The sequence below is a fragment of the Streptomyces sp. NPDC040622 genome (assembly GCF_055593965.1).
Genome location: NZ_JBVIXD010000008.1, coordinates 361,300 through 418,970 on the forward strand (window position 1 = coordinate 361,300; position 57,671 = coordinate 418,970).

Sequence of the window (57,671 nt, forward strand, 5' to 3'; positions counted from 1 at the left end):
CTCGGTGGTGTCGACGACGACGCCGGCGAGGCCGCGGTGGATCTCGGGTGCTCTGTGGGACATGGGGTGCCTCCGGTGCGTCAGGTGCCGGGCGGAAGGGTGAAGTCGAAGACCGCCGCGTCGAAGGACGCGTAGTCCTCGTAGCGGAGGAGTTCGTACAGGCGGGAGCGGGTCTGCATGCGGGGCAGCAGGGATTCCTGGGTGCCTTCGGCGGCCAGGGTGCGCAGTCCGCCCTCGATCGCGCCCATGGCCAGGCGCTGCAGGGTGACGGGGTAGAGGGCGATGTTGTAGCCGAGGTCCCGCAGGGTGCCGGTGCTCAGGAGCGGGCCCTTGCCGAACTCGGTCATGTTGGCGAGCAGAGGCACGTCGACCGCTTTGCGGAACACCTCGAACTCCCGCTCGTCCGCGAGGGCTTCGGGGAAGATCGCGTCGGCGCCCGCGTCGACGTAGGCCCTGGCCCGGTCGACGGCCGCGTCCAGGCCTTCGACGGTACGGGCGTCGGTGCGGGCCATCAGCAGGAAGTGAGGGTCGCGGCGGGCGTCGACGGCGGCCCGCAGCCGTCGGTTCATCTCCTGCCGGGTCACGATCGCCTTGCCGTCGAGATGACCGCAGCGCTTGGGGTTGATCTGGTCCTCCAGGTGGAGCCCGGCGAGTCCGGCGTCCTCCATGAGCTGCACGGTGCGGGCCGCGTTCATCGGCTCGCCGAAGCCGGTGTCGGCGTCGACGAGGACCGGCAGGTCGGTCACCCGGGTGGTCTGCTGGGCGCGGGCGGCGATCTCGGTGGACGTGGTCAGGCCGATGTCGGGCAGTCCGAGGTCGGCGGCGAGGACGGCGCCGGAGAGGTAGGCGGCGTCGAATCCGGTCTCCTGGATGAGCCGGGCGGACAGCGGATTGAGGGCGCCGGGCATGCGCAACAGGCGCCCGGTGGCGAGCTGTTCACGGAAGAGGCGGCGGCGCCCGGCCGGGGTGGTGCGGGTGGGGAGCATCAGAACAGGCCCTTCGGCAGCCGCGTGTCGCAGGCGGCGACGGACTCCGTGTCGACGGCCGGGAACAGACCGTCGAGGTCGGCGGGGGCCGCTTCGGCGAGATGTTCGGCGGCTGCCAGGAAGCGGTCCTGGGCGGCGGGCTCGACGACGCCCTCGGCGAGCGTGCGGAACTTGCGCGCGTAGGCGGGGCGGTCGAAGGGGCGGGCGCCGGCCGGGTGCGCGTCGGCGAGGGCCAGCTCGTCCTCGACGACCGAGCCGTCCGCCAGGGTGAGCACGGCCCGACCGCCGAAGGCGCGGCGCCGCGGGTCGGGGTCGTGGTAGCGCCGGGTCCACTCCGGATCCTCGACCGTCGTGATCTTGCGCCACAGGTCGACGGTGGCGGGGCGGCGGGCCCGCTCGGGGGCGTAGGAGCGTTCGTGGTGCCAGGTGCCGTCCTCCAGCGCGACCGCGAAGATGTACGGCACCGAGTGGTCCAGGGTCTCGCGGCTCGCGGTGGGGTCGTACTTCTGCGGGTCGTTCGCGCCGGAGCCGATCACGTGGTGGGTGTGGTGGCTGGTGTGCAGGACGACCGAGCGCACCTGCTCCAGCGGGCCGGTCCTCTCGCGCAGCCGCCGCGCCAGGTCGATGATCGCCTGGGCCTGGTACTCGGCGGAGTGCTCCTTGGTGTACGTGTCGAGGATCGCGCGCCGCGGCTCGCCCCGCTCGGGCAGCGGCACCGTGTAGTGGCTGCCGGGGCCGTCGAGCAGCCAGGCCAGGAACCCGTCCTCGCCCTCGTAGACCGGCGAGGGGGAGCTCTCGCCGCGCATCGCGCGGTCCACCGCCTCGATGGCCGCCTTCCCGGCGAACGCCGGCGCGTACGCCTTCCAGCTGGAGATCTCGCCCTTGCGGGACTGGCGGGTCGCGGTGGTGGTGTGCACGGCCTGCTGCACCGCCTGGTGGACGGTCGCGGTCGGCAGCCGCAGGAGCGCGCCGAGTCCGCAGGCGGTGGCGGCGCTCAGGTGCGCCACGTGGTCGATGCGGTGTTCGTGCAGGCAGATGCCCTTGACCAGGGCGATGTGGGTCTCGTAGGCGGCGGTGATGCCGCGCAGCAGGTCGGCGCCGGTGCGGCCGGTGTGCTGGGCGACGGCGAGCAGGGGCGGGATGTTGTCGCCGGGGTGGGAGTAGTCGGCTGCCAAGTAGGTGTCGTGGAAGTCGAGTTCGCGTACGGCGGTGCCGTTGGCCCAGGTCGCCCACTCCGGGGAGACCCGGGCGCGGCTGCCGAAGACCGAGGCGCCGGGTGCGGACGCCGGGTGCGCGCCGGCCTGGGAGCGGGCGACGGCGACCGGGCGGCGCAGCAGGGACGCCATGGCGACGGAGGCGTTGTCGATGACGCGGTTGACGGCCATGGCGGCGCTGTCGGCGTCCAGTTCCTCGGTGCCGGTGGCGACCGCCGCGAGCTTCCAGGCGAGCTGCTCCTGTCGGGGCAGCCGGTCGGCGCTGGGGTGGACTCGGACGTGGTGCTCTTTCACGGGACTCCTCACCAAGTCGGCGCGGATGCGCTGTTCGTGCCGTCGAGCCTGCCTCCGTCCCGGCCGCGCGGCCACACCTCCCCGGAGTGGAATCCGTCCACCGGTCCACTGCGAATCCGCGGATTCTGCGAATCGTGCGGATGCTAGATTCGCAGCCGGGAGCCTGCCCACACGCAGCACGCGAACGGGACCACGGGAGGACAGGCATGCCGCGCCGACCCACCGACCGGAAGATCTACGCCCAGGCCAAGCTGCGCAGGCTCCGGCGCGATCAGGGCATGAACCAGGTGGAGATGGCCCGCGCGCTCTCCATCTCGACCAGTTACGCCAACCAGATCGAGCAGGGGCAGCGCCCGCTGACGGCGTCCGTGCTCCTGCGGATCGCCGAAGTGTTCGGTGTGGACGCCGAGTTCTTCTCCGAGGCCGCCGAGGACCGGCTGGCCGCCGATCTGCGGACCGCGCTCGCCGACGAGGCGTGCGGGATGCCGCTGCCGGACGCCGAGGAGATCGGGGAGGCGGCCCGCGACCATCCCGAGGTGGCGCGCGCCCTGGTCGCCCTGCACCGCAGGTACCGCTCCGTCACCGAGCAGGCCGCCGCCCTGGCCTCCCCGGGCCCTGCCGCGTCGGCCTTCCTGCCCGGCGAGCCGCACGACGAGGTGCGGGACTTCTTCTACGCCCACCACAACCACTTCGACCCGCTCGACACCGAGGCCGAGCGCCTCGCGTCCGCCCTCGGACTGCGGCCCGGACGCGCCGCCGATCCCCTGGCCGCGCACCTGGCCGACCGGCACGGCGTGCGGGCCGTGCGGGCATCCCAAGGCCCGCAGGGCCCGACGCCCGACGCCCGGCGCTTCGACCCGGACGCCGGGCTGCTGTTCCTCTCCCCCGGGCTCACCGACGGGCAGCGCGCCTTCCAACTCGCCACCCAGCTGGCCCTGTTGTCCTACGGCTCACTGCTCGACACGCTCGCCCACAGCGCCGCGGAGCTGACCTCGGCGCAGTCGGCCGCCCTGGCCCGGATCGGCCTGGCGAACTACTTCGCGGGCGCGCTCCTCATGCCGTACGCCTCGTTCCAGGGGGCGGCCGAAGAGGTGCGCTACGACATCGAACTGCTGTCCGCCCGCTATGGCGTCGGCTTCGAGACCGTCTGCCACCGCCTGAGCACCCTGCAGCGCACCGGGCGCCGGGGCGTCCCGTTCTCCTTCCTGCGGGTCGACCGGGCGGGCAACATCTCCAAGCGCCAGTCGGCCACCGACTTCCACTTCTCCCGCCTGGGCGGCACCTGCCCGCTCTGGACGGTGTACGAGGCGTTCTCCGCGCCCGGCAGGACACTGACCCAGGTCGCCGAGATGCCGGACGGCAAGCGGCACTTCTGGGTCGCCCGCACCGTGCGCCGCGGCGCGCTCGGGCACCGCTCGCCGCGTGCCGAGTTCGCCGTCGCCCTCGGCTGCGAACTGCGCCACGCCCACCGTCTCGTCTACGCCGAGGGGCTCTCGCTCGACGATCCCGGTGCCGCCACGCCCATCGGTCTCGGCTGCCGCATCTGCGAGCGCAGGGACTGCGCCCAGCGGGCCCGTCCACCGGCCGGCGGCCGGCTCGCCGTCGATCCCGACCGTCGTACACATGTGCCCTATCCGGTGCTCGACGATCACTGACGTGGGCTCTCCCCTGCGCTTTCGAGCTCTGGAACGCAGGGCGCTGTGCAAGTATGCGTGCAGCCGACCGGCGCCTCCCGCGTCGCCCTTCGAAGGCCGAAGGCCCACTGCCATGAGACAAGTTCCCTCACTCATGTTCGTTCTGTCCGTGGCCTGCGCCCTGTGCAAGGCACGCATCGCCCACCTCGAGTTCACCCCGCCCGGCACCGAGCCCGTGAGCATGCCGCGCTGGGACGTGGTACGAAAAGCCGCTTACAGCGCGTCCAGGAACCCCGCGCTGTGGTGGTTCACCGTGGAGAGCGAGGCCTACACGAACGGCGCCGGCGAGAACGTCTCGGCCGACGACGCCGACCGCTACCGACGCGCCTTCCGCTACCCGCGCACCTTCGCCCGCGTCCACACGGCGGGCCTCAAGGGCGATGCGAACTTCTGTGCCCAGTGCGACGTCCCCTACTGCTCCCGGCACTGGCGCCACGGAGAGGGGGACGAAGAGGGTGCGCAGTGCCCTCTGGGCCACCAGCACTGACCGGCCCCGCACACCCATCACCGCCTCTCGACGTCCGGCCGGTCCCGGCGCGGCGCATGGGAGGATGCCGGGCATGGGGTCACGGCTGCCGTTCGGGGAGAAGCTGCGGGCCGAGCTGGGTACGCCCGGCAGGGCCAGAAAACTGGACAGCAGCCCTCGCTCCCGCGTGTGGCGCACCGAGTTGTCCGGCACGCCCGTCGTGGTCAAACAGCTGGTCGAGGGGCCGGGTGCCGACGAGCGGTACGCCCGCGAGGTGACCGCGCTGCGACTCGCGTCCCGGGTCGACCCGCCGGTGGTGCCGGGGCTCCTCGGCACCGACCCCTCGGCGCGGGTCCTCGTCCTGGAACACCTGGCGGAACGGGCTCCCGGCGCGGACTGGTTGACCGACTACGCGGCGGCCCTCGCCCGGCTCCACGCGTTCCCGCGGCCGGGGGCCGAGGTCGCGCTTCCCTCTTGGTCGGGACCGACTCAGGACGACGTCGACTCCTTCCTCACCCTCGCCGGGGCGCTCGGCGCCACCGCGCCGTGCGGGGTCCGGGCCGAGCTGGACGACCTCGTCGACCGCCTGGCCCGCACGCCCGCGCGTTCCCTGCTGCACGGCGACCCCTGCCCGGGCAACGACCTGCACACCGGCGACGGCATAAAATTCATCGACTTCGAGCAGGCCTCGCTGGGCGACGGAATCGTCGAACTCGCCTATCTCCGCATCGGCTTCCCCACCTGCTGGTGCGCGACCGCCCCCGCTGCGCGGCTCCTTCACGCGGCGGAGGCGGCGTACCGCACGACCTGGCGCGAGGCCACGGGCACCGAGGTGCGGGGCGACCTCACGGACGCGTGCGCGGGCTGGCTGCTGCGCGGGGACGCCCTGGTTCAGCGCGCCCGACGCGGGACCACCGACTACCTGGCGAGGCTCCCGGACCATGACTGGCGCTGGGGCACGGCCACCGCCAGGCAGCGGCTGGCCCACCGCCTCGGCGTCGTCAGCGAGATGACGTCCGGGGGCGGCCGGCTGGCGGACCTGGGACGCCTCTCCGCGGCGATGCGCGCCGCCATGAACACCCGTTGGCCCACGCTACGGCCGCTGCCGTCACAGCGGCCGTAGCCGGTCCGAACCGGTGCGGGGACGGGGCGTTGGGGTGTCTCAGCGGCGCCGCTCCGTGTAGCGCCACAGGACATGCACCACACGGAGCACCCCCAGCACCCCGCCCACCGAGGCTCCCGTGATCAGCAAGGCCTTGTCGACACCGGGAGGGAACTGCCAGACGGCGGCAGGGCCCGCGATCGCCCCGAACACCACGGCGGCGAGAAAACACGCACTGACCAGCGCATAGCCGATCTCGACGGTGATCTCGTCACGCTCTGCCTGGCTCCGTCTCGTTGTCGTCATGGCCCCAGCATGACACCAGGGCCAAGGCCGTGCGAGCCTCTTCGACGAGGCTCGCACGACGTGCGCATCACTCCGCTCCGGCGCTATCTCACGGTGAGTTCCGCGATCCCTGGATGCTTCTTCGCGCCGGCTTCCCCGCGTACCGTCACCCGCACGTACCGGGCACGCCCCGGATCGTCCGCCGTCGCGCGGTGCCAGGTCCGCCCGTCGAGGGAGAGCTCGACGCGGTGGGCGGCGGGCCTCGTGCCGGTCCAGACCGGCGTGATCTTCTTGACGCGGACGGTCCTGCCGAGGTCCGTCGTCAGCCGGCCGCTCGGGCCGTCCGGGACCCAGGCCGTCGCCGTGTTGCCGTCCACGGCGGCGCCCGCGTACTGGCCGGGCTGCTCGGAGGAGGCCGTGGCGGCGGTGCAGCGGGCCGCGTTGGCGGTGGGAGCGAGGTCGGGGCGGCGCGTCTTGAGGACCGCGGGGCTGCCCTCGCTGACGGTCTGCTCGCCCTGCGGCGTGTCGAGCGTCATCGGCGCGCCGCCGGTGAGCCGCACCGTGGTGCGGTGGGCGCCGAGTTCGATGTCGTACGTACGCCCCTGCCAGGCCAGGCCGCGCAGGGTGACGCCTCGGTCGAACTGCGGGGGCAGCATCGGGTCGAGGCGGACGCTGTCCTCCCGCATCCGCAGGCCCGTCAGACCGTGGGTGAAGGTCTGCAGGAATCCGCCCTTGCCGGTGAGGAAGTCGTGCGCGGGCGAGCCCGACAGGGGATCGTCGGCACCGGCCTTGTCGCCGCGGGCCTCCGAGAACTGCGCGAAGGGGCCACGGACGAACGGCCTGATGGAGCGCTCCAGATAGGTGTACGCGGAGCAGCCGGGCTCGCCGATTCCGGCGGCGTCGACCGCGTGCACGGAGTCCGTCATGGCCGGGCCGTCCGGGTCGGTGCGCTGCGCGTAGTAGTCGAGGGTGCCGGTCGCGGCGCCCTCCGGCATCGGCCACTGGAGCGGATACATCAGCAGGACGGTGTCGGCCTGCTTGATGGTGCCGCCGTCGTATCCGTCGTACTGCTGGAAGACCTTGCGCTTCTTGTCGTACGGGATCCGGATGCGGTCGGCGACCGCCGCCCACCGGGCGGGGGCCCGCTCGCCGAGCAGTTCGGCGGCGCGGGTGGCGTGGCGCAGCGCCGTGGCGGCTCCGGCGTTGGTGAAGACCGCGTCGTCGACGCCGTTGCTGTATTCGTCGGGGCCCGCCGTGTCCCTGATCGAGTAGCTGCCGTCCTCGTTGCGGCTGACGCGGCCCGCCCAGAAGTCGGCGATGCCCTTCATCACCGGCCAGCCGCGCTCGCGCAGCCACGTGGTGTCCTTGGTGGCCAGGTAGTACTGCCAGACGGCCAGGGAGATGTCGGACTGGAGGTGGACCTGGGTGCGGCAGTGCGGCGGGTCGACGCTGTGGCACTCCGTGGCCAGGTCGCCCGAACTGCCGCTGTTCCAGGGGTAGAAGAGGCCCTTCTGGCCGAGCTCACGGGCGTTCTCCCGGGCCTGGGTGCGGGTCCGGTAGCGGTAGTCCACCACGGTCCTGGCTAGTGCGGGCCGGGTGGCGAGCAGGCCGGGGTACATCCAGGTCTCGGCGTCCCAGAAGATGAGGCCCGCGTAATTGTCGCTGGTCAGGCCCGCCGGAGCGATGCTGTTGGCCGCGCCTTGGCGGGTGTTGGAGAACAGTCCGTACTGCGCGGACCGCACCCACGTCTGCATGTCCCGTCGCCCTGGCACCTGGATGTCGCTGCGCCACAGCCGTGCCCAGGCGGCCGTGTGGGAGCGGAGCAGGGGCCGCCAGCCCCGGTCGGCGGCGCGCAGGGATGCGGCGGTGGCGTCCCTGCGCGGCGCCCGCGAGGTCAGGTCCGTGTCGACGCCGACGTACTTGGTGAAGTCGTAGGACTGCCCGCGCCGGACCGGCAGGGCGAGAGCCTGTCGGGCCGTCAATTTCTGTGCCTGCGCGGCACGGTGGGCCTGCGTGCCCTGCGCTCCGCGTCCGGCGCGCAGGGTGGAGGCGACGGCCCCGTCCACGTTCGTGCCGTCCGTGCGGAAGGCGACATCCATGCTCGTGCGACTGCCGCCCGGACTCTTCTCGGTCCGGTCGCCGCCCCCGGTCTGCCGCATCCGGCGCGCGCCGCGTCCGTCCAGCACGTCGGTGACGGTGGCCCGGCCGCTCCAGTGCGGTGTCATGCGCAGGCGCACCGCGCCCACGTGGGGATCGGCGCGGTCGGCGAGCACGTCGTACACGAGGTCGGTGCGGCGGCCGTCGGACGCGGTCCACGTCAACGACGTGCGTACGACGCCGCAGTGGAGGGAGAGGGACTGCCGGTAGTGGGAGATCCGGCCGGACGGTGTCGAAGAGTTGAAGGTATCGCCCTGCGCCCCGCCGGTACCGACGGTCAGCGCGGTCCAGGTGGGCAGCGCTGCCGCCGCCTGCCGGTCCTCGGCGGTCCGCTTGTTGTGGGCGTACAGACCGGAGACGAAGGAGCCGTCGTAGCGCGGGGTGAACAGCGGCCAGCCGGTCTTGTCCTTGCTGTCGGCGTATCCGGCACCGTTCGGCGGCACACGCTGACCCAGGTAGCCGTTGCCGACGAAGGCGTGGTGGGTGTCGGTGGCACCGGGGCGCGTGGTGCCGAGCGTCCATCCGTCGTCCTTGCGGCAGTCGGCGGCGGCGCGGCCGTCGGCACGGTTGTTCCGCGCCGTCTGTGAGGCCGCGGGTGGCACCCAGGCAATGAGCGCTCCGGCCACCAGCACCGCGGTCAGTCGGGCGGCACGCGGCCGCGTGCCGAGGGAGTACGTCATTGTTCTCCGTCACTCTGGTTTCGCCTGCGAAGTCCAGGGACCATAAATTTCCTGAACAGTCCACGTCAATAGATCTACGTTCCCGGTCAAGTATCGAACGCGAGGGGCGCGCATCGGAGTGCGCGCGCCGGTCCTGTCGGGCGACGGAGAAGCATCCGCCGGCCGGTCCGACCGGATCTGCCAGGCCGCGTCCCGGCTGCGCCTTGCGGATGCGACGCGCTCCGGAGCGGCACGGCTCGACACGGTTACGGTGGGCTCACCACAGACCCCCAAAGCCTGACAAATGCCCACCCGCTACCACCTGCGAGGCGTTTCTCCATGAGCCTGTCCATCCGCAACCAGATCTCCGGCATCGTCACCGCCGTCACTCCGGGCGAGGTCATGGCGACCGTCAAGGTCCGCCTGGAGGGCGGCCAGGACATCATCGCCGCGATCACCCTGGAGGCGGTCAAGGAGCTCGGCATCGCCGAGGGCTCCGAGGTACGCACCCTGATCAAGTCGACCGAGGTCGCCCTGGCCACCGGCCCGGTCGAGGGCCTCTCGATCCGCAACCAGTTCCCCGGCACCGTCGCCGACGTGGCCACCGGCGGCGCCATGGCCTCCGTCAAGGTCACCGTCCAGGGCGGCGAGCTGACCGCCGCCATCACCAAGGACGCCGTCACCGACCTGCGACTCGCCGCAGGCACGTCGGTGGTCGCGCTGGTCAAGTCGACGGAGATCTCCCTCGCCACGGCCTGATCGCCCCGGATACACGGACGGGCCCCGCGTGCTCACTGGTGCGGGGCCCGCTCATGCGTGTGTCGACCGGGCTCACGGGCCCGTGATGTCATGGCGGCATGCTGCGTAAGAACTGTGTGACCAGAAACCACATTTCGGTGTGGCATGAACGTGCCCTGCCGAACGCTCCCGAACTGGTCACGTTCCGGGCCGTGTTGCGCGGCTCTCTCCTGCCGCTCCTGGTCTGGGCCGGCGTCGCGTGCTTCGTGTTCTTCCTGTACGCGCCAGTCGCGGCGGTGGGCCTGGTGGGACTCTTCGCACTGTCTTTCATCGTGGGGTTCCGGCTCCGCCGCAGGGCCCGGCACTCTGTCCGCTGCAGCGTCTACGGGGCGATGGGCGGCGTGCTCGACAAGTCCTTTGTCGGGGCCTGAGGCGAGGAGCGAGCCGGGACGGACACCCCGGCTCATCGGCCTCTCCCCGAGGGCTGACGGTCTACGCGGGCACGAAGCCGTGGGGAAGCACCAGGGCCGAGTCCGTGTGAAGCGTGATGCGCGACGGTGTGTACGTGGTGGCCGCGACCCGCGGCTCACCGGTGCCGGGATTGCGGGCGTAGCGCGGGTGGGCGCCTCCGCTGATCTGCCAGCGGACGCGGTGGCCGGGGAGGAAGCGGTGAGCGGTGGAACTCATCGCCACAGTGACCTGCGAGGACGCCTGTCCGGCCGTCCTGAGCCGACCCAACCCGTCGCAGATGTTGACGGACCGGCCTTGCGGGTCCACGTCGCACAGGCGGGTGAACACATCGGCGTGTCCGGTGTCCGTCGAGATGCTCAGCCGTGCGGAGACGGCACCCAGGATGTCCAGGGGTTCGGTCAGCGGTGGTCCGGTGAACGTCAGGACGTCGTCCCGTGCCTCCAGCGTGCCGTTGTCGCGGGGACCGGCGGTGCGGGAGAGCAGCGGGCCGCCGAGGGAGGGCGTGGGGTCGGCCGGGTCGTAGCGGAATGCCGCCACGGGCGCCGAGTCCGCGGGTGCCTGCTGGGTGAGCTGCCCGCCGGCGATGGGGTACCACGGGGTGGCAGCCGCGGCCGGCGGCCAGTCGTCGAGGTCCCGCCAGGAGTCGTCGCCGCCGATGTGCACACGCACCGCGGTGGGACGCAGGCCGGAGCGGTCGGCGCACAGGTGGGCGCGCAGCCATGCGAGGCTTTCGGTGAATACCTCGGCCCAGCCTTGCTGCAGGGCCGAGGTGTGCGTCCAGGGGCCGACGAGCAGGGCGGTCTCGCATCCGGCCCGGCGCAGCCGGTCGTGCTGTTCGAAGGTCTGGTCGACCAGCGCGTCGTGCCATCCGCTGATCAGAGCCGTGGGCACGCCCAGCCGGTCCGCCGACCCCGCCATCGACGCGCCGCGCCAGTAGGCGTCCTCGGCATCAGGGTGTGCCATCACGTCGTCCAGCCAGGGCAGTCGGCTCCCGAGGGCCGACACGTATGCCCCGCGCAGGGGCCGCGCGGTGATGACGTCACGCAGGCGGCGCTGGAGACGCAGCGTCGCCTTGAGGAACGGCGCCATGCCCTGGTGCTGGTAGGTCATGCCCATGCCGACGGCGAGGGCGTTCTCCAGGCGGAGCGCACGGCCCGCGTGGAACAGGGCGTGGGGGTCGTGCAGCCCCACCTGCACCACCATGGCCTTCAGCTCCGGCGGCGGGGCCTGGGCCAGGGCCCACTGTGTGTAGCCCAGGTAGCTGGGGCCGACGGTCCCCAGCGTCCCGTCGAACCAGGGTTGCTCGCGCAGCCAGGACACCGCGGCCCGGCCGTCGGCGGTCTCGTTGCGCCACAGGTCGAACGCGCCGCCCGAACCGCCGGTGCCGCGGCAGCTCTGCAGGATCACGTGGAAGCCCTGCTCGGCGAAGAGCAGGCCGTACTGAGGCGACCACGGCAGCCCTCGGCCGTAGGGCGAGCGGACCAAGAGGGTCGGGAAGTCGCCCTGGGCGCGCGGGAAGTAGTGGTCCGTGATCAACGGGCTGCCGTCGGCGGCCGGCACCACCAGACCCGGCTCCCAGCCGGCCTCGTACCGCTTGTCCGGGAGACCTCGCCAGGTCGCCCTCATCATCCGTGCGGACAGCGGCGGCTTTCCGGCGGGCGGCATCCAGGCCGGTCCGGCCACGACGTCGGGCGTGCGTGATGTCATCGTCCCCTCCTCTATTCTCGTACTACGTACGAGAATAGAGGATGCTTGGATGACCTTGGCAAGAGCCATCGCCCAGCAGGTCGGGGAAGTCGGGGAAGGAGAAGGAAACCGTGCCCAGTGACGGAACGTCCGACGCCGTGGGCGTCGGTCCCGAACAGCTCTGGCTGCGTCCCGCCGAGCCCCGGCGTGGCCGCAGGCCGTCCTTCAGCCGGGAGACGATCACCGCGGCCGCCGTCGCCCTGGCCGACGCGGAAGGGCTGGAGGTGGTCACCATGCGGCGGGTGGCTGCCGAGGTCGGCGCGGGCGTCATGTCGCTCTACAGCTACGCCCCCGACAAGGAGACGCTGCTGGAGCTGATGGTCGACCACGTCAGCGGCGAACTCACGGTCACGGAGCCGCCCGGCGGGGACTGGCGCGCCGATCTGAAGACCGTGGCGCACCTGCAGCGCGCCCACATGCTGCGCCACACCTGGCTGCCCGCCGCGTTGTCCACCCGCCGCGTTCCTGGCCCCAACACGCTGGCCTTCCTGGAACACGTGCTCGCCGTCCTGCGACCCACCGGTCTTGACGGCGCGGCGAAGCTCGAGGTCTTCGCCCAGCTCACCTCCTTCGTGGCCGGGCACGCCGCCCATGAGATCGCGCAGGCCGCGGCCTCACGGTCACCGGACCGGGCCGCGGCCGAGGCCCGCTACCTCGCCGCCGTCGCCGCTGACGGCCGCCACCCGGAACTCGCCGAAGCCCTGGCCGCCGCCGGGCGCCCCCTCACCCCCGAGGCCACCTTCACCCGGTTCCTCAACCGTCTGATCGACGGCATCGACACGGACTGACGCCACGCACGTGCCGCCGGCCCGCGTCCCGCCCGCGGCACTTCCCAGGAGCACGGAATGCACGGGATTCCTGCCGGCAACCTGGGGGAAACAGTCCGTCCCTACGGTCACCTGCACACCGGTCATGGCTGCAACGGCCGGCGTGCGCGCAGGAGTTCACCGGTCTCGCGCTAACCAGCCGTCTTCCGCCGAGCTTTCAGGGAGGAACGATGGCTGTGTCCACCCGTGCCGTCGCACCCGCGCCGGACCCACATCCCGTCGACGTCCGGCCGCCGCTGCGCCGCCTTGTGCCTCTGAGCCTGCAGCACCTGCTCGTCGCCTACGCGGGCATGGCGACGATGCCATTGCTCGTGGGCACCGCGCTGCACCTGCCCGAGGACCGGATACGCCTGCTCATCGCCGCCAATCTGCTGGTGGGCGGCCTCGCCACGCTGTTGCAGTCGCTCGGTGTGAGGCGGGTCGGGGCACGGCTGCCGATCGTGATGGGCTCGACGTTCACCGCGATCACGCCCGCCGTGCTGATCGGCAGGGAGCATGGTCTCGCCGCCGTGTTCGGGGCGACGATCGTGTCAGGCCTGGTGACCTTGGCCGCCGCGCCGTGGTTCGGACGGTGGCTGCACCTGTTTCCGCCGCTGGTGACCGGCACCGTCATCGCTGTGATCGGCTTCTCGCTGGTGCCGTCGGCGGCCGGGCTCGTCACGGGCGGCCACGGTGCGGGCGGCGGGCGCGGGCTCGCCCTGGCCGGAGTCACCGTGCTGCTCGTGGTCCTGGTGGAGCGCCTCGCGCCGCCCGCGGTGGCCCGGTTCTCGGTGCTCGTCGCCCTGGCCGCGGGGACCGTGCTCGCCCTGCCGCTGGGCCTGTTCGACGGTTCGGGCATGCGGGACGCGCACGCGCTGACGGCCCCGGACCCGACCGCTTTCGGGGCACCCACGTTCGTCGTTCCCGCGATCGCGGCGATGCTCGTCGTGCAGCTCGTGAACATGGTCGAGTCCGTCGGTGACACGCTCGCCGTCGGACAGATCGTCGGGCGCGGCGACGACGGGCCCACCGTCGTGCGGGCGCTGCGCGCGGACGGCGTGGCGACCACGGCTTCGGGCGCCCTCGCCTCCTTCCCCGTCGTGACGTTCGGGCAGTCGGTGGGTCTGGTGGGCGTGACACGGGTGCACAGCCGCCATGTCGCGGCGCTGTCCGGCCTGCTGATGGTGGTGCTCGCGTTCGTGCCGATGTTCGGGGCGGCCGTCGCCGCCGTGCCCGGGCCGGTCCTCGGCGGCGTCTCGCTCGTCATGTTCGCCATGGTCGGCGCGGTCGGTCTGCGCATCCTGGCCCGCGCCGACCTCACCGACTCCCGCAACCTGCTGACCGCCGCGCTCGCCTTCGGGCTCGGGATGATCCCGGTCGGCGCCCCGGACTTCTACGCGCCGCTGCCCTCGTACGCCCGCACGGTCCTGGACAGCGGCATCGCGGTCACCGGCCTCGTCGCCTTCGCCCTCAACCTGCTGTTCCACCACACACCCCGGCTCCGGAAGGACCACGCCCGATGACGACGACCGACATCGACACGATCACCGACGTCACCGTCTTCTGTACGGGCCGCTGGCACGCCGAGACGGACGTCCACCTGGCCGACGGCCGCGTCAGCGCGGTCGTACCTGCCGGTCGGCTCCCCCGCGGTCCGCGGGTTCTGGAGGGGGCCGGCGGCCATCTCGTCCCCGGCTTCGTCAACACGCACACGCACCTCTTCCAGGCGGGCCTGCGCGGCATCGGCGAGGGCCTGCCCCTGCTCGCGTGGCTGAGTGCCGTCGGCGAGGAGGCGGTGCGGCTCACCCCCGAGCGGGCCTACGCGACCGCGGCCGCCGCCGCGGCCGAAGCGCTGCGCAGCGGCACCACCACCCTCGTCGAGCACATGTGGCCGCACCCGTCCCCCGAAGTGCACGACGCGGTACTGCGGGCGCTGCGCGACAGTGGGGTGCGGGCGGTGCTGTGCCGGGGCGTGGCCGACCGCGCGGACCCCGGCCGCAGGTGGGGCTTCGACCCTCGGCTGATGCAGCCTCTGAAGGAGGCGCTCGCGCACACGGACGAGCTGATCGCGGCGGCGCGGGGCGGCAGGGTCGACGTCGGTGTCGCCGTGCCCAATCCGCGGTGTCTGACCCCGCAAGGGATGGCGGCCGTGCGCGGCTACGCGGACGAGCGCGGGCTGCCCGTCTCGCTGCACCTTCTGGAGACGACGACGGACGACATCATGTGCCGTGCCCACGCGGGAGTCGGCGCCGTGGCCTATCTGGAGCAGGCCGGGTTCCTGTGGGAGCGGCTGCTGGCCGTGCACTGTGTGGAGCTCGACGCGGCGGGCCGCGCCACGCTCGCCCGGCACGGGGTCGGCATCTCGTACAACCCGCTCAGCAACATGCGGCTCGGCAGCGGGATCGCTCCGGTGCCGGACATGCTGGCCGCCGGGTTGCGGGTCGGGCTCGGCGTGGACGGCGCGGCCAGCAACGACACCCAGGACATGCTCGAGGCGCTGCGCATCGGCGCGTACCTGCAACGGGCCGCCCACCGCAAGGCCGATCTGTTCGGGTTCCGCGAGATGTTCGCGCTGGCCACCAACGGCGCGAACCGGGTTCTCGGCCTGGAGGAACGCCCGGACGGCGTCCAGGCCGGGATGGCGGCCGACCTCGTGCTGCACCGGTTCGAGCGGGACTACGCCTGCCTTCCCGTAGCCGATCCTGGGGCCACATTGCTGACGTGTGCGAGCAGCCGGACGGTGGCCGCGGTCATGGTCGGCGGCGAGGTTCTGGTACGGGACGGCGAGCATGTCCGGCTGCCGTCACGGGAGTTGGCCACCGGCCTCGGCTTTACCGCCGCGTAACACCGTGATCACCGGTGGAAACACGCGCGGGGCAGGCTGAACGCATCGCGTGCGGGCCCCGGGTCGCCGGGGCCCGCGCCAGCCCACGGCGCCGGACCCGCGAAGGGGTGCCGCCGCGACCGTGCCCACGGACCTGTGAGCGTCCGTGGTGGGGAGCGCAGGGGCGGTGACTGCGTCCCGAGAACCCACGATCGCTTCGAGGAGCGACAGCCGCGATGACTGAAACGACGTACAGCATGGCCGAGTTGGTCAAGGAGACCCGCATGGGCGGGGCCGGTACGGAGACATCCGCCCGGGAGATCCGCAGGATCGACCTCACTGACTTCGACGCCCGCAGGGCCGAGATCACCGAGGAGCTGTGGGCCGCCGCCACCGACATCGGATTCTTCCAGCTCGTGCACCACGGCATCGATCAGGACCTCGTGGACGCGGCGTTCGCCGACGCCGAGCGGTTCTTCGCCCTGCCGCGGGAGACCAAGGCACGGCACGCTCTGAAGAAGGGGCTCAACTCGGGCTGGGAGTCCAGGACGCAGGTCCGTCCGTCGATCGGGACGCCGGATCAGAAGGAGTCGTACCAGGTGACCCGGCCGCACATGGACGGGCTGTGGCCGCACGACGCGCTGCCCGGATTCCGGGAGCGCACGCTCGCGTTCGAAGCACGGTGCCGGGAGCTTGCGCTGCGCGTGCTGTCCTGCTTCGCCGACAAGCTGGGCCTGCCCGACGGGTTCTTCGCGTGCGCCCACGACCCGTCCAGCGATCAGTACCAGTCGACGCTGCGGATGCTGCACTACTTCGCCGTACCCGACGTACCCGGGGGCGCGGAGACCCCCACGGACGTCTGGCGTGCGGGCGCGCACACGGACTTCGACTGTCTGACGCTGCTGTTCCAGCGCGACGGGCAGGGCGGGCTGCAGGTGTGCCCGGGCAAGGAGGCGGACGCGCAGGAGTGGACGCCGGTCGAACCGGCCGACACCGTGATCACCTGCAACGTCGGGGACATGCTGATGCGGTGGAGCGACGACCGCCTCCCCTCGAACTTCCACCGGGTCACGTCACCGGGCCCCGACGACGACCGGTCGGCCCGGTACAGCATCGCGTTCTTCGCGCAGGCCGACCGTGACGTGGTGATCGAGGGGCCCGCGGGCCGCTATCCGCCGATCACGGCCGCGGACTACATCCAGCAACGCATCGCCGCGAACTTCGTTCGCCAGATTGGCCTTGGACGGGCCGATCAGGGGTGACGTGAGGGTGTCCACGAGGGGCGGAGCCGCCGACCGAGCGGGCGGTGGGGCTTGTCAGGGGCCCAGCGGTGTCAGGGGCCCGGCGGTCGGCGGATGACCGGCGATCGTCGTCGTCACCGCAGGGAGCGGATCGCCGGACTCGCGGCGACCAGCGCCGCGCACGCCAGTACGGCGCCGCCACAGACCAGGAACAGCGTCGTCGTACCGTACGGGAGCAGGACGCCGGCGATCACGTAGGAGAACGGGTCGAACGCCACCGTGGCGAGGACGACGAGGCTGAGCACCCGGCCCAGCAGATGCTCGGGCACGCGCTCCTGAAGAGTGGCCACGATGACCACTCCGAGGAACGCGGACCCGAGGCCGACGAGGGAGACGACCGCCGTCGCGGCGACGACATGGGTGACGGCGGCGAGTCCGGCCACCCCCGCGCCGATCGCGGCGACCCCGCCGACCACGGTCCGGCCGCGCCGGGTGGAAGGACGCCACCCGGCCAGCAGTGAACCGGCCAGGGAACCGGCACCGAAGCCGGACAGCACGATCCCCAGGGATCCCGCGCCGCCGAGGCGTTGATCGGCGAGCACCGCGCCGCCCACGATCACGGGGCCCACGACCGCGATGTTGATCAGGGCGACGGCTGCCAGCATCCCTCGCACCAGCGGTTCGCCCCAGGCGTATCTCAAGCCTGCGCCGAGGGCACGAGCACTGCTGAGCCGCTCCCCGTCGACGGCGTCCTGACCGGCGTCGTCCCCGGCACCCCCGCCACGTCGCACCACGCGGGTGAGCGTGCCGAGGGCGACGGCCGCCATCGCGGCCAGCACCGCGATCCCGCCGAGCGTCGCGTCGAAGCCGATCGCGGCGATGACTCCGGCGGCCACCGCGGGGCCGACGAGATCGCCTCCCGACTCCGCGCCCTGCACCAGCGCGTTGACCCGGGCGAGCTTCCCGGTCGGCACGACGGCGGGCAGCACGGCCAGGGCCGCGGGGAAGTAGGCGGCATCGGCGGCGCCGAGCAGCCCGGCGAGCAGCGCGAGCGTCGTCACCGTCGGCGAGGTGAAGGTGACCAGGGCGCCGAGGGCGAGCAGGACGGCGACCCGCGCCCAGGAGGCGACGGCCACGACACGGGCGGGGCCGAGGCGGTCGACCAGCACTCCGGCCGGAAGCAGGAGCGCCGCCCGCGGCAGCGCCGCGGCCACCAGCACGAACCCCGTGGTCCTCCCGGGTTCCGACAGTTCGAGCACGAAGAGCGTGAGCCATATCAGGAACAGCGCGTCGACCACGGCCGCCAGGCCCTGTCCCACGACCAGGCGGCGCAGGTGCGGATCGCCGAGCGGTTCGCGCGGAAGGGAACGCGCGGTCGGCTCCGTCGTCATGACCGGCTCCCCGGGGCGCGGACACCGACCCGGCCGTGTCGCTCACTGATCGTCGACATGCGCATCCGCTCACAGAATCCGGTGGGAGGTGTTGCTCTGCCACAAGGGCCGGGCTGCGCGTCACTAGGCGATGTGCGTGCCTCCGTCGACCGTCAGGGTCGTGCCGGTGATGTAGGACGCCGCGTCGGAGACGAGGAAGACCAGTGCCGCTGCGAGCTCCTCCGGGTCCCCGATGCGCCCTGTGAGCACCCTCGGCAGCACCGCGTCGAGGTAGCCCTCGGCGTAGCCGTCGGTCATCCCGGAGGTGAAGAGGCCCGGCGCGAGGGCGTTCACGCGGATGCCCTTGCCGGGGGTCCACTGTTGGGCGAGGTCACGGGTGAGCCCGAGGATCCCGGCCTTCGACGCCGAGTAGGCGGCCTGCGGCAGACCGCCCGTGACCAGCGCGAGGATGCTCGAGACGTTGACGATGGAGCTGCCGGGCAGCATCACCGCGCCCGCGGCCTGGGCCATCCAGTAGGAGCCGTTGAGATTGATGTCGACGACCTCGCGGAACTGCTCCGGTGTCTCCTCCGTCGCCAGGTGTTCGCTGCTGATCCCGGCGTTGTTGACGAGGATGTCCACCCGCCCGAAGGCCCGTACGGCCGCGTCGACCAGCGCCCGGCAGTCCGCCGGCTCGGCGACGTCGGTCCGCACGGCCACGGCCCGGCGGCCGAGCTTCTCGACGGCCGTGCGCACGGCCTCCAGTCTCTCCGCGCGCCGCGCCCCGAGCACGACGTCGGCGCCCGCCTCGGCCAGCGCGGTGGCGAAGGCCACGCCCAGACCGGAGGAGGCGCCGGTGACCACGGCGACGCGGCCGTCGAGCCGGAAGCGGTCGAGTACGGTCATGGCGGTCACCGGCGTCCTGCGCCGCGGTGCACCGCAGCGCCGACGGTGGTCGACTCCGCGGCCCGGTCGTCGGGGATCCGCGCGCCGAGCCTGTCCTCGACCGCCGCGGTGATCTCCATGAACTCCATCACGGGCTCTCCTTCCGGGACTTCGGGGGCTGGGGCTTCTGGGTCTGGGTGGGTCGCGGACCGACGTCAGACCCCGAGGCGCTGTCGGTAGGTGAGCAGCGTGCGCAGGAAGCCGTCCATCTGCTCCTCGGTGTGGCCCGCGTGCGGGAAGAGGCGCAGGAGTGCCTGGTTGCGCGAGACGGCCGGGTAGGAGAAGACGGGGACGAGGTAGCCGTCCTCGACGAACCACTCCCGCATCTGCAGGGCGGCGGCGTCGTTCCCGATCGGCACCGACAGCATGTAGGACTCGGTCGGCGTCGTCGGCGTGCCGGCGTCGTGCATCTGTCGGCGAAAGCGGGCGGCATGCGCCAGGTAGTCGTCGACGATCTCCGGGTTTCCGGCGAGGGCGTCGATCGTGCGCGTGGCGGCGTGAGCGGTGGGCGGTTGGATGGCGGCCGTGAACATCGAGGTGCCGGAGAGCAGTTCGAAGGCGTCGATGGCCGCGGCGGGGCCGGCGATCGCACCGCCCTCCAGACCGATGGCCTTCGACAGCGACACCATGACGAAGTCGGCCCGCTCCCGGATCGCGGCCGCCTCCCGGGCGTAGGGACGGTTCTCGGGCCCGTACACCATGAAGCCGTTCGCGTCGTCGATCATGCTGATGGCGCCGTGGCGGTCGCACGCGTCGAGGATCTCCACGATCGGGCCCATGGTGCCGTCGGCCGAGTAGATGCTCTCGGCGATCACCACGGTCTTGCGGGTCCTGACCCGCTCCAGGATGCGTGCCAGGTCCAGGACGTCGTTGTGCCGGAACGCGTGGACCTTGCGGCCGTAGCCGAGTCCTTCGAGGCCCTTCCAGATGCTCCAGTGGACGTCACGGTCGACGACGAAGACGGTGTCGTGATTGCTCACTTCGATCCCGGCGTCGAAGTGCGCGGAACTGCTCATGGCGTGGACGAACCCGATGTTCGCCAGGAGCCCCGTGGCGAAGGTGAGGGCCTGCTCCTTGCCGGTGTGCCGGGCGATCGTCTCCTCAAGGACCTGGTGCGGGCGGCAGATCCCCTGGGTCATCCTGGATCCGCTGGTGCTCAGGCCGTGGGCGAGCGCGCCCTCCGCGAAGTGCCGTTGTACCGGGATGTGGCGCTCCAGTTCGAGGAAGCTGATGCTGGCGAAGTTCACCAGCTCGCGGCCGCTGCGGACGATGGTCGGCCCGACGGGACCGTCCACCACCGGCGGGCGGTAGGCCGTGTCGTGGGTGTTCGCCTCGACGAAGGCCTCGAAGGCCCACGGGGCCAGGCGGTCCGCGGACGGTGCGGCGGTGCGGGACGCGGTCATGGTGAGGCTTCTCCTCCACGAGGGGCGCGGGGCGGCAAGGGCTCCACGGCTGCGGCAAGGTGGCCGAGCGAGGCCGTTCCGGCGAGCTCGTCCGACGCGATCCCGGTGAATCCGGACCGGTGGAGCAGCGCCAGCAGGCGAGGGATGGCGACCAGGGTGACTCCGTGGTCGGCGAGGCAGCGGTTCATGTCCACCGCGTCGGGGCTGTCGAGGGAACCGTTCGGCAGGCCATCGGGGCCGACGGCGGCGGCGACCACGGCGGCGGCCAGGGCCCGTTCGGCGTCCGTCGCGGGCACGCGCGACGGGATCCGCAGGATCTCCGTGTCGCCGGTGGCGGTGCGGGACCGGTCGGGCAGGCGGGCGGACGCGGCGCCGGCCGGGGCCAGGACGTAGCGGCCCGGGGCCACGAGCCCCGGTACTTCACTCAGGTGGTCCAGGACGTGGCGGTGCAGGTCGGCGGGGGTGACATCAGGGGCGGTGCGGGTGTACGCGACCAGGTGCCGTCCGTCGGCCTCCCCCGCCGCGTCTCCCGCACCCTCCGCCGCCGCGTCCCCACTGGGCACCACCGTCGCGTCGAGCACGCCGGGATGGCCGCGCAGCACGTCCTCGACCGTGGCCCGGCGCACCCATCCCTGCGGGGCGCGCCACCAGCCGGCGGCGGCCGGTTCCAGGGAGCGGGCCGGAACCGGGCAGTCGGCGCCGTGGGCGAGTTCGCGCAGGAGAGAGCAGAGGCGGACGGGCAGGGCCAGGGCCTGCCGGGCGTCGAGCAGGTGATCGCCGACGGTGACATCGAGGGCGACGGCACCCTCGTCGAGGCCGAGGTCGACGTAGAGCGTGTCGCAGGGCTCGTCGGGCGCGCTGCGGATCCAGGTGGCGGATGCGCCCGGTGGCGGGTCCTGCGCGGGGACCAGGTAGTCACGCGGCCACGAGTAGCAGTTGTACTCGATGGTGGGCACGGTCACGACACCGCGGCGGCGGTCCATGCGCGTCTGGGCGGCGACCAGCTCCGCGGGGCGCCACTGACCGTGCCGGTAGGCCGCCGCGCAGGCGGCGGCGACCGAGGCCACCACCTCGCCGAACACAGCGCCCGGTCGGAGGTCGATCTGTACGGGGACCGTCAGGGCCCGCACGCCGATGCTGCTCCGCAGGGCGGCCCGGGCCCGGTTGGAGACCACCACCGAGGCGAGGAACCGGTGTTCGCCGGTACGGGTGGCGACGTCGTGGGCCAGCGCCGCGAGCACGACGAGCTCCGGGCTGACCCGATGGCGCCGGGCGACGCGGCCGAGGTCGTCGTACGCGCGTACCGAGCGGTGCTGGAGGCGGTGGCGCCCCGCACCGTCGTGGGTCCCGCCGAACGGGGCGAGCACGCCGGTCGGGTTGCTCGCGTACCGCATGAGCCACTCGCGCTCCGCCGCGCGGGCACGCGCCAAGGGCTGGGCGGTGATCGTGTCGAGCGGGTGCACGGCTGTCTGCGCCGGTACGTCGTCGCCGCGCAGTCGGTCGTGCAGTTGGCCGAGCAGTACCGCGAGGCCCCATCCGTCGATCAGCACGTGATGGGCGGCCATCAGGACCGCACGTGGTTTTCCCGCCTCGAGGAGCACCCTGGCGAGCCAGGGCGGGTGCCGCTCGGGATCGATCGGCCGCGCGGCCAGCGCCGCCGTGGCGGCCTCCAGGGTGTGGGCATCGACGGCGGGGACGTCGACGCGGTCGACCGGCAACGGGGCCCAGTCCGCGCGGTGCACGTGCTGGACCGGTCGGAGCGGGCCGACGGTGGAGCGCAGCGCCTCGTGGTGGGCGGTGAGGGCCGCGAGCGCCCTGTGGACGTCGGCGACGGTCGCCGAGGGCGGCACGTGACAGTGGTCGGCGAGCGGCGTCGGGTTCACCCGCCGGGGTGAGGGGATGGTGTGCTCGAACCAGTGCCACTGCTGGACCCAGGTCAGCGGCCCGCTGCGGATGACGGTGCCGGCGTCCGGGGCCGGTTCGGGAAGGCGATGCACGGCCGGGGTCCTCATACCGCTCGGACCACGAGAGCGGCGTTGTGGCCGCCGAAGCCGAACGAGTTGCTCAGAGCGATCCGCAGACGCTCGTGGTGCTGCGCCTGGTGCGGTACGAAGTTGATGCCGGGGTCGATCGGTTCGTCGCAGTTGATCGTCGGCGGGACGTCACCCGTGCGCAGGGCCTGGATCGACGCCACGAGCTCGACCACTCCGGCGGCCCCGATCATGTGCCCGGTCATCGACTTGGTGGAGCTGACCGGGATCCGGGTGACCCGGTCCCCGAGCACCTTGCGCAGGACGGCCGTCTCGGTGGCGTCGTTCAGCAGCGTTCCGGTGCCGTGCGCGTTGACGTAGTCCACGTCCGCCCCCGCGATCCCCGCATCGCGCAGCGCCGCCTCGACGGCGAGGCACGCGCCCCGGCCCTGCGGATGCGGGGCCGTCCAGTGATGGGCGTCGGAGCTCGCTCCGTAACCCGTGAGTTCGGCCAGGGGCGTCGCCCCTCGCCCGGCGGCCACCTCGGCGGCCTCCAACACCACCACGGCGGCTCCCTCACTCATCACGAACCCGTCGCGATGCGCGTCGAAGGGGCGGCACGCGGCGGTCGGGGCGTCGTTGCGCCTGGACAGCGCGCCGGCGTTGCCGCTGCCCGCGAGGTCGACGGTGGTCACGCAGGCATCGGCGCCGCCGACGAGGACGATGTCGGCCTCCCCGTGGCTGATCATGCGCATTCCCGCACCCACCGCGTCGGCGCCGCTGGCGCACGCCGTGCTCTGGGCACGGCTGGGTCCTTGGGTGCCCAGACGCATGCTGATCTCGCCGGCGGCACTGTCCATGGCGGTCGTGACCTGGGTGAATGGGCTGATGGCCCGCGGTCCTTTGTCGCGCAGCGTGTTCGCGGCGCGGTAGATCGACCCCACCGGACCGTAGCCGCTGCCGATGATCACGGCGGTCCGCGGCGCCAGGTGTTCGTCGACGACGAGTCCGGCGTGCTCGCAAGCCTCCATCGCGGCGGCGAGGGCGTACTGCGCGTACGGGTCGGCGCGGCGGCTGACCGTCCGGGGCATGTAGCGGCCGGGGGTGAACGCGCGGACCTGGCCGCCGATCCGTACGCCGAGATCGGTCACGTCGATCGCGTCCACGGTGTCGATGCCGCTGCGCCCGGCCAGCATCGCCGTCCAGGTCGCCTGGACACTGTGGCCCAGCGGCGTCACGGCCCCGTACCCGGTGACCATCACCTGCCGCGGGGCCCGGTCGCGCCTGGCGTCCCCCCTCTCCCGTGTGTCCGTCACTGGGGGACCACCCCGGCGTCGCGGAGGGCCGGCAGGATGTCGTCGGGGGTGACCGGCACCATCAGGACGGCTGTGCCTCCCTGCGCACAGAACCGTCGCGCGGCAAGGATCTCGTCGGTCAGGGCGGCCTTGTCGCTCAGCACGCGGCAGTGGATGTCCGGCCCGTCCACCACGGGCGGCGGCGCGCCGGGTCGGGTGAACGGGTAGCGCTCGGCGTCGAGTCCGAGGCGGGCGCGTTCGGCGTCCAGCCAGCCGTAGCCGCCGTTGCACAGCACCACGTACAGAATGCCTCCGTGCGCCGGAGCGGTGACGGCGATGTCGGCGCGGGCCGCGAGGAACGCTCCGTCCCCGATGAACGCGGTGACCTCGTGGTCCGGGGCGGCCCGTTTGACCCCGATGGCGGCCGCCGCTCCGAAGCCCAAGGGGGTCTGCTCCGACGGCACGACGGACCCGCCGCCGACGCGGAAGGGGAAGCCGTAGGACCACATGTCCTGCAACCCGTCCTCCTGGACCAGCACGCGGCGCTCCCCCGCGGTGGCGTCGAGCGCGGCGAGCAGTTCGGCGATGCGGATGTCCGGCAGCGTCGCCGCACGGGCCAGTTCCGCTTCCGCCGCCTGGGACATGGCCTTGCGGGCGACGGCGATCTCGTCCGCCCATGCTCCGGTCGGCTCCGCGTGCTCGGCCTCGCGGTCTTCCTCCAGCGCCCGCGACCAGCCGAGCACGGCGTGCCGGGCGTCTCCGAGCACGCGCGGGCCGGGGAACTCGGCCGAGAGCCCGCCCGGATCGATGTTGACCTGCACCACCGCGACCGGGGGCCAGGGCGTGCCGCCTTCGACGACGGTCTCTTCGAGTCGCCCGGCGAGCGACACCACCAGGTCGCAGGACGACCACAGTTCACGGGCCGGGGCCGCGGCGTAGAGGCCCGCCACGCCGCAGAAGAGCGGGTGGTACTCGTCGACGGCGCCGCGGCCGGACGCGGTGGTGAAGAGTGCCGCGCCGAGGCGTTCGGCGAAGCGCTCGACCGCACCGTCGTCGTTGCGGTGCCGCATTCCGCCGCCCACCAGCACCACGGGACGCCGGCTCGCGCGGAGCGCCGCCAGGGCCGGTCCGGGCATCACGGGGACGGGGTCGAGGACCAGTGGTTCGGGCAGCGTCGGCCAGGGGCCGCTGGCGAGGATCTCCGCCGTGCGGACGTCATCGGGTATTTCCAGGTACACGGGTCCCGCGGGCGGCCCCACTGCTCGGGTCAGCGCTGTCACCGTCGCGGGGACGACCCGGTCGGGGTGCCCCACCCGGTGCGCCCACCGTACGAGGGGCGCTGTCACGGCGACTTGGTCGAGTTCCTGGAATCCGCCGCTGCCCCGGCGCCGTTCGGGCACGCCGGCGGCGAGCACGAGGACCGGCGCACCGGACTCGCGCGCCTCCAACAGCCCCGTCGCCGCGTGCGTGACAGCCGGTCCTTTGCCCAGTGCGCAGACGGCGAGCCGACCGGACTGCAGCGCGTATCCGGTCGCCATGTACATCGCGTTGCGCTGGTCGCGGCACGGTACGAGGTCAAGGCCTGCCGCGTCGAGGGCGCGCAGCAACTCCAGGTCGTCGCCGGGCAGTCCGAAGCAGGTGTCGACCCCGTTCGCCACCAACAGGCCGACGATCGCGGACCACGCGTCGCCGTATCGTCTGCTCGCCTGGGTCACTTGCACCCCGCCGTGGTCGGGGCGGCTGTGGGGAGGTGCTGTGCCACGGCCTGCGAGACGAGCAGTGGTTCGGCGTGCCGTTCGCCGCCGTAGGCGGCGTAGTTGGCCCTCATCCCGAATCCGCCGAAGGGACGGTTGCCGTCCTCGGCGTCGAGCAATGTGTGGTCGACGCAGGTGTGGTGACGCTTGGACAGGACTTTCACGGTCTCCGGGTCGTTCCCGTAAACCATCGCGCCCAGCGCTCGTTCGCTGAAGTACGGGCTCGATAATCGTTCACGCAGCATCCTCGCGCTGCGATAGGCCACGACGTTGAACACCGGGGCGAACATCTCTTCAAGGGGAATCTTCTCGTCGAAGTCCCACAGCAGCACGGTCGGATCGATCCTGCGGGACGGCAGGTCGATGCGGCCGCCGTGCCGGATGTGACGCGCATGACGGACCAGGTAGTCGGAGCAATTCACCAGCGCCGAGTCGTAGTGGATCGGGCCGTAGTCGACGGCCGGGTCGTCATTCTGTCCGAAACGCAGCGACGCCAGTTCGCCCGACAACAGCTCGACGAATTCCTCCGTGCGGCCCTTCGGCGCGAACACGACGTCGGGGCCGAAACAGTCTTGGCCCGAGTTGTAGAGCCGAATGTTCGTGACGTCCTGCGCGGCGCGCACAAGGTCGGCGTCGGGTGCGATCACGAAGGGGTTGATTCCGTAACCGAAGAAGAGGAAGAGCTGATCCTCTGCCAGCCCTTCACGGATGGTCTCGGCATTTGAATATTTGCCGGTGAAGACGATCAGGTCCGCCTCACGCACCGGTCCCGTCACGAACTTGCGCTGGCTGACTTCGAAAAGCTCGATGGGCAAGCCGTGAACGGGCGCCAACAGGGCGTGCAGGCGCTGTATCTGACTCTTGTTCTCAGAGGATGGCCGAAAGGTGATCCTGTCGCTGTAAAGGGACGCCACGAGCAGGTAGAGCGCGTAGGAATAGAGCGGGATGTTGGACGGGATGAAGACCGCGGCCCGAGGCACACACCCGGGCCGGACGCGACGGATCTCCTCCTCCGCTCCGTCGAGGGTGGCGAGGAACGAGCGGATCTCCGCGTCGGCCGTCCGGTGGGGCGAGATCTCGGTGAGGATCTTCAGCACCGCGTCCTCGTTGTCGGCCACGTACCGGCGCACCGCGCGGAGCGCGTCGAGGCGGTCGGCGAAGGGGATGCGGTAGTCGGTCGCACTGGCGGTCGGGCCGGACGCGGTGGCGTCGGCGGGCGAGTGGTGCGACGCGGACAGCGAGGTCATGGCGATCTTCTCCAGAACGGCCTGGTGGGGCTTTCCCGTGTTCGTGAGCGGCAACGCGGGAAGCACGATGACGTGGTCGGGCTGCTCGTAGCGGGCGAGCACAGGGCGCAGCAGTCGCTTCCAGTACGCAGGTTCGTGGTCGTCCGGGTCCACGATCACGAACACCAGACGACAGCCCAGACGCGCGTCGGGGACGGCGACGACCTGCGCCTGTGCGCCGACCGACGCGGCCCGTTCGGCGAGGTGGTCGGGATAGAGCGTGTGGCCGTCACGGTGTACGGCGTGCTTGCGCCCGATCGGGAAGACCCGTCCCGCGTCGTCGAGCAGGCCGATGTCACCGGTGCGGTGAACGGGACCGGAAACCGGAATGATCTCGCCGTCCTCGCCCAGGTGACCGGTCATCAGACCCTCGCTGCGCACGACGAGTTCGCCGAGCCGGCCGTGGGGAAGCGGCCTGCCGTGGTCGTCGTGGACTTCGAGGACCACACCGGGCAGCGGTGTGCCGCATCCGACCGGATCGGCGGGGGGCGCCAGCGCGATGTTGCCCACCTCGGTCGCTCCGTAGCCGTCGATCAGGTGCCGGCCCGTACGGGCGTGAAACCGGGCCGCCAGGTCGCGCCCCAGCGGTGCGCCGCCCACGCACCAGGCACGTACGGCCTCCAGGGCGTGGGCCAGAGCGGGACGGCGGTCGAACAGGTTGAGCAGGCTGTAGTAGGTCGAAGGGGCCCCGTCGACGATCGAGAGGCCGTGGTCCACGCCCGCCTCGAGCGCCCGGTCCAGGCGTGTGGCCGGTCCGTAGACCACGAGCGTGCCACCGCCCAGCCACCAGGTGAGGACCAGCGACAGGCCGTACTGGTGGGAGTACGGCAGGACGGGCAGGTAGACGTCGTCGGGCCGGTACCCCATGCGTTCCGCGCTGAGTGTGAGGTTGTCCAGAATCGAGCGGCCGGAGCGGACAATGCCTTTGGGGCTGCCCGTCGTCCCCGACGACCAGGAGATCGCGGCGTCCCGACGCCGTGCCCAGTTCGCCATGTCGGGCACGGCCGTCGCGTCCCCAACGGACCGTGGCACCGCGGTGCCACCCGTACCCTCGCCGATTTCGAGCACCACCCGCGCCCGGGTGCGGATCTGCGACAACTGCGTCTTGGCGGCTCGGTGATCCGCCAGGACCACCGAAGCATCGAGGTGAATGAGCGCGAGCAGATCGACGACCCATTCCGGGGAATTGACCCCGCTCACCATCACCCGCGAACCGGGTTCGACGCCGCGTCGTGCAAGAAGTTCGGTGGCACCGAATACGCGGGCCACGATTTCATCCGTATCCCAGATGTTCCCCTCGGGCGAGATTAAGCGCCGAAAAATGGGCAAATCGCGCTCCTCGTAGCCAGGGGGCGTATTCAACTTCCTGGACGTACACGTTCACAAAACCACAGCACCACAGCACCGGCCGCGATAACACCTAGTTCTGTTCAACAAGAAACATCTAAAGCGACTATCCCATGCCGGCAGAACAGTGTCGAGTACCGCAACGGCACTCCGCGACACGTGTGGGGTCACTGAGGACACTGTGACGGAAGAGATGCGACGAGTGGCCATATCTGACCGGTGAATTCGTGGCGCAATTCTTTCCCTCTTACGAGGAAACAGGGCACTCGATCCAGTGCGGATCCGGCGCTGCGCCACCTACGGGCAGGAAGCGGAGGTTGGCCAATTCCACGGTCCACATGGCCGACAAAGTGACCGGAATTCGCTGGGGCGGGGTGCCGGAACTCCGAAGCCCTTCCGCATGCCCGGTGGGGTCCGGGGTCTCCCGGCGCCGGGAGACCCCGGACCCCTTGGTCGTCGGGGCGTCAGGCGCGGAGGGTCACCAGGACGATGCCGGCCATTGCGGCGCCCAGCGCCACGGCGGCCACACCGTAGGAGAGCCGGTGTGCGCGCAGTACGGGCAGGAGCCGGTCGACCGCGAACCGTCCGGGTCCGGCCAGGGCCAGGCTCGCGGCGGCGACGAGGAGCAGCAGTTCGAACTCGATGCCGGTGGGGCTGAAGAATCCGCCGCCCCACTTGACCGCGACGACGTTGAGCATGACGCCCACGACTCCCGCCCCGGCGAGCGGGGTGAGCAGGCCGACGACGAGGCCGAGGCCGCACAGGGTCTCGGTGAGCCCGGCGATCACGGCCATGGTGTGCGCGGCCTCGTAGCCGCTGCTCGCGAAGAATCCCGCGGCGCCGTCGAGGCCGCCGCCGTCGAACCAGCCGAAGAGCTTCTGGGTTCCGTGGGCGGCCATGGTCAGGCCGACCGCCCAGCGCAGCAGCAGGAGCCCGAGGTCACTGCCGGACCAGGACGGGGCGGAAAGAGAGCCGACGCCGTGCGCGGACGTGGCTCGGGTGCTTGTGCCGGTGAAAACGGACATGGGTGTCTCTCCTGTGTGTGGGGTGAAGGCCGCGCGTGAGGCTGCCCCTCTCGAAGGCGCGGCGAAGTGGCGCCGACCGGCGCTGTCGGGCCATGTCGGCTTGCGGGTGGAGAGACCCGTCTACGTTCTGATGATCTGGATTCTGTACAGGTCGACCGACGCGACGTCCTCGTGCGGTGTCCCGGCGAGGGCCGGGGCGGCGTGCACAGGGCCCGGCGGCGTGGACGTCGACTTGGGGATGGGCGACCCCGGCTGGTCGGGACAGGGCACCACCGCACCGCGCGGATCCGCCGGCTGCCCCTCGTGGCAGCCCTGCTCGTCGGCGACGGGAGAGTCGGCCCGGGGCGCGACGGAGACGGCACTCGCGCCGTGCGCGGACGGGGGTCCGACGGAGGCGGGGTCGTCCGCGCCACTGATGCCGAACAGCGGAACGAGGAAGAGGAAGACGAGGGCGAGCACCGCCGCGCGGGCGGTGCCGCTCCAGGGCCGCACCGGCCGCGTCGTCATGCCCCGGCCGACACGGGGACGGCACGGGCCGCTCTGGCTCATACCGGGAACCCTAACGGCCTTGAACTTTCAAGTAAAGCTCCAGGCAGCTTCCACGCCTTCCCGAGCTCCCTCTTCGGTACGGAGCGCCACCGCTTCCCACGGCACGCGTCCCGCCCGATCAATGACCGGCAAGACGGCCCCCGGGACGACCGGATACATTGCGGCATCGACAGTCCGGCCACTTGAGAAGGGGAAGCGTGACCGACACCAGCGAAGCCCGATCCGCCGACAGTGCGGCGCATGCGACCCAGCAGAGCCGGCTGCGTCGCCTGATGCGCTACCTCCCTTTGATCGCGCCCGTCCTGCTGTGGACCGTGCCCTGCTGGGTCCTGCTGCACGCGGGCCAGCACTGGCCGCTCCCCGTGGCGGTGGGCGGCACCGTCCTGTTCGCCCTCGGCCTGGTCGCGATGCCGCTCGCGATGATGCGCGGCCACGGCCGACGCCAGCAGGACTGGGCGGCGATCATCGGCGACACCCTTCTGGGGTCCAGCTGGGTGCTGTTCACCTGGTCCGTCCTGCTCGGTGTCCTGCTGCGCCTCGCCTTGACCGTGGCCGGCGTGGGCGACGGACAGAGCCGCGCCCGGATCGTCACCTGGGCGGTGGTGGGCGTGGCCGCCGCGCTGCTCGCCTGGGGGTACGCCGAGGCCCGCCGGGTACCACGGGTACGCCGGCTCGACGTGGAACTCCCGCGTCTGGGAGCCGGATTGGACGGTACCCGCGTCGCCCTCATCACCGACACCCACTACGGCCCGCTCGACCGCGCCCGTTGGTCGGCCCGGGTCTGCGAGAAGGTCAACGACCTGGAGGCCGACCTGGTCTGCCACACCGGCGACATCGCCGACGGCACGGCCGAACGCCGCCGCGCCCAGGCCACTCCGCTCGGCACCGTGCGAGCCACCCGGGCCCGGGTCTACGTCACCGGCAACCACGAGTACTACAGCGAGGCCCAGGGCTGGGTCGACCTGATGGACGAGCTGGGCTGGGAGCCGCTGCGCAACCGTCACCTGCTGCTCGAACGCGGCGGAGACACCCTCGTGGTCGCCGGTGTGGACGACGTGACCGCGGAGTCCTCCGGCCTGGCCGGGCACCGCGCCCACCTCGCCGGTGCGCTGGACGGCGCCGACCCCGGCCTGCCCGTCCTGCTCCTGGCCCACCAGCCCAAGTTCATCGACCGGGCCGTGGCGGGCGGCGTCGACCTCCAGCTCTCCGGCCACACGCACGGCGGGCAGATCTGGCCCTTCCACCACCTCGTCCGCATCGACCAGCCCGCCCTGGCCGGCCTCAGCCGCCACGGCACCCGCACTCTCCTCTACACCAGCCGCGGCACCGGTTTCTGGGGCCCGCCGTTCCGTGTCTTCGCCCCCAGCGAGATCACCCTGCTCGTACTCCGCTCCCCGCGCGGGCCCGCGACGCCGTAGAACGTCAGGCCCTGTGCTGGCATCCGGTGCCCACGTGCGAGGCTGCGCGCCACTTGGCCGCGGGGTGGCCGCGGGTTAGCCGCGGGTTGGCCGCAGGAGACCGAAACGCAGCCGGATGCCGGGGCCTCCCGTGGACGACGCCGGCGAGTTCGGGGCCGATCCCCGAGGCGCCTGTCAGGCTCCGACCCACGCGACCGTGGTCAGCGCCCCCGTGGTTGCTCCTGCCACGGTCTGCAACACGGTGTGATACCGCAGAGCCACTCGGGACCAGCACACTGCCACGGTGATGGCGTACCCGAGCAGCCACCAGGGGCTGTGCACGACCGCGAGCAGCGCGACGACGGCGGACGCGACCGCCGAGTCGACGGAGATCTTCCAGGCGGTGTTGATGCCCAGCAGGACGACGGTCATCACCCACAGCGCCACCATGGCTCGGATGACGTCCGTCGGCGCATGCCCCAGTGTCATCAGGAGCGCGCCGGTCCCGATGGACGCCAGAATGACGAGAAAGATGGGCGCGCGCTTCGTTCGGTCCACCACATGGCGGTCGCCCCAAGTCCCCCGTTTCCGTTCGAACTCGATATAGGCGGCGGGCACCAGTCCCGCGCAGAGCGCACCGAGCAGTCCCCACGCAAGACCGTCAAGACCACCCGCGACGGCTCCGATCCCGAGCATGCCGGCCACGAGGACGTTGCGAGGCTGCAGGACATCCGTGACGACGCGGGCAACGCTGGTAGCAGGGTTCCTGGGGCCGATTCCGGCAAGGGTCGAATTCATTCTCGTCCTTCGTTCATCGAGGCCAGCCAACCACACACGGCCTCAACGACCGGTCAATTCCGCAGGCGGGCGGGCACCTCGGCCGAGACGAACAGAAGGTTGGGCAGGCGTACATAACTGTCGAACGCCGCAGGCGCGGACCGGTCCGTTGCCGCCACGACAGGGTCGAGCCCAGGCTCGGCGACCTCGCGCAGGCGGCAACCGAGGGAGGCGAGTTCGTTGAGGTACGTCGAGAGCGGTCGGTGGAAATCGGATGCGGCGGACCCGACGATCTCGTACTCCTCCAAGTACCGCTGTACGCGATACTCGCCCTGCTCCTGCCAGGTGCTCAGGAGTTGGCCGATGTGCTGCGTGCCGTCGCCGGCGCCATCGCGACCGTCGTCACCCTGCCCTTCCGCGCGCTCGCCCGCCTCTTCGGCGGGGCCTCCGACACCGCGCACGGCCGCCACTGACCGCACGGTCCGCCCCGGCGCGGCCTCACCGGTCGCGCACCCCGCGGAGTCTGCGACGGGCGGGCGCGAGTGCCCGCCCCTTGCTCGCCGAGCCGGCCCGCGGATCGCTGCGCGCGTGCTCCACGGCGCCCCTCTCTGCGCATGGCCGTGGTGAGCCGGTCGGGGTGAGCCTCGGCCAGGCAGTCCTCCTCAGCCGACCCCGGCCAGACAGTCTTCCGCCACCCGGCGGTCCAGAGCCGCACGCACCAACGCCGCCGCCAGTGCGGAGCGCGGGGTGTCGCCCGCGAGGCGGGTGAGCACGCGGGCGTCCTCGGGCAGGCCCAGGCGTTCGGCCCCCTGCGTGGTCTTCGCGTCGAGGAACGGCGCGTACTCGGGCCAGACGTCCTGGACCTCGCGCAGGAAGATGTCCGCGCCCGTGGGGCCGAGCCCCGGTGTCCGGCGAAGGAGGCGACGCAGTTCCCGCACGTCGCCGTCCGCCCGCTCACGGTACCTGCGCAGGTCGCCGCCGCAGTCGTCGAGCAACAGCCGTGCTCCGTCGCCGAGTTGGGTCGCGGTACGTTCGTCGTAACGGCGATAGCCGCCCTCGCCCAGGGCGTCGACGCGCTGCTGCCATGTCGCGTCGGCCATGCGGCGGGGGGTGCGCAGCCCCGCGTCGTACAGCGCCCGCGTCGTCGCCACCGCGACGGAGGCCCGGATCCGGGCGCTGAGCAGACTGGCGAGCACGAGGGTGCGGTACAGCGGCTGCGGTGTGTCCTTCAGCGTGATGCCCGCTTCGGCGGCGTAGGTCTGCCCGTAGCCGTCGAGAAGCGCCCGCATCACCTTCTTCTGGTCCGCCTTCTTCTGACCCGGCCTCTTCTGAGCCGCCTGAGCCGCCTTCGTCCGGGACGTCTTCTTGTCGGTGTCGTTCATGACCGCGTGTGCTCCTGACGACGTCAGTGGGGTCCTCGTACGTGCTGTCCGCCGTCCGGATTCCAGGTCGGTGCGTCCGGCACCTGCGCGACCTGGCGCAGGATACGGCCACTGCGTGCCGAGCGGGCGCGCCTCGGATCGGGGGTGCCGCCGCCCTTGGTGGAGCCGGTCCGCACGAGCAGCCACGTCGGCTTCGCGGAGGAACCGCCGCGCTTCTCCTCACGGCTGTGAAACCGCGTGAGCACGTACTCCCCCCGCAGCTTGTCGCCATGCAACAGGTCACCACAGGCCACACGCGCCTCGGTCTCACCATGCTCATCATGGCGCGCGCTGTTCTGCACGGCATCACAGAGTCACCCGAGGCCCGTGGTCGACGACGGGGCGGTCCAGCGGCCACAAGCGGAACCAACACCCACGAACGCCGTAACCGCACGCCCCGTACAACCCTTCGGCCCCACCACCGGTCTCCTGCATCGCCGACCCCCGTGCGCCGCCCGGCCGCGCACTCCGCGTGCGCCTCCCGGCCACGCACCCCCATCGGCGTCCGGATCACCGACTGACCCCGCCCCTGCGGATCTCCACCCCTCCGCCTCTCGACGCACAAGGAACCCCACACACCCATGCGCATCCTCACGACGGCCACGCTCACCAGCCTCCTGGCAGCGGGCCTCACTCCCCTCACCCTGCCCACCGCGGCGGCGAGCGCCGCGCCCGCGAAGCACGGCGACGACTTCAACGGTGACGGCTACCGCGACTACGCTTACTCGAGCTTCAGCGCCAGAGGGGGCGGCGGCGTCACCGTGGTCTTCGGGACCGCCACCGGGCCCGGCTCCAGACAGCAGCGCATCACCCAGGCGAGCTCCGGTGTGCCCGGCGCCGACGAGGCCGACGACATGTTCGGCGAGGTACGGGCCGCCGCGGACTTCGACGGTGACGGATACGGCGACCTCGCGGTTGCCGCCACCGGCGAGAACGGCTCCCACGGCGCCGGCCAGGGCGCCGTGACGATCCTGTGGGGTTCCGCCTCCGGGCTGTCCACGGGCACGACGCTTCCGAACAAGAACCCCGGTGCCCACAACTCCATGGGCACGGACCTGGCGACCGGCGATTTCAACGGGGACGGCAAACAGGACTTGGCCGTCATCAACGAATCCATGACCTACGTCTACCGCGGCCCGCTCAAGCGCTCCGGCACCACCGGCACCGTGACCAAGCTCGACAAGACGACGTCCTTCTACGCCTCGGCCCTGATCTCCGGCAAGGTCGACGGCGACAAGAAGACCGACCTCGCGATCATCGGCGACGTGGTCAGCCTTGAGAAGGTCGCGTCCGACGCCTGGTTCATCAAGGGCGGCGCGAGCTCGCTCACCCCGGGCAAGAGCCTGCGCCTGGAGTCCGAGTCCGGCAACGGCGGCAGCACCGAGCGCGGCGGCGACGGTGTCATCGCCGACCTCGACAAGGACGGTTACGGCGACATCGCCATCGGCACTTCCCTCTACTCCAGGCACAAGGGCCGCGTCAGCGTCTGGTACGGCGCCTCCGGCGGCCCCTCCCGAAGTGCCCGCCTCACCCAGTCGACGAGTGGCGTCGCCGGTTCCCCGGAGAACTACGACGAGTTCGGCTCATCCGTCTCGGCGGGTGACGTCAACGGCGACGGTTACGCGGATCTCGCGGTCGGTGTACGGGGCGAGGAGATCGACGGCCACGACTACGCGGGCGGCGTGCACGTCTTCAAGGGGCGGGCGAGTGGTCTGTCCGGTAGCGGTTCACAGTGGTTCGCCCGCAACACCCCCGGCGTGCCGGGCCCGTTGACGGCCGACGACCAGTTCGGTGGCCTGGTACGGCTGCGGGACACGAACGGTGACGGAACGGCCGACCTGCATGTGAGCGCCGTCGGCTCGGTGCGGCTGCCCGGCTCCCCCAGCGGCATCACCACGACGGGCGCGGCGGAATACGACGCGGCGCCCATCGACGGCTTCCTGGACTAGCTTCCTTAGACCCGTACGACGACATCTGCACATCAGACATCCGCACGACGGCAGCCGTGCGGATGTCTGATGTGCTTCAGTCGGTCGGCATTCTCAGTAGTGTGCTGATCCACCGCATGGAGTGACCATGCACCCAGCTGGCCTGCCCGTGGGATTCAGGCTGAGAGTGATGAGGCTGCGATGAGCGAACCGACGAAGCCCGAGGTCGAACTTCAGGTGGGTGATGCTCCCCAAGAGCTGACGATCCGGGACCTCGTCGTCGGAGACGGGCCCGAGGCGAAGCCGGGCAGGGTGGTCCGGGTGCACTACGTCGGGGTCACCTTCGAGTCCGGAAAGGAGTTCGACGCCTCCTGGGACCGGGGCCAACCGTTCAAGTTCGCCGTGGGTGGAGGCAGGGCCATCAAGGGCTTGGACCGGGGGCTCAGGGGGATGAACGTCGGCGGCCGGCGCGAGATCATCGTTCCCCCGCGGCTCGGTTACGGCAACCAGTCCCCCTCGACGTTGATCCCGGCGAATTCCACGCTCGTCTTCGTGGTGGACCTGCTCTCCGTCGTCTGAGGAAGGCCTGCTTCCCCCGGCCTCTCCGGCGGAGCGCACTCCGGGCAGCTCCTACTGCGAGGGCGTGCTCCGGGCTGCGGAACCGCCGGCATGCCGGCAGTCGTCACAGCCCTTCGCCGCTGCCCGCGTGGAGCGCACCGGACCACGGGGTGGGTCAGGTGCCTGCGGTGCGTGCGCCGAGTTCGCGTGCCGTCGCCAGCAGTGCCGCGACGGGCGGAGCGGGTGCGGTACGGGGCAGTGCGATGGCCCAGTCGGTGAGCGGGGCGTCGGCGATCGGGACGAAGGTGACGCCGGGATAGGCGTAGTAGCGGGGCACGTGCGCGTTGAGCGGGCACACCGCTCGCCCGCTCGCGACCACGGCCAGGACCTCGTGGAAGGTCTCCGCCCGGGGCCCGCGGGGAATCGTGTGCCCGCCGGGGGTCCGCTCCGGGCACATCGCCGCGAACCACTGCTTGGGTGTGCGGGTACCGGGGTCGAGGACGGTGCGGCCTGCCAGGTCCTCCAAGGACACATGGGCGCGCTTGGCGAGGTCGGATGCCGAGTCGACGGCCAGTACCCGCTCCTCCCGGTAGACCACAGGACCGGCGCGCAGGTCGGCCTCCGGCACGGGCAGCCACATGAGTTGGGCGTCCACCTCGCGGGCCCGGACGGCCGCGAGCGGGTCGCTGAAGTGGAACTCGACGAACTCCACGTCACAGCGCGGATGCCGGGACCGGTACGCCCGCACGAGCCAGTCGATCTCGGAGGCCAGCGCTCCCATCACGCCGAGTCTGACCACCCCTGAACCGCAGCCGGCAGTCTCCTTCGCATCGGCGAGGGCCTGGCGGATCGCCTCGTACCCCGGGAGCAGATCGCCACGCAGCTGCTTGCCGAGCACCGTGAGGGCGACGGCGCGGGTGCTGCGGTCGAACAGGGCGCCGCCCAGGCGCCGTTCCTGCTGTGCGATCGACTGGCTCACCCGAGCCTGGGGCAGGCGCAGCCGCTGGGCGGTCCGGCCGAAGTGCAGTTCCTCGGCGAGCGTCAAGAAGATCTCGATGTCCCGCAGTTCCATGGTGCCGCTCCGCCGCGTCCTGCCGTCGATCACTCCGGCTGATGGCTGTAGCGCGCGATTTGGCGTTGATCAGTTCATCGCTCTCGTGCAGAGTCGACCCCTGTCGCCCTCTGCGACCTTCGCCGCCCTTCGTCACCTTCCCGTCCCCTCGTCACCTCCCCGTCCCCGTACCCGCCTCCGGTGGTCAGCCGGAGAGAACCGAGGCCACCACCCATGACCACCTCATCCCTTCACAGCCCCTTCGCCGAATGGCTTCGAGCCCGCGCCGTCCCGCTCACCCACCTCGATCCGGACGCGCCGCTCGATGACCTGGAGCCGCTGCGTGCCCTCGTCGGCGACGCGCGCGTCGTCGCGATCGGCGAGAACTCCCATTTCATCAAGGAGTTCGCACACATGCGCCGGCGCATCCTGCGCTACCTCGTGGAGCGCTGCGGCTTCACCGTCCTGGCCTTCGAGTACGGCCTCAGTGAAGGCTTCCCCCTCGACGCGTGGGCCCAGGGGGAAGGCACGGAGGACGACGTTTCCGGCTACCTCGCCTCGTCGATACCCGTGGGAGTCGAGGAGCCGTTGCGCTGGATGCGCAGGCACAACCGCACCGCCTCGTCCCCGGTGCGCTTCTCCGGCATCGACATCCCGGCGGCCGGTGGATCCCTCCTTCCCGCCCTGACCCCGGTCGCCGACTACCTCCGTCGCGTCGACCCCGAAACCCTGCCCGCGATCGAGGCCGCGACGCGGACAGCGGATTCGTTCGCCGGTGGCTCCGCCGCCGACGCCGCACCGCGCTGGGCGCGGCTGGCGACCGCGGAACAGGACGCCCTCAGCGCCACCCTGGCGCGCCTGCTCACCCGCTTCCGCGCCCTGCGGCCGCTGTACGTATCCCGCGGCGGCCGACAGGACTACGACATCACCCTGCGCCGCCTTGAAGCCGCCTGCCACGGCGACTACACGTTCCGTGCCATGGCCGCCCTCTTCGCCGGAAACGGGCTCACGGCCGACACCTCTGCCCGCGACCTCTACATGGCAGAGTCGCTCCTGTGGCACCTGGAGCGCTCCGGACCTCACTCCCGCATCGTGCTGATGGCGCACAACGCGCACATCCAGACCGCACCGGTCGCCTTCGACGGCCACCTCACGGGCCTCCCGATGGGCCAGCACCTGCGCGACGCGCTCGGCGACGACTACTTCGCCCTCGGCCTGACGAGCACCTCCGGACATACCGCGGACATGCGCCGCGACGAGGGGGCCCGCTTCGGCTTCACCGTGGACCCCACCCCGCTCGAACCGCCCGAGCCGGGCAGCATCGAAGCGGCCTTCGCCGACGCCGGCATCGAACTCGCCGTTGCCCCGCTGCGCCAGGCACGCACGGACACCAGTGGCCCTGAGGGCCGCGTCCGGGCGCCGGATCGCACCCGGCTGCAAGGCGCCTACCTGCACGTCCCCGTGGTCGAGGCATTCGACGCGATCCTCAGCACCGCGACGTCCACGGTCGCCGACGTCCAGGGATCCGCGTAGGCCCCGCCCGGCAGCGGCGGCGCCGGGCGGCGGGCGCCACCGGAAGCCCCGAAAGCACCAACGCACATGCATCACTTCTTGGCTAATAGACCAAGCATGTGCGACCCCACTATGAGAAGCGTCATCGCAGATGCAATATGGGAGGCGTTGTTCGGGATGCGGAGATCACCGCCCCGGCCCAGGTCCGGCCCACGAGGCGAGGTCCCATGGTCACGCGCACCTACGACGGCACCGTCGACGACATCGACCACGGCGGCACCGGCCGCCGGCACGGCTCCCGCCGCCCCGACCCGCGGATCGCCCGCCGCGTCGCCGAAGCGCTCGGCGGCGCGCGCACCGTCCTGAACGTCGGCGCGGGCACGGGCGCGTACGAGACCGCGGCGCACACGATCACCGCGGTCGAGCCGTCCCTGGCCCAGCGTGCCCAGCGACCGGCCGCGCTGGCCACCGCCATCGACGCGGTCGCCGAGGACCTGCCCTTCGCCGACGGTGAGTTCGACGCCTCGATGGCCCTCTTCACCGTCCACCAGTGGTCCGACGCCGACGCCGGACTGCGCGAGATGCGACGCGTCACCCGGGGCCCCGTCGCCGTCCTCACCTGCGACCCCACGCTTGTCCGCGACTTCTGGCTCTACGACTACGCGCCCGACGTCCTGGACACCGAGGCCCGCCGCCACCCACGCCTGGACCGGCTGACCGAGGCGCTCGGCGGCACGGTCACCGTCGAGCCCGTCCCCATCCCGCTGGACTGCACCGACGGATTCAACGAGGCGTATTACGGCCGCCCCGAGATGCTCCTGGACCCGGCCGCCCGTCAGGCCTGCTCGGTCTGGAGCTTCATCGACGATCAGGCCCGCCAGGAGTTCGACGTCTCGCTGCGCCGCGCCCTCGGCTGCGGCGCCTGGGACGAAGCCTTCGGCCATCTCCGCCACCGGCCGGCCTACGACGGCTCGCTCGTCCTGCTCCGCGCCACCGCCTGACCGACAAACGCTCATATCGCAGAAGGGGGCACCCCCGGTGGACCCGCTCGCACGCCGCAAGATGATCGCCCAGGTCCAGGTCGAACGGCAGCGGCTGCTGCCCGAGCACGAGGAAGCCACCCGGACCACCATCGAGATGCTGCGAGCCGGCACGAGCAGCGGCGACGATCCGCGGCTGGTCCCCTACCTGAACCTCGCATACCTGCTGGGTACCAGGACCACCGACGGCGACGACAGACTGATGGCGCTGGCCCTCTCGGTGGCCAACTGGGCGACCACCGCCATCAACGACCTCGCCCACCACACCGGCAGGACCCCCCAACAAGTCCTCGACCAGTACGAGACCGACGTCATCGCCGCCCACGAGGACCTCACCTGATGTCGCTGGGCCGGTCCGCGAGAGCCGGCGGAACCCGCGCCGGCCGTCCCGCGGCGGATCACTCGTCCTCGCGGGCACTCCCCCATGACCACCGCAACAGCAGATCCCCAGACAGGAGGCAGCGAACGTATGCCCGATGCCCGTCCAGGCAGCGGACAGACGGCACCGCTGCGCCCACGGCCGAGACGCTCTGACGCCGAAGGCAGCCGCGCCCGCATCATCGAGATCGCGAGCACGGCCTTCGCCGGCTCCCCCGACACGACCCTCCAGTCGATCGCGAAAGCGGCCGGCGTGGGCCAGGGGACCATGTACCGGCACTTCCCCAGCCGCGAGGCGTTGCTCCTGGCCGTGTACGCGTCGGACGTCGAAGCACTCGTCGAAGCCGCCCCACGCCTGCTCGACACGCACGAACCCGTGGAAGCGCTACGCCTCTGGTTCCGGCAGCTCGCCACTTACGGCAGCAGCGAACACGGGGCGTCCCAGGCCATGGAGGCCGCCACCCGCGCCGATCCGGGGAGTCACTGCTACCCGCCGATCGCCACGGCTCTGGACCTGCTGCTCACCGCCTGCAAAAGCGTCCGGCAGCTGCGCCCCGGCGCCAACGCCGACGAGGTCCTCCTGCTCATGTCGTTCCTGTGGCGGGCCGGCAACGGTCCCGACCGGCAGGAACGCACCGAGCGCATGCTCAGCATCGTCATCGACGGACTGCTCGCCTCGCCGTGTGCCTGACGGCAACCGCCCCGGCCGTCAAGGTGCGCGTGGCCGCCTCCGTGGACGGTCCGTAGGAGCGGCTTCCGTCCGTGACCGAGATCCCACGGGTGGGTCATCGCGCCAACGACGTACAGGCCGAGCAGCGGGCGCCGTGAACTCCGCATTGCCGCCGCCCCGCAGGTGCGCGGCACCGCCCGTAACCGATCGCTGAAACCCCCCTGCCCCAGCGTGAGTTCCAGCCTCACCTGAGGGGCCCAGCGGGGGTGTCCGCGAGCTGGTTCCGGACAGAGCGGGAGAGGCGACGGTGGTGGCGATCGCCGCTCGGGTAGGAAGGGCCTTACCCGATATCAGGAGGACGATCAGTGGAACTGGGGACCTTCGGCATCTGGAGTCTGGCGTTCACCCACGGCGCCCCTGGTGAGGTCACCAACGCCGCGGCGGAGGCTGAGGAACTCGGGTACGGGACGTTGTGGCTCGGCGGTGATCCCGGCGGCAATCCGCAGGGCGACCTGGTCACCGCGGCCCGGGTGCTGGGCGCGACGCGTCGTGTCACCGTAGCCACCGCCTGCGTCTCCATCTGGGAACGGCCCGCTGACCAACTGGCCGGTGCCTACCATGCACTGCCAGGGGGCGACCGGGAGCGGCTTGTGGTCGGGTTGGGCGTCAGCCACGGCGAAATAGTCGACGCATACCGACGGCCTTGCACCGCGATGGCCTGCTACCTGGACGGACTGGACTCCGCGGCGCCTCCGCTGACCGACTCGGCACGGCTGGTGGGGGCGCACGGGCCCCGGATGACCCGGCTGGCGGCCGACCGGACCCTCGGTGTCCACCCGTACCTGGTGGACACCGACCACGTGGCCCGTACCAGGGAACTGCTGGGGCAAGGGCCGTTGCTCGCCCTCGGGCAGACGGTCATCCCGCACACCGATCCTGCGATCGCACGCGCGCGAGCGCGTCGTGTTCTCGCCTCGTACATGCCCCTGCGCAACTACCGGTCCGCGTGGCTGCGGTCCGGATTCACCGAGGAGGACTTGGCCGGCGGAGGCAGCGACCGCCTGGTCGACGCCCTCTTCCTCTGGGGGAATCGCGAGGCCGTAGCGGCAGGGCTCGCCGAACGGCTCAAGGCCGGCGCCGACCACATCGCCATCCAGATGGCCGTCCCCTCGCGCGGCACGCTCGCTCGCAGCGGTTGGCGCGACCTCGCGAGCGTGCTCCACACCTGATGGCCGCACGGCGAAGCCCCGGGGCGAGGGCGAGCACTCCGGCCGGGGAACGGCAGCCTGGGCGCGGCCGGACTCGTCAGCCGGGGACCGCAGTGCTCACCAATCGTGCACGGTTCCGTCCGTCCTGGAGCCGGTTGACCGGCAGGTAGGCCGCTTCGTAGGGGTGGGCGGCCGCGAGGTCCTCGTCCGGTTCCACGCCGATGCCGGGTTCCTCGCCCGGGTGGTGCGGTGCGTCCCGAAGCGGCCCACGGCCCACGCGGCGGGCACGGCGATGACGGCGATGACGGCGGAGAGCACCGTGGACACCACTCCCACCAAGAGGGAGTTGCCCATGGAGCGCACGATCTGCCCGGCCTCGACGATGCTGCGGAAGTTGTCCAGGGTGGGCTTGAACCACAGGCGGCACGCTCGGGTCGGTGACGTCGTCCGGAGGCGAGTCGGGCCGCGGTCGGTCCGGTCCGCCGTCCCTGGCGCATCCGTCGGCACCGCCGCCTTCGTCCACGGCACCTGTACGCGCACCCGCACCTGCGCCGCGGCGCAGGTGCGGGCAGGGCCGATGGGGCGGGGTCAGACCTGTTGCGGGGCCGGGCCGGGCCTGTGGTTCGGTCCGGGATCGTGGCCCGGCGCGGTGAGGTCGGCCGGGTCCGGTGGCGTGGGCGGGGCCGGCACCGTCGTGGCGGCTGCGGATTCCCTGCCGAGGAAGGCGCCCAGTTCGCCGATGGTGCTCATCAGCGGCGCGGGGAAGACGACCGTGGTGTTCTTGTCGACGCCGATCTCCACGAGGCTTTGCAGGTTGCGGAGCTGGAGTGCCAGAGGGTGCGCCATCATGGTGTCCGAGGCGTCTCCGAGTGCCGCGGCGGCGAGCGATTCGCCTTCCGCGTTGATGATTTTCGCCCTCTTCTCCCGTTCCGCCTCGGCCTGGCGAGCCATCGCACGCTTCATGCTGTCGGGCAGCTGGATGTCCTTGAGCTCGACCAGGGTGACCTCCACGCCCCACTCGGCGGTGGCGACGTCGAGGATCGCGCGGATGTCGAGGTTGATGCGGTCGGTCTCCGACAGCGTCTCGTCCAGCGTGTGGCGGCCGACGACCTTGCGCAGGGTGGTCTGGGCGATCTGGTTGGTCGCGGCGTGGACGTTCTCGATGGCGACGACCGACTTCACCGCGTCCACGACACGGAAGTACGCGACGGCCGACACGTCGACGCTGACATTGTCGCGGGTGATGATGCCCTGCGACTGGATCGGCATCGTGACGATGCGCAGCGACACCCGGTGCAGCACGTCGACGAACGGAACGATGGCGCGCAGCCCGGGAGTTCGCGTCCCCGCCAGGCGCCCGAGCCTGAACAGGACCCCCTTCTCGTACTGCTTGACGATCTTGAGGGCCATCGCGAGCCCGAGGAGGGCGAGCAGACCCACGACGACGACGAGGATGATCAGGAGCTGCATGACCGCCTCCTTTCGACGGGCCGTGCGGTCAGCCGCACGCGCCGGTGGGAAGTGTCTCGGGTCAGCGCGGTCCGCGGGCCCGGCTGATGCGGCGCCGTGGGCGCAGGCGCCCACGGCCCCCGTCCCGGTGATCGCGACGCTCGGGAGCGAAGGGCGGACGGGGCAGGGCCGGGAGCGCTCGGGTGGTGCCGCGAGCACCGTGGCCGGTGGGCCCGGAGCCGCTGTAGGGGTGCGGTGCGATCCGGTCGGCGCGCCGGGCGTCGAGCCGCTTGATCACGTACGCGGCCCCGATGATCAGGAGCAGCAGGCCGCCGACGGTCAGGGTGCTGTCCATGACGATCACGCCCCTGCTCCCGGACGGCCGGCCAGGATCACGGCGGCCGCGTGGGTCGAGGACGCGCCCCCCTCGTACTCCCACGCCTCCTCTGGGTCCTGCACCCGGCCGACGGACGAGTCGCCGTGGTGGGCTTCCTCCGCGGCCATCAGCGCGCTCGCGGTCAGCGGCGTCCCCGCAGGGTCGCTCGCGGCGGCCATCAGCCGGGCGGCCGCGGCAGGGCGGGTCCCGGGCGGGATCACCAGCAGGTCCCAGCGTCCGACGCTGTAGGAGAGCAGCAGGACCTTGTGCGGGTCGAGCTCCGTGGTGAACCAGCCGACCTTCACCACGTGCCCGTGGACAGGCACCTTGCGCGGGATCACGGGCCAGTGAGTGGGATTGACGGCGATGCGGGTGATGCGCCCCCAGTGCGGGTCCAGCACGTCGGTCAGATCGGGCAGTTCACGCAGCAGATCACGGGAGCGGGGCCACCAGGCGCCGTCGAGCAGGCCACGGGGCGCGCCCGGGGCTTTCAGCGAGAGGCGGACGGCCGGTGCGGCGGTGTCCGCGGGCGGCGATGGGAGAAGGCTGATGGGCGCGGACATGGCGCGAACCCGTCTCCGGACAGCTGCCCGAGGGCGGATGGCCGGTGTATTTGCTCACCGAGAACGACTAGGGCGCGATGGCCGGCGTGCGACATGCTCTCGATGTCTCCAGGGTACTCCCCGGCCAGGCGCAACGGACCGTGCGAAGCAGCCGAGTTCACACGCCTCCGCTCCTGGGGCGTATGTCACCACTCGCCCCTGGCGTCACATGCTCGCAAGGACGGAGGCATCGCGAGTTTTTGGTGGGCGTCCGGCCTTGCGCCCGCCCACCGGCAGATCGATGCGCCGACAACCCGCAGAAACCTCCCCAAAGTTGCGCGAGTGGCCAACAGCGGCCGGGAAATGCCACAAACGCCCAGAAGAGGGCCAGAGCTTGCCAGTATCGTTCCAGCGCTTGCCGGACAAGACCGGACACGTCGTAATTGGTACATCGCATCCACGATGCGGGACGTGCCTAGGGGGCGAGTGCATGGAGTCTCTCGACCAGTCCTCCGAGGGCGGGAACGGCGCGCGCGGCGCGTCCGAAGTGCCGGGGGCCGCCGTGCCCGGGCCGCGCTCGACGGGATCCGGCTCGGAATCCGATGACAGCACGACACCCTTCAAGGCCCCGGTCATCACCCTGCCGAAGAGTGGCGGTGCGGTGCGGGGCATGGGAGAGAAGTTCTCGGTCAATCCCACGACGGGTTCCGCGACACTGACCGTTCCGCTGCCGCTGAGCCCCGGGCGTTCGGGGTTCACCCCGTCACTGCGCCTCGCCTACGACACCGGGGGCGGCAACGGTCCCTTCGGAATGGGCTGGGGCCTCGGACTCCCGGCTGTCGTGCGCAAGACCGACAAGGGCGTGCCGACGTACGACGACGACGCCGAGTCGGACGTGTTCGTGCTGTCGGACGCCGAGGATCTGGTCCCTCAGCTCTCTCCCGACGGCCACCCTCTGCGCCGATCGCGGACGGTCGCCGGTGTGACGTACGAGGTCACCCGTTACCGGCCGCGGATCGAGGGGCTGTACGCGCGCGTCGAACGCTGGACCGCACGGCCCACCGGTGAGACCCACTGGCGCACCATCAGCTCCACCAACGTGACCACCCTCTACGGCAAGGACGCGAACGCGCGGATCGCCGACCCGGACGATCCCGTCGGGCGCGTCTTCTCCTGGCTGGTCTGCGAGTCCTACGACGACAAGGGCAACGCCGTCGCCTACCGGTACGCGGAGGAGGACGGCACCGGTGTCGACCTCGCGGCGCCGCACGAACTCCACCGCACCCCGAAAGACCGCCGCGCCAACCGCCATCTGAAATCGGTGCGTTACGGCAACCGCGGCAGCCGCCTGGAGCCGTCGCCGCGCCCCTCGGCCGACGGCGCCGACTGGCTGTTCGAGCTGATCCTCGACTACGGGGAACACCACCCCACCCGCCCACGGCCCGACGACTCCGGCGCCTGGCTGTGCCGTGACGACCCGTTCTCCACCTACCGCCCGGGCTTCGAGGTCCGCACCTACCGGCTGTGCCAACGCCTCCTGATGTTCCATCACTTCCCGGACGAGCCGGGAGTCGGCCGGGACTGCCTCGTCCGCTCCCTACGGCTGTCCTATCGCGGCAGCCGAGGCGACCCGGGTCGCCGACAGCGCGGCGAACCGACCGGTGCGTTCCTGGCCGAGATCACCCGCAGTGGCCACCGCGCCGCACCCGAGGGGCCGGTGACCCGCAGCCTGCCTCCCCTGGAACTCACCTACAGCACGCCGACGCCCGACCACCGGATCCATGAGCTGGACCGGGCGAGTCTGGAACACCTCCCGGCCGGCGTCGACGGCACCCTCCACCAGTGGGCGGACCTGGACGGCGAGGCGGTCTCCGGAGTCATCACCACCCAGGCCGGAGCCCTCCTGTACAAACCCAACGAAGGCAACGGCAGGCTCGGCCCGCAACGAGCGCCCACCGCCCAGCCGACCCTGCCGCTGGGCGGCGGCCGCGGCCGGCTCCTCGACCTGGCCGGCGACGGACGACTCGACCTCGTCGACCTCGGCGGCCCCGCCCCGGGGTTCTACGAACGCGACGACGACGGCGGCTGGAGCACACACCGGCCCTTCGCCTCCCTGCCCGTACTCGACTGGAACGACCCGAACCTGCGCTTCGCCGACGTGGACGGCGACGGTCTCGCCGACATCCTGGTCACCGAGGGCGACGACATCATCTGGTACCCCTCGCTCGGCGAAGCCGGATTCGGCCCCGCCGTCCGCGTACCGGTCGAACCCGACGAAGACGCAGGCCCCCGGCTCCTGTTCGCGGACGGCACCCGGTCCGTCCATCTCGCCGACCTCACCGGCGACGGACTGCTGGACCTGGTGCGGGTCCGGGACGGCGAGATCTGTTACTGGCCCAGCCTGGGACGGGGCCGCTTCGGCGCCAGGATCGTCATGGACAACGCGCCCCGCCTGGACCACCCCGACCGCTATGACGAGCGCCGCGTTCATTTCGCAGACGTGGACGGCACGGGGCCCGCCGACCTCGTCCACCTCGGCTCCGAGGGCGTGGACATCTACACCAACCAGCTGGGCAACGCCTGGTCGGATCCGGTACGGCTGCCGGCCTTCCCCCAGGTGAACGACCTCACCCCCGTCTCCGTCGTGGACCTCCTCGGCGCCGGCACCGCTTGCCTCGTGTGGTCCTCGCAGCTGCCCTCCGACGCGGGCCGCCACGTGCGCTACGTCGACCTGACGGGCCCCAAACCCCACCTGCTGGTGCGCCTGGCCAACAACCTCGGCGCCGAAACCGCCCTCACCTACGCCTCCTCCACGCACTTCTATCTGCGGGACAAGACCGAGGGGCGGCCCTGGGTGACCCGGTTGCCGTTCCCCGTCCACGTGGTGGAGAGGAGCGAGACGTTCGACCGGATCAACCGCACCCGCTTCGTCACCCGCTACCGCTATCGCGACGGCCACTTCGACGGCGTGGAGCGGGAGTTCCGCGGTTTCGCCACGGTCGAGCAGGAGGACACCGAGCACATCGACGCCCTCGGCCGCGACAGCGCGTTCCCGGCCGGGGACAACGAATCGCCCGCACACCATCTGCCGCCCGTGCGCACGCGCAGCTGGTTCCACACCGGGGCCCACCTCGACCGTGACCGGCTCTCCCGGCGGCTGGCCGAGCAGTACTACCCGCCGTCAGGGACCGCCGTGCCCGACGCCCTCACCTGGCTCCTCGACGACACCCCGCTGCCCGGCCACCTCGCGCCCGACGCCGAGCGCCAGGCGTGCCGCGCGCTGCGGGGCCAACTGCTGCGCCAGGAGGTGTACGCGCTCGACGGCACGCCGGACGAGCCGCATCCGTACACCGTGACCGAGCGGAACTACACCGTGCGGATGCTCCAGGCACCCGCCGGACAGCACTGCGGCGTGTTCGTCGTCGATCCCCGCGAGAGCGTCACCGCCGTATGCGAACGCCGTCCCGGGGACGCGCGCGTCGCCCACGAGGCGGTCCTCGACGTGGACCCCGACAGCGGCACGGTCCTGCACTCCGTCACCCTCGCCTACGGGCGCGGCACACCCGACCGCACACTGCCCGCGCGCACCCGTGAGGTGCAGAGCACCACGCTGGTCACCGAGACCCGGGTGCGTATCACCGGCCCCGTCGACACCACGTCGGCGGACGGCGCCGACGCGCACCGGGTGCCGGTCCCCTACGACACCCGCACCCTGCAGCTCAGCGGGCGGGACACGGCCTCCGGGGTCGACCTGGACCGGTGCCGGCCCCTCGTACCGCTCGACGCCCTACGGCGTGCGCTGCGCGGCCCGGCGCCCCTTGGGCTCACCCGCGCCCTCGTGGCACGCCACCGCGTCCGCTTCCTCGCCGACGACCTGTCGGGCCCGCTGCCCTGGGGCGAACAACAGCCGCTGGGCCTCACCCACGAAACGCAGCGACTCGCTCTCCCGGACGTGCTGGTCGCCGATGTGTACGGCTCGCGCGTGGACAGCGCCCTGCTCACCGCCACCGGCCATGTCCACGACGAGGACGGCGGCTGGTGGGCGCCGTCCGGCACCGCACGGTACGCGCCCGAGGGCACCGCCGACCTCCTCGGCTTCGCCCGCCGCCACTTCTTCGTCCCCCGCCGCTTCATCGACCCGTTCGCCGCCACCGACCCGGCAGGGGCCTACGGCACCGAGGTCGAGTACGACGCGTACGACCTGCTCACCGTGCGCACCACCGACGCCGTGGGCAACACGGTCACCGCGGACCGCACAGGCCTCGACTACCGGGTGCTCGCCCCGACCGTGCTGACCGACCCCAACGGCAACCGCACCGCCGTGCTCTTCGACGCGCTCGGCATGGTCGTCGCCAGCGCCGTACGAGGCAAGCCGGAGGATGACACCGGGGACGACGTCGAGGGCATCGACCCCGATCCACCGCCCGACGTCCTCACCGCGTTCTGGAACGCCCCGGACGAACACGCCGACGCCTTTCTCGGCCGTGCCACCAACCGTCTGGTGTACGACCTCGAGGCCTATCTGCGCAGCCACGGCGACGAACGGCCGAGGCCTCCGGCGAGCGCCACGCTCACGCGCGTACGCCACGTGCGGGACGGTGCCGACGAGGCCCCGCAGGTCACCCTCGGGTACAGCGACGGCAGCGGCCGGGAGATCCAGCGCAAGATCCTGGCCGAACCCGGCCCGGACGGTGATGCTCCCCGCTGGGTGGGCAGCGGCTGGACCGTCCTCAACAACAAGGGCAGGCCGGTCCGCCAGTACGAACCCTTCTTCACCCCGCGCCACGCCTTCGAGTTCGCCGTCGAACAGGGCGTCAGCCCCGTCCTCTGCTACGACCCGCCGGGCCGCCTCACGGCCACGCTGCACCCCAACCACACCTATGAGAAGACGGTCATCGGCCCCTGGCAGCAGCACACCTGGGACGTCAACGACACCGCGGCCCTGCCCGGCCCCGACGGACGCCCCGCCGGCAATCCCGCCGACGACCCCGATACCGCGCGCTACGCCGCCGCCCTGCCAGAGACCGACTACGTGCCCACCTGGTACCGGCAGCGGATCGAAGGACAGCTGGGCCCGCACGAGCGCAGCGCCGCCGAACGCACCGCACCGCACACCGCCACCCCCTTGCTGACCTGCCTCGACCCGCTCGGCCGGCTCGTGCTGACCGTCGCCCACAACCGCACCCCGCTGCCCGGCGCGGCTCCCGTCGACAGTGCCCACCGCACCTACGCCGACCTGGACATCACCGGCAGTCCGCTGGCCCTCGCCGACTGCGCGGACGGGACGCCGGGCCCCGCCGACGGCTCCGCCGACCGCACCGTGGGCCGCTACCGCTACGACCTCCTCGGGAACCGCCTGCACGAGCGGAGCATGGAGGCGGGCGAGCACCGTCGCCTGTTCGACGTCGACAGCACCCCGGTCGTGGCCTGGGAATCCCTCGACGACTCGGACGGCGCGGGCGCCGAACGCATCCTCTCCACCCGCTTCGACCGGTTGCGCCGCCCTGTCGACGCCCTGCTGACCGAGGGCGGCACGACCGTGACCGTGCAGCGCACCCACTACGGCGAGGACGCTCCGGACGCCGCGATCTCCAACCTGCGCGGCCAGGTGCGACGCATCGACGACGGCGCGGGCACGGTCACCCACCGCTACGACGTGCAGGGCAACCTCGCCGAGGCGAGCCGCACCCTCGTGGCCGACCACCGGGTGACCCCCGACTGGTCCGCACCGCCCGCCATGGCGCCGGAGACCTGGACCACCAGGACCGTGTTCGACGCCCTCGGCCGCCCGCGCGCATGCCGGCATCCCGAGGACAGCGTCGTCACCTACGCGTACAACCGCAGGGGGCTGCTCAACGCGATCACTGCGGTCCTCGCACCGGACGGGACGCCGACGGAGTTCGTCACGTCCGTCGCGTACGACGCCAAAGGCCGACGCACCCGCGTCGCACGCGCGGGCGGCGCCACGACCACCTACACCTACGACCCCCACACCTTCCGGCTCGCCACCCTGCGCACCGCGCGCGACGGCGGACGGGCCGACGTGCAGCACCTGGTGCACGTCCACGATCCCGCGGGCAACGTCACGCACATCGACGACACCGCCCAGCCCGCGGTGTTCCACCTCAACACCCACGTCGAGGCGAGCACCGACTACGTCTACGACGCGCTGTACCGCCTGGTCGAGGCAGCCGGACGTGAACACCTCGCCGAGCGCGGCCCCGACGCGCCCTCCGGGGTCCCCGGCGCGCATCCCGCCGACCGCGGCGCGCTGGGCCGCTACCGCGAGAGGTACGGCTACGACACCGCGGGCAACCTCACCGCACTCGACCACCGGGGAACCGATCCCCGCCATCCGGGTTGGCGGCGTACCTTCACGCACGAGGAACACAGCCGACTCGAACCGCCGGGCTCCGGCCTCCCCAGCAACCGGCTCACCCGCAGCACGGTCGGCAACGGCCGTGCGCGGGACGAGAGTTACCACCACGACGCCCTCGGGCAGATGGACCTCCTGCCACCGTTGCAGCTGATGCGCTGGGACCACGTCGGCCAGCTGCGCGCCACCGCCACCCAGCGCACGAGCGCCGGCCTGGTGCCCGAAACCACCTTCTACGGCTACGACTCGGCCCGGCAGCGGGTGCGCCGGGTGCGCGACGGCCAGGCGTCCGCGGGCACCACCGGCCGTCCCCTCGAAGAGCGGATCCACCTCGGCGACAGCGAGATCCACCGGACCTACGACGCCGACGGCGAACGCACCCTGGAACGCACCACGCTGCACGTGCGGGACGGCGCGCAGCGTATCGCCCTGGTCGAGACGCGCGTCGACGCCGGCGCGGCAGGCGACCCCGACGCCCGCACGGTGCGCCACCAGCACGCCGGCCACATCGGCTCGGTCACCGTGGAGCTCGACGGGACGGGCGAGGTCCTCTCCTACGAGGAGTACCACCCCTACGGCACCACCGCCGTCGCCTTCTGGCGCGGCGGCACCCCGGCCAAGCGCTACCGCTTCACCGGCAAGGAGCGCGACGCCACCGGTCTCTACTACTACGGGGACCGCTACTACGCGCCCTGGCTGTGCCGCTGGATCAGCACCGACCCGCAGGGCGTGTCCGCGGGCCTGAACCTCTACGTCTTCGTGCAGGGCAACCCGGTGTCCTTCAAGGATCCCGACGGCCGGGAGGTCGAGGCGTACAACATCTCGCCCGGGCGTCCCGGCAGCCAGCCGTGGGCCTGGTTCCTCGGGGTCTCCGCGCACCGGCTGATCGCGTACCACTACGTCGGGGCGCACATGAACGAGCGGTCGGGCATCTACACCAACTACCACACGGTCGCGGCCATCCTGACGGCAGGACGCATCGGCGACCCCAGCCGTCTCAGCGCCGCCCAGCAGGCCCTCAAGCCCGACATCACCAATGTCTCCTCGCGAGAGGTCTTCGAGATCAAACCCTGGAACCAGGAGGGCCTGGAGGCCGGGCGCCGCCAGGTCGCCGGGTACATCGCCGCACTGAACAAGGGCATGGGTCTGTCGCCGGGCGCCAAAGGCGTCCAGAAGGACCAGAAGGGTCCGGGCCGCTACCCCTTCCTGACCGGACAGGGCGTCCAGGGCCAGCTCGCCGTCCAGTTCCACGGCGGGCGCATGGTCTGGCGGCTGACCTGGAAGACCACCGAGGACGGGATCGTCCAGTACAAGTGGCAGAAGACGAACAAGACGGACCGCGACGAGATCAAAGAGGCCGGCGAGGGCCAGTGGGTCGACATCACCGAACAGGACGCGGCGGCACACGCCGAGGAGGTGGCGCAGCAGATCGACGCGGATCTCGGGAGGAACGAGATGCTGTTCAAGGCGATGGACGCCACCAACGCGGTGCAGAGCATCGTCGCCGAGGTCGCCATGGCGGTGATGATGGCGAACATCCTCTCCGCGCAGCCCGGCACCGGTGCCGTCCGCGCGCCGGTGCAGACGCCGGCGCCCGCGCCCGGCGTGCCACGGCCCACCCTGCCACCACCCCGTCCGCCGGCCCTCCCGCCCAACGTGCCCCCGCCCTGGCAGCGTCCACCGGTGCAGCCGCCGACCATCCAGCCCCGGCAGTGAGGGCACGCCGGTCGAGGCTTCCGCCCGCCCCGCTTCGGCCCGCTCGTCCCACCCGGCCCCAGACCACGAGGAATCGATGACCACCACACCGTCCCCGCAGCAGGAGCTGTGGTTTCCCGCGTTCACCGAGGGCTCCGCCGAGACCGCGCACCGCCGGGCGCGCGAGGTGGCCGCCGCCCTCGCCGGGCAGTACGCCGCGCGCGGCTCCTTCACCGTGCCGGGACTGCTCGCCCGCGGAGACCTGGTGCCCGTGGCCGCCGGGTCGGTGGTGTTCGTCGACGAGACGGCCGACCTGGACGCGGCACGCCCCGGCCTGCGCCTGCACGCCGTACCCGTACTGCTGTCGAGCGTGCAGGAAGCCCTCGGCTGGCGCGATTCCGATCAGGTCGAGGAAGCCTTCGAAGACGCCGTCCGGGACACCTGCTGGGGCGCCCTGGCTCTCACCACCTCGTCCCGCGCCGTGGCCACCGTGCCCGTGCTGCGGGCCCGCCTGGCCACGGTGCTGCGCTGCTGGTCGGCGCTGGCCGAGCTCCGCTACGTCGACTTCCGGCCCGACCCCGTACCGCTGGCCACTCTGCTCGACGAGCGCTGCACGGGACTCACCGCCATGTGGGTGCCGACCGCGACCGGCGATCCCCGAAAGGACCTGCCCGCCGCGCTCGACGCACTGGAGAGCGCCGACGATATGACCCGCGAGGCACGGTCCGTCGAGCGCCTGAAGGCACTCGTCGCCGGGAACGCCCGCATCCGCCACCCCGAGGCCGTGAGCGACCCGGACCTCCTTCGGGAGGAGCTCGACGCGCTCGAACCGAGGGACCGGGAAGCGATCGCGGCGGGCTTCGCCCAGCCCGCGCTGACCCTGCTGTACGGCGCCGACCGCCACCACGCATCGCACCACCGCTGACCGCCGCGCCCACGGCGTCCACTGCCGACGGCGCTCAAGGGGGAAACCATGGCCGACCTGATCATCCTGCGGCTCCACCCGACCAAGCCGATGGCAGCGGGTGACTTCACCGCGGTGCTCACGGGCCTGACGGTCAAGGCGTACGACCTGTCGTTCGCCGACAGCGTCGGGGGCGCGCTGCTCGGCACCGCGTCAGGTCTGGCCGACCCCCACCTGCCGGGCGCCACCAACGACAGCGTCGCCATCACGTCGACGTCACTGCTCCAGCACTACATCGACCTCGTCGACCCGGTCACCGGGCTCAAGACCCGCCACCTGGAATCCGTCGCCACCGCCGTGGTGGTCGCCGCACCGCCGGCCGGGCACACCGAGTACCCCGGCCCGACCGCTTACGACATCCGGCTGGAGGTGACCACCGGCTCGCAGTCGTCCGTCGCGGTCCGCCACCTGGACTTCAACATCCGCACCACCACGGTCGGTTCGCTCCCCACCAACCAGAAGACCTACTTCGGCATGGGCCCGAGCGCCTTCGTGCCGCTGTCCGCGACCGGTGCCGGTGTCGCGGGGGACATCGCCCACGTCGACCTCCCCCCGGACGGCTCGCCACCACCGTTCGCCCCACTGGTCCGGGCGATCGACCTGGTCCTCGGCGACGACCCCGGGCCGCCCCGGGGCAGCCTGCTCACCCGCGGCCCGCTCACCCCTGCGGAGAGCAGGTATGTGGCGTCGGAGATCGTGTGGAACCGCACCGCCTTCCCGCCGCCCCAGCCCGATCCCACCCTCGGCCAGGACCCGTTCGGCGCCCTTTACACCCAGCCGCCCGTCGATCCCGCCGTGGACGACGAGGACCTGGAGAAGGCCCGGCCCCGCTTCGAGGCCGAGCAGAGCGGCTACTACGGCACCCACGAGGCCGAGGCCCTGCGCCTGAGCGGATTCGTCCATGCCGCATCCGCGGCGGTCGCCCAGGAACGGCTGAGCGTCGCGGCGTCACGCGCCTGGATCGACGTACCACTGATCGTCCCGGGCGCCACCGTTCCTGCGGCGGAGCGCTCCGCCGCCGTGGCGTTCACGAAGGACGGCGGTCTCACCCCGTCCTTCGTCGTCCCGGCGGCCGTGTTCTACGCACTGTCCGCGACCGTGCCCGCCCAAGTCGGTCCGGAACAGCGCTACGACATGGCACGCCTCGCCCTGGAGAGCCACACCCTCACCGAACTGGCCACCGCCGTGGACGCGTTGGTCCTCGCCCTGCCCGCCACCCCCTTCACCGTCACCGGTGGCGCCCCTGTCACGGCGGCCCAGGCCGCGCGGCGGCTGCGTGCGCTCGGCACTCCGCCCGGCACGATGACGGAGCTGCCCCTCGCCGCTCCGTTCGACTCCCTCGTGGCCGACTGGCTCGCCCACACCGGTCCGACCCCCACGATCCGGGCCGACTTCTGGGTACCGGAGACCGCGGCCCTTCCGGCCCCCTACCTGGAGGTGGTGCTCGCCTCCCTCACCGGCAACCACACCCCCCTCATCGCGGCGGTCAAGGGCCTGCCGCACCAGGTGTCCACCGTGGCCGCCCTCGTCGCCCTGACCGAGCAGCAGTGGCGTGACCTGTTCCTCGGCCCGCCGCCACCACCGGGGCCGGCACCCCGCACCGCCCTGTTGCCGCCGTTCACCCGGCCAGGGACCCCGGCCGAGCGCACCGAGGCGTTCCTCCGGCACCTGCGGACATTCTTCGCCCTGACGTCCCCGTCACCGTCGGGGCAACAGCCCACCCTCGGTGCGCCCCCGCGTCTGCCGGTGTCCGTGACCGACGCCTTCGCCGCGTTCGTCGCCGCCTACCCCGGCCACGCGGGCGGCACCACCTTCTCCTTCGACGCCTCCCCCGTCCCGGACGCCGTCCACGCGGCGTCGGCCGACGTCTTCCCCGGCGACACGGCCGCCCAGTCCTGGCTGACCGACGCGGTCGAGGCCGTCGGTTCCCTGTGGCGGCTCACCGACATCGGCGCCGGGGAGCTGCGCTTCTCGCTCGTGGAGGCGCTGTACGCCCGGGGGTTCACCGGTGCCGCCCAGGCCGCGGCGCTCACCGCGGCCGACTTCCAGTACGCCCTGACGGGTACCGTCGCCCATCCGTACGCGGCGGCGATCCACGCCAGGTCGCGGAGCACCGCGGAGCCGGCCGGCGCGGACCCCGGGCCGTTCCGGCCCGTCAACCCGGACGGCTCGCTCGTGGACTGCGAGCCACCAGAACACCTGTCGCCGCTCGGCGCGGTGGCGTACCTGCACGAACTCCTTCAGGTCTCGGCCGCCTCGACCTGCGAGCGACCGCTGCTTCCCGAGGACCCGGGGCGCCTCGGAGCCCTGATGTCCGACCGTCGCGGCCCGCTCGGCGAACTGCGTGCCACCGCCGCCGCGTTGACACCACTGCCCGTGCTCGACCTGGTCAACGAGAGCCTGGAGCAGCTGGCGGCCGGAGTGCCGGGCGCGGAGGGCGGCGCCGTCCTCGACACCGCCGGACACACCTTGCACAGCCACCGGCTCCTCCCGCACGGTGCGGGCACCCAGGAGACGGCCGACGAGCCGGACCCGGACGCGCACGACCCCGCGACACTCTTCGCCGTGGTCCCCGAACACTCCTCGCCCGCGACCCCGGTGGCCGAGCCGGCCGCCTACGACCGGCTGCGCTCCGACTTCACGGACCCCCGGCTGCCGTACCACCAGCCGCTCGACGTCAACCGCTCCTACCTCGGCGCGCTGGGCACCACGCGCCTGACGACGATGCGTCACTTCCGCAAGGACATCACCGAGTTCGCGCTCGACGCCGCCCACGAACCGGACGGCTTCCGCCGCCACCAGTGGCGCTATCCGCTGCGCCTGGAAGCCGCACTCGAACACCTCGGCATCTCACCCGAGGAGTACGACCTGCTCTACCGTCAGGATCTGGCCGACCGGGGGACCAAGGGCAGGCCGCGGCTGCGCGAGGTGTACGGATTCGCCGAGGAGCGCATCGACGGGCGGCACTGGACGGACGTCGTGCGCGAGGTCCCGGAGTTCCTCGACAGGACCGGGCTGAGCTACTGCGAGTTCCTCGACCTGTGGCGCTCCCGCTACGTCTCCTTCCACCGCGCCGGCCCGCACCACGACGAGACGCGGGGCGACGACGGCGGACGGCGCGGATTCCCCGACTGCGCACCGTGCTGTCCCGACGACCTGGTCATCGACTTCGGCCGCCCCGGCGGCAACGGCATGGCGCACACCAAGGACGCGCTGCGCCGCCTCGCCGTCTTCGTACGGCTGTGGCGGCGCCTGCGCACCGTGCCGTGCGGCGCCCTCACCTTCACCGAGCTCGCAGACACCGCCGCCGTGCTCGGCCTGTGCGGCGACAAGGGCAAGGTCAACCCCGACTTCGTCCGGCAGCTCTCCTCCTTCCTGCTGCTGCGCGAACTGCTCTGCCTGCCGCTGTACGATCCCGGGGCCGCTCCCGACGACGGGGCGAGCGGCGCCGACCGAACCCATCTGCTCGCCCTGTGGGAGGGACCCGGGGCACGGCACTGGGCCTGGGCGGTCGGCGCCCTGCTGCACGCCGTGGACCAGGTGGCCGAACGGCAGCGCCCGGAACTGGGACGCAGGCCGGAGTTGGTCAAGGTGCTGGCCCGCAACCTCGACCCGCTGTCGGTGCTGGCCGGCTTCTCCCCGGACGTCAGCACCGACACCTGGCACGCCCGCCCGACCGGCACCCTCCGTTTCGCCGAGACCCTGCTGAAGGTCCACCTCTCCGACTTCACCGTCGGCGAAGTGCTGTTCCTCTTCTCCGACACCCATCTCGCGGGCGACGATCCCTTCGCTCTGCAGACCTCCAACGAGGCCCTGGACAACCCCCTCGGCCTGCCGGACGACGAGGACAGGCACGGGTTGTGGGCGCTACGACGGACCCTGCTCGACGCGGAGGACCATCCGGGCCCCTGGACCTGGTCCGCCATCACCGCGGCCCTCGCCGACCGCTTCGGCTATCACCCCACCGCCCCGGACGACGCGCTCACGGCGATCGGCGAGCACTTCTTCCCCTCCGTCCTCGAACGTGAGGGCTCACCTGTTCCCGCCGCGCGCCGCCGCTTCGCGGTCCCCCTTCCGGCAGCCGCGACCAACGCCGCCATGTGGAACACCCCGCCGAACGGGCCGCTGCGCTACGACACCGCCACGGAGTCCCTGTGGACACGGCTGCCCGTCGGCGACGGCGAGGTCGCGGAGAAGCTCAGCACCATCCGCGGGCTCAACCCGCAGGAGCAGGAGGCCGTTCTCTGCCTCCAGCACGCGCCGGGGGCACTGCTGGTCCCCTTCGCGCTGTTCTTCGGCGATTTCCGGACCGCGGTGGACCGACTGCGCGCCGAACCCGACGAGGAGGAGCGGTTCGCCTTCGTGCGTGGCGAGTTCGCGCGCTTCTACCGGCGCTGCGAACTCATCGCCGAGCATCTGGCGCGGCACGTCCGCGAAGCCGCCGGCCAAGGCGGGGAGCCGGTCGGCGCCGCCGAGGCGTGGCGGCTGCTGCGGTCGCTGCACGGCGACGAGAACGCCGGTCTCACATCGTGGGAGGACGACCAGGGCCTGCCGCCCGGACTCACCTGGCCCACCGCTCCCACAGGCGGCGCTTTCGCGGCGCTGCTCGCACTGACCGGCACGGGACTGCCCGGCGAGTTCTCCACGGCCGACGCCGATCCCGCGTGGCGCGAGCTCCGGGGTCCGCTCACCGCGTTCGGCA

The 57,671-nt window shown here is 71.9% G+C and carries 43 protein-coding genes and 2 pseudogenes (2 of these 45 only partly in view); 21 read left to right on the forward strand and 24 right to left on the reverse strand.

The window, feature by feature from the left end:
* The 3 genes in view from ACZ592_RS24830 to ACZ592_RS24840 are tightly spaced (at most 17 nt apart) and all read right to left on the reverse strand, a layout consistent with a single transcriptional unit that may run on beyond the window.
* On the reverse strand, positions 1-63 hold the beginning of the coding sequence (locus ACZ592_RS24830; protein ID WP_471583813.1) for a bifunctional 2-methylcitrate synthase/citrate synthase. It extends 1,077 nt beyond the left edge of the window; the window shows 63 of its 1,140 coding nt (coding positions 1-63); the start codon lies at positions 61-63; its stop codon lies beyond the left edge, outside the window.
* Positions 64-80: 17 nt separating this feature from the next.
* On the reverse strand, positions 81-986 hold the full coding sequence (gene prpB, locus ACZ592_RS24835) for a methylisocitrate lyase (protein WP_471583814.1): 906 nt from the start codon (positions 984-986) through the stop codon (positions 81-83).
* Positions 986-2,494, reverse strand: coding sequence for an MmgE/PrpD family protein (locus tag ACZ592_RS24840; RefSeq protein WP_471583815.1), 1,509 nt, complete (start codon positions 2,492-2,494; stop codon positions 986-988). Before ACZ592_RS24840 ends, prpB begins: the two co-directional genes overlap by 1 nt.
* Positions 2,495-2,700: 206 nt before the next feature.
* Here ACZ592_RS24840 and ACZ592_RS24845 point away from each other — a divergent pair, with 206 nt between their 5' ends.
* The 3 genes from ACZ592_RS24845 (at position 2,701) to ACZ592_RS24855 (ending at position 5,777) form a co-directional block, all read left to right on the forward strand.
* The gene (locus tag ACZ592_RS24845) at positions 2,701-4,149 is read left to right on the forward strand and encodes a short-chain fatty acyl-CoA regulator family protein (RefSeq protein WP_471583816.1); all 1,449 of its coding nucleotides are present in this window, start codon (positions 2,701-2,703) and stop codon (positions 4,147-4,149) included.
* A gap of 133 nt (positions 4,150-4,282) precedes the next feature.
* Positions 4,283-4,675: a hypothetical protein gene (locus ACZ592_RS24850; RefSeq protein ID WP_471583817.1), complete on the forward strand. Its 393-nt coding sequence runs from the start codon at positions 4,283-4,285 to the stop codon at positions 4,673-4,675.
* A gap of 73 nt (positions 4,676-4,748) precedes the next feature.
* Positions 4,749-5,777: an aminoglycoside phosphotransferase family protein gene (locus tag ACZ592_RS24855; RefSeq protein WP_471583818.1), complete on the forward strand. Its 1,029-nt coding sequence runs from the start codon at positions 4,749-4,751 to the stop codon at positions 5,775-5,777.
* Between the two features lie 39 nt (positions 5,778-5,816).
* Here ACZ592_RS24855 and ACZ592_RS24860 read toward each other — a convergent pair whose 3' ends face one another.
* Positions 5,817-6,062 (reverse strand): DUF6332 family protein, encoded by a 246-nt coding sequence (locus tag ACZ592_RS24860; protein ID WP_471583819.1) that lies wholly within the window; start codon positions 6,060-6,062, stop codon positions 5,817-5,819.
* An 83-nt stretch (positions 6,063-6,145) separates the two neighbouring features.
* Positions 6,146-8,878 (reverse strand): discoidin domain-containing protein, encoded by a 2,733-nt coding sequence (locus tag ACZ592_RS24865; RefSeq protein ID WP_471583820.1) that lies wholly within the window; start codon positions 8,876-8,878, stop codon positions 6,146-6,148.
* A 318-nt stretch (positions 8,879-9,196) separates the two neighbouring features.
* Here ACZ592_RS24865 and ACZ592_RS24870 point away from each other — a divergent pair, with 318 nt between their 5' ends.
* Both ACZ592_RS24870 and ACZ592_RS24875 read left to right on the forward strand, forming a co-directional pair.
* Entirely contained in the window at positions 9,197-9,616 is a 420-nt protein-coding gene (locus tag ACZ592_RS24870; RefSeq protein WP_471583821.1) for a TOBE domain-containing protein, read from the forward strand.
* A 98-nt stretch (positions 9,617-9,714) separates the two neighbouring features.
* Entirely contained in the window at positions 9,715-10,026 is a 312-nt protein-coding gene (locus tag ACZ592_RS24875; RefSeq protein WP_471583822.1) for a hypothetical protein, read from the forward strand.
* 61 nt (positions 10,027-10,087) lie between these two features.
* Here the strand turns inward: ACZ592_RS24875 and ACZ592_RS24880 are convergent, their stop codons facing one another.
* Complete coding sequence (locus tag ACZ592_RS24880) at positions 10,088-11,773, reverse strand: CocE/NonD family hydrolase (protein WP_471583823.1); 1,686 nt, start codon at positions 11,771-11,773, stop codon at positions 10,088-10,090.
* Between the two features lie 110 nt (positions 11,774-11,883).
* Here ACZ592_RS24880 and ACZ592_RS24885 point away from each other — a divergent pair, with 110 nt between their 5' ends.
* The 4 genes from ACZ592_RS24885 to ACZ592_RS24900 all read left to right on the forward strand — a co-directional run bounded on the left by ACZ592_RS24885 (position 11,884) and on the right by ACZ592_RS24900 (position 16,704).
* Positions 11,884-12,600 (forward strand): TetR/AcrR family transcriptional regulator, encoded by a 717-nt coding sequence (locus ACZ592_RS24885; RefSeq protein ID WP_471583824.1) that lies wholly within the window; start codon positions 11,884-11,886, stop codon positions 12,598-12,600.
* Positions 12,601-12,809: 209 nt separating this feature from the next.
* On the forward strand, positions 12,810-14,141 hold the full coding sequence (locus ACZ592_RS24890) for a uracil-xanthine permease family protein (protein WP_471583825.1): 1,332 nt from the start codon (positions 12,810-12,812) through the stop codon (positions 14,139-14,141).
* Positions 14,138-15,463 carry an amidohydrolase family protein gene (locus ACZ592_RS24895; protein WP_471583826.1) on the forward strand — a complete coding sequence of 442 codons (1,326 nt, stop codon included), beginning with the start codon at positions 14,138-14,140 and terminating at the stop codon, positions 15,461-15,463. The genes ACZ592_RS24890 and ACZ592_RS24895 overlap by 4 nt, the downstream gene beginning before the upstream one ends.
* A gap of 215 nt (positions 15,464-15,678) precedes the next feature.
* Positions 15,679-16,704 (forward strand): isopenicillin N synthase family dioxygenase, encoded by a 1,026-nt coding sequence (locus tag ACZ592_RS24900; protein ID WP_471583827.1) that lies wholly within the window; start codon positions 15,679-15,681, stop codon positions 16,702-16,704.
* Positions 16,705-16,817: 113 nt separating this feature from the next.
* On the opposite strand, the gene ACZ592_RS24905 is transcribed toward ACZ592_RS24900, so the two are convergent.
* The 10 genes from ACZ592_RS24905 to ACZ592_RS24950 form a co-directional block, all read right to left on the reverse strand.
* Positions 16,818-18,074 (reverse strand): MFS transporter, encoded by a 1,257-nt coding sequence (locus ACZ592_RS24905; RefSeq protein ID WP_471583828.1) that lies wholly within the window; start codon positions 18,072-18,074, stop codon positions 16,818-16,820.
* A gap of 123 nt (positions 18,075-18,197) precedes the next feature.
* A complete protein-coding gene (locus tag ACZ592_RS24910; protein ID WP_471583829.1) occupies positions 18,198-18,959 on the reverse strand; it encodes an SDR family NAD(P)-dependent oxidoreductase in 762 nt (253 codons plus the stop codon).
* A gap of 5 nt (positions 18,960-18,964) precedes the next feature.
* Complete coding sequence (locus tag ACZ592_RS24915; protein ID WP_471583830.1) at positions 18,965-19,087, reverse strand: acyl carrier protein; 123 nt, start codon at positions 19,085-19,087, stop codon at positions 18,965-18,967.
* Positions 19,088-19,153: 66 nt separating this feature from the next.
* Positions 19,154-20,401, reverse strand: a complete 1,248-nt coding sequence (locus ACZ592_RS24920) for an aminotransferase class I/II-fold pyridoxal phosphate-dependent enzyme (RefSeq protein WP_471583831.1) — start codon at positions 20,399-20,401, stop codon at positions 19,154-19,156.
* Positions 20,398-22,398: a condensation domain-containing protein gene (locus ACZ592_RS24925; protein ID WP_471583832.1), complete on the reverse strand. Its 2,001-nt coding sequence runs from the start codon at positions 22,396-22,398 to the stop codon at positions 20,398-20,400. The genes ACZ592_RS24920 and ACZ592_RS24925 overlap by 4 nt, the downstream gene beginning before the upstream one ends.
* A gap of 11 nt (positions 22,399-22,409) precedes the next feature.
* A complete protein-coding gene (gene fabF, locus ACZ592_RS24930; RefSeq protein ID WP_471583833.1) occupies positions 22,410-23,687 on the reverse strand; it encodes a beta-ketoacyl-ACP synthase II in 1,278 nt (425 codons plus the stop codon).
* Positions 23,684-25,381, reverse strand: a complete 1,698-nt coding sequence (locus ACZ592_RS24935; protein WP_471583834.1) for a thiamine pyrophosphate-binding protein — start codon at positions 25,379-25,381, stop codon at positions 23,684-23,686. Before ACZ592_RS24935 ends, fabF begins: the two co-directional genes overlap by 4 nt.
* The gene (locus tag ACZ592_RS24940; protein ID WP_471583835.1) at positions 25,378-28,068 is read right to left on the reverse strand and encodes an aldehyde dehydrogenase family protein; all 2,691 of its coding nucleotides are present in this window, start codon (positions 28,066-28,068) and stop codon (positions 25,378-25,380) included. The genes ACZ592_RS24935 and ACZ592_RS24940 overlap by 4 nt, the downstream gene beginning before the upstream one ends.
* Before the next feature lie 449 nt (positions 28,069-28,517).
* Positions 28,518-29,078 carry a DoxX family protein gene (locus ACZ592_RS24945; RefSeq protein ID WP_471583836.1) on the reverse strand — a complete coding sequence of 187 codons (561 nt, stop codon included), beginning with the start codon at positions 29,076-29,078 and terminating at the stop codon, positions 28,518-28,520.
* Positions 29,079-29,198: 120 nt separating this feature from the next.
* The gene (locus ACZ592_RS24950) at positions 29,199-29,627 is read right to left on the reverse strand and encodes a hypothetical protein (protein ID WP_471583837.1); all 429 of its coding nucleotides are present in this window, start codon (positions 29,625-29,627) and stop codon (positions 29,199-29,201) included.
* 197 nt (positions 29,628-29,824) lie between these two features.
* Between ACZ592_RS24950 and ACZ592_RS24955 the strand changes: the two genes are divergently transcribed.
* Positions 29,825-31,045 carry a metallophosphoesterase gene (locus ACZ592_RS24955; RefSeq protein WP_471583838.1) on the forward strand — a complete coding sequence of 407 codons (1,221 nt, stop codon included), beginning with the start codon at positions 29,825-29,827 and terminating at the stop codon, positions 31,043-31,045.
* A 174-nt stretch (positions 31,046-31,219) separates the two neighbouring features.
* Here the strand turns inward: ACZ592_RS24955 and ACZ592_RS24960 are convergent, their stop codons facing one another.
* The gene (locus ACZ592_RS24960; RefSeq protein WP_471583839.1) at positions 31,220-31,822 is read right to left on the reverse strand and encodes a hypothetical protein; all 603 of its coding nucleotides are present in this window, start codon (positions 31,820-31,822) and stop codon (positions 31,220-31,222) included.
* A 335-nt stretch (positions 31,823-32,157) separates the two neighbouring features.
* On the opposite strand from ACZ592_RS24960, the gene ACZ592_RS24965 reads away from it, so the two are divergent.
* Positions 32,158-32,274 carry an LPFR motif small protein gene (locus ACZ592_RS24965; protein WP_471583987.1) on the forward strand — a complete coding sequence of 39 codons (117 nt, stop codon included), beginning with the start codon at positions 32,158-32,160 and terminating at the stop codon, positions 32,272-32,274.
* Between the two features lie 189 nt (positions 32,275-32,463).
* On the opposite strand, the gene ACZ592_RS24970 is transcribed toward ACZ592_RS24965, so the two are convergent.
* Positions 32,464-33,090 carry an endonuclease gene (locus ACZ592_RS24970; protein ID WP_471583988.1) on the reverse strand — a complete coding sequence of 209 codons (627 nt, stop codon included), beginning with the start codon at positions 33,088-33,090 and terminating at the stop codon, positions 32,464-32,466.
* A 116-nt stretch (positions 33,091-33,206) separates the two neighbouring features.
* Positions 33,207-33,458 (reverse strand): annotated as a pseudogene (locus ACZ592_RS24975) (DNA polymerase ligase N-terminal domain-containing protein); the annotation flags it as partial.
* Positions 33,459-33,803: 345 nt separating this feature from the next.
* On the opposite strand from ACZ592_RS24975, the gene ACZ592_RS24980 reads away from it, so the two are divergent.
* Both ACZ592_RS24980 and ACZ592_RS24985 read left to right on the forward strand, forming a co-directional pair.
* Positions 33,804-35,171 carry an FG-GAP and VCBS repeat-containing protein gene (locus tag ACZ592_RS24980; RefSeq protein WP_471583840.1) on the forward strand — a complete coding sequence of 456 codons (1,368 nt, stop codon included), beginning with the start codon at positions 33,804-33,806 and terminating at the stop codon, positions 35,169-35,171.
* 180 nt (positions 35,172-35,351) lie between these two features.
* Positions 35,352-35,729 (forward strand): FKBP-type peptidyl-prolyl cis-trans isomerase, encoded by a 378-nt coding sequence (locus ACZ592_RS24985; protein WP_471583841.1) that lies wholly within the window; start codon positions 35,352-35,354, stop codon positions 35,727-35,729.
* 154 nt (positions 35,730-35,883) lie between these two features.
* On the opposite strand, the gene ACZ592_RS24990 is transcribed toward ACZ592_RS24985, so the two are convergent.
* Positions 35,884-36,780 (reverse strand): LysR family transcriptional regulator, encoded by an 897-nt coding sequence (locus ACZ592_RS24990; protein ID WP_471583842.1) that lies wholly within the window; start codon positions 36,778-36,780, stop codon positions 35,884-35,886.
* 213 nt (positions 36,781-36,993) lie between these two features.
* On the opposite strand from ACZ592_RS24990, the gene ACZ592_RS24995 reads away from it, so the two are divergent.
* The 5 genes from ACZ592_RS24995 (at position 36,994) to ACZ592_RS25015 (ending at position 41,588) form a co-directional block, all read left to right on the forward strand.
* Complete coding sequence (locus ACZ592_RS24995) at positions 36,994-38,292, forward strand: erythromycin esterase family protein (protein WP_471583843.1); 1,299 nt, start codon at positions 36,994-36,996, stop codon at positions 38,290-38,292.
* 206 nt (positions 38,293-38,498) lie between these two features.
* On the forward strand, positions 38,499-39,272 hold the full coding sequence (locus ACZ592_RS25000; RefSeq protein WP_471583844.1) for a class I SAM-dependent methyltransferase: 774 nt from the start codon (positions 38,499-38,501) through the stop codon (positions 39,270-39,272).
* 37 nt (positions 39,273-39,309) lie between these two features.
* Complete coding sequence (locus ACZ592_RS25005) at positions 39,310-39,651, forward strand: hypothetical protein (protein ID WP_471583845.1); 342 nt, start codon at positions 39,310-39,312, stop codon at positions 39,649-39,651.
* Positions 39,652-39,780: 129 nt separating this feature from the next.
* Complete coding sequence (locus tag ACZ592_RS25010; protein WP_471583846.1) at positions 39,781-40,380, forward strand: TetR/AcrR family transcriptional regulator; 600 nt, start codon at positions 39,781-39,783, stop codon at positions 40,378-40,380.
* Between the two features lie 344 nt (positions 40,381-40,724).
* Positions 40,725-41,588 (forward strand): TIGR03620 family F420-dependent LLM class oxidoreductase, encoded by an 864-nt coding sequence (locus ACZ592_RS25015; RefSeq protein ID WP_471583847.1) that lies wholly within the window; start codon positions 40,725-40,727, stop codon positions 41,586-41,588.
* A gap of 222 nt (positions 41,589-41,810) precedes the next feature.
* Here the strand turns inward: ACZ592_RS25015 and ACZ592_RS25020 are convergent.
* The 4 genes and pseudogenes from ACZ592_RS25020 to ACZ592_RS25035 form a co-directional block, all read right to left on the reverse strand.
* Positions 41,811-42,009: pseudogene (locus tag ACZ592_RS25020) on the reverse strand (carbohydrate ABC transporter permease); the annotation flags it as partial.
* Positions 42,010-42,155: 146 nt separating this feature from the next.
* Positions 42,156-43,037 (reverse strand): slipin family protein, encoded by an 882-nt coding sequence (locus ACZ592_RS25025; protein WP_471583848.1) that lies wholly within the window; start codon positions 43,035-43,037, stop codon positions 42,156-42,158.
* 61 nt (positions 43,038-43,098) lie between these two features.
* Positions 43,099-43,371, reverse strand: a complete 273-nt coding sequence (locus ACZ592_RS25030) for a hypothetical protein (protein ID WP_471583849.1) — start codon at positions 43,369-43,371, stop codon at positions 43,099-43,101.
* Positions 43,372-43,376: 5 nt separating this feature from the next.
* Positions 43,377-43,955, reverse strand: coding sequence for a DUF5994 family protein (locus tag ACZ592_RS25035; RefSeq protein ID WP_471583850.1), 579 nt, complete (start codon positions 43,953-43,955; stop codon positions 43,377-43,379).
* Positions 43,956-44,424: 469 nt separating this feature from the next.
* Here ACZ592_RS25035 and ACZ592_RS25040 point away from each other — a divergent pair, with 469 nt between their 5' ends.
* From ACZ592_RS25040 to ACZ592_RS25050, 3 genes are all read left to right on the forward strand, one after another.
* Positions 44,425-52,026, forward strand: a complete 7,602-nt coding sequence (locus ACZ592_RS25040) for a SpvB/TcaC N-terminal domain-containing protein (protein ID WP_471583851.1) — start codon at positions 44,425-44,427, stop codon at positions 52,024-52,026.
* Between the two features lie 76 nt (positions 52,027-52,102).
* Positions 52,103-52,930, forward strand: coding sequence for a hypothetical protein (locus tag ACZ592_RS25045; RefSeq protein WP_471583852.1), 828 nt, complete (start codon positions 52,103-52,105; stop codon positions 52,928-52,930).
* 48 nt (positions 52,931-52,978) lie between these two features.
* Positions 52,979-57,671: the beginning of a Tc toxin subunit A-related protein gene (locus ACZ592_RS25050; RefSeq protein WP_471583853.1), read on the forward strand. It continues 5,507 nt past the right edge of the window; the window shows 4,693 of its 10,200 coding nt (coding positions 1-4,693); the start codon lies at positions 52,979-52,981; the stop codon falls past the right edge of the window.

What these genes read in the sequence shown, in the direction of transcription:
- ACZ592_RS24920 (WP_471583831.1), bottom strand. Translation starts at nt 20,401, where the DNA reads ATGACCGCGTCCCGCACCGCCGCACCGTCCGCGGACCGCCTGGCCCCG.
- ACZ592_RS24980 (WP_471583840.1), top strand. Translation starts at nt 33,804, where the DNA reads ATGCGCATCCTCACGACGGCCACGCTCACCAGCCTCCTGGCAGCGGGC.
- ACZ592_RS25045 (WP_471583852.1), top strand. Translation starts at nt 52,103, where the DNA reads ATGACCACCACACCGTCCCCGCAGCAGGAGCTGTGGTTTCCCGCGTTC.
- ACZ592_RS24915 (WP_471583830.1), bottom strand. Translation starts at nt 19,087, where the DNA reads ATGGAGTTCATGGAGATCACCGCGGCGGTCGAGGACAGGCTCGGCGCG.
- ACZ592_RS24970 (WP_471583988.1), bottom strand. Translation starts at nt 33,090, where the DNA reads ATGCGGGCGCTTCTCGACGGCTACGGGCAGACCTACGCCGCCGAAGCG.
- ACZ592_RS24855 (WP_471583818.1), top strand. Translation starts at nt 4,749, where the DNA reads ATGGGGTCACGGCTGCCGTTCGGGGAGAAGCTGCGGGCCGAGCTGGGT.
- ACZ592_RS25035 (WP_471583850.1), bottom strand. Translation starts at nt 43,955, where the DNA reads ATGTCCGCGCCCATCAGCCTTCTCCCATCGCCGCCCGCGGACACCGCC.
- ACZ592_RS24875 (WP_471583822.1), top strand. Translation starts at nt 9,715, where the DNA reads ATGCTGCGTAAGAACTGTGTGACCAGAAACCACATTTCGGTGTGGCAT.
- ACZ592_RS24865 (WP_471583820.1), bottom strand. Translation starts at nt 8,878, where the DNA reads ATGACGTACTCCCTCGGCACGCGGCCGCGTGCCGCCCGACTGACCGCG.
- ACZ592_RS25025 (WP_471583848.1), bottom strand. Translation starts at nt 43,037, where the DNA reads ATGCAGCTCCTGATCATCCTCGTCGTCGTCGTGGGTCTGCTCGCCCTC.
- ACZ592_RS25010 (WP_471583846.1), top strand. Translation starts at nt 39,781, where the DNA reads ATGCCCGATGCCCGTCCAGGCAGCGGACAGACGGCACCGCTGCGCCCA.
- ACZ592_RS24845 (WP_471583816.1), top strand. Translation starts at nt 2,701, where the DNA reads ATGCCGCGCCGACCCACCGACCGGAAGATCTACGCCCAGGCCAAGCTG.
- ACZ592_RS24960 (WP_471583839.1), bottom strand. Translation starts at nt 31,822, where the DNA reads ATGAATTCGACCCTTGCCGGAATCGGCCCCAGGAACCCTGCTACCAGC.
- ACZ592_RS24870 (WP_471583821.1), top strand. Translation starts at nt 9,197, where the DNA reads ATGAGCCTGTCCATCCGCAACCAGATCTCCGGCATCGTCACCGCCGTC.
- ACZ592_RS24985 (WP_471583841.1), top strand. Translation starts at nt 35,352, where the DNA reads ATGAGCGAACCGACGAAGCCCGAGGTCGAACTTCAGGTGGGTGATGCT.
- prpB (WP_471583814.1), bottom strand. Translation starts at nt 986, where the DNA reads ATGCTCCCCACCCGCACCACCCCGGCCGGGCGCCGCCGCCTCTTCCGT.
- ACZ592_RS25040 (WP_471583851.1), top strand. Translation starts at nt 44,425, where the DNA reads ATGGAGTCTCTCGACCAGTCCTCCGAGGGCGGGAACGGCGCGCGCGGC.
- ACZ592_RS25000 (WP_471583844.1), top strand. Translation starts at nt 38,499, where the DNA reads ATGGTCACGCGCACCTACGACGGCACCGTCGACGACATCGACCACGGC.
- ACZ592_RS24990 (WP_471583842.1), bottom strand. Translation starts at nt 36,780, where the DNA reads ATGGAACTGCGGGACATCGAGATCTTCTTGACGCTCGCCGAGGAACTG.
- ACZ592_RS24950 (WP_471583837.1), bottom strand. Translation starts at nt 29,627, where the DNA reads ATGAGCCAGAGCGGCCCGTGCCGTCCCCGTGTCGGCCGGGGCATGACG.
- ACZ592_RS24895 (WP_471583826.1), top strand. Translation starts at nt 14,138, where the DNA reads ATGACGACGACCGACATCGACACGATCACCGACGTCACCGTCTTCTGT.
- ACZ592_RS24850 (WP_471583817.1), top strand. Translation starts at nt 4,283, where the DNA reads ATGTTCGTTCTGTCCGTGGCCTGCGCCCTGTGCAAGGCACGCATCGCC.
- ACZ592_RS24900 (WP_471583827.1), top strand. Translation starts at nt 15,679, where the DNA reads ATGACTGAAACGACGTACAGCATGGCCGAGTTGGTCAAGGAGACCCGC.
- ACZ592_RS24995 (WP_471583843.1), top strand. Translation starts at nt 36,994, where the DNA reads ATGACCACCTCATCCCTTCACAGCCCCTTCGCCGAATGGCTTCGAGCC.
- ACZ592_RS24945 (WP_471583836.1), bottom strand. Translation starts at nt 29,078, where the DNA reads ATGTCCGTTTTCACCGGCACAAGCACCCGAGCCACGTCCGCGCACGGC.
- ACZ592_RS24905 (WP_471583828.1), bottom strand. Translation starts at nt 18,074, where the DNA reads ATGACGACGGAGCCGACCGCGCGTTCCCTTCCGCGCGAACCGCTCGGC.
- ACZ592_RS24910 (WP_471583829.1), bottom strand. Translation starts at nt 18,959, where the DNA reads ATGACCGTACTCGACCGCTTCCGGCTCGACGGCCGCGTCGCCGTGGTC.
- ACZ592_RS25030 (WP_471583849.1), bottom strand. Translation starts at nt 43,371, where the DNA reads ATGGACAGCACCCTGACCGTCGGCGGCCTGCTGCTCCTGATCATCGGG.
- ACZ592_RS24890 (WP_471583825.1), top strand. Translation starts at nt 12,810, where the DNA reads ATGGCTGTGTCCACCCGTGCCGTCGCACCCGCGCCGGACCCACATCCC.
- ACZ592_RS24880 (WP_471583823.1), bottom strand. Translation starts at nt 11,773, where the DNA reads ATGACATCACGCACGCCCGACGTCGTGGCCGGACCGGCCTGGATGCCG.
- ACZ592_RS24860 (WP_471583819.1), bottom strand. Translation starts at nt 6,062, where the DNA reads ATGACGACAACGAGACGGAGCCAGGCAGAGCGTGACGAGATCACCGTC.